Consider the following 57,671-nt stretch of genomic DNA (forward strand, 5'->3'; position numbering starts at 1 on the left):
TGGCGGTCCCCTCCTCGTTGTCCGTAGTGATCGAGTGCGTCTCGTAGATCAGCGTCGTGGTCACAGCTCACAGTCAATCCGCTTTGCGTAGATTACCGGCGGGTATATACTCAAGTTACTCGTGAGTACAACGCGCCAAGAGGCCGTGCCAATAGGTAGGGGAACCCTGTGAGCCACTACAAGTCGAATCTGCGGGACATCGAGTTCAATCTGCTCGAGGTGCTCGGCCGCGATGAGGTACTGGGCCAGGGCCCGTACGCCGAGATGGACGTCGACACCGCCCGCGAGGTGCTGTCGGAGATCGACCGGCTGGCCAAGAACGAGATCGCCGGCTCCTTCGAGGACGCGGACCGCAATCCGCCGGTGTTCGACCCGGCGACGCACGAGGTGCGGATGCCGGAGTCGTTCAAGAAGAGCTACCACGCCTACATGGACGCCGAGTGGTGGAAGCTCGAGCTGCCGCCGGAGCTCGGTGGCCAGCCGACCCCGCCCTCGCTGCGCTGGGCCGCCGCCGAGATGGTGCTGGGCGCCAACCCGGCCGTGCACATCTACGCGGCCGGCCCGAACTTCGCGCACGTGCTGTGGCGCAACGGCACCGACCGCGACAAGCTGATCGCCAAGCACATGATCGATCGCGGCTGGGGCGCGACCATGGTGCTGACCGAGCCGGACGCCGGCTCCGACGTCGGCGCCGGCCGCACCAAGGCCACGCTGCAGGACGACGGCAGCTGGCACATCGAGGGCGTCAAGCGGTTCATCACCTCGGGCGAGCACGACATGACCGAGAACATCGTGCACCTGGTGCTGGCCCGCCCGCAGGGCATCGAGGGCGCCGGCGGCCCGGGCACCAAGGGGCTCAGCCTGTACATCGTGCCGAAGTACGACTTCGATCTGACCACCGGTGAGCTGACCGGTGAGCGCAACGGCGCCTTCGTCACGAACGTCGAGAAGAAGATGGGCATCAAGGTGTCCACCACCTGCGAGGTCACCTTCGGCGAGACCGTGCCGGCCAAGGGCTACCTGCTCGGCGAGGTGCACGACGGCATCGCGCAGATGTTCCAGGTGATCGAGTACGCCCGGATGATGGTCGGCACCAAGGCCATCGCCACCCTGTCCTCGGGGTACCTGAACGCGCTCGAGTACGCCAAGGCGCGGGTCCAGGGCCCCGACCTGACCAACCCGGCCAAGGACGCTCCGCGGGTCACGATCACCCACCACCCCGACGTACGACGCTCGCTGCTCACCCAGAAGGCGTACTCCGAGGCACTGCGCGCGCTGGTGCTGTTCACCGCGACGTACCAGGACCGCGCGGAGCAGGCCCGGTACGCCGGTGAGCACGACCTCGAGGCCGAGCGGGTCAACGACCTGCTGCTGCCGCTGGTCAAGGGCTACGGCTCGGAGAAGTCCTGGACGCTGCTGGGCACCGAGTCGCTGCAGACCTTCGGCGGATCGGGCTTCCTGCAGGACTACCCGATCGAGCAGTACGTCCGCGACGCCAAGATCGACACCCTGTACGAGGGCACCACCGCGATCCAGGGCCAGGACCTGTTCTTCCGCAAGATCATCAAGGACCAGGGCCAGGCACTCGGCCACCTGTCCGAGCAGATCCAGGCGTTCGTCGCCTCCGAGGCGGGCAACGGCCGGCTGAAGGAAGAGCGCGGGCTGCTCGCCAAGGGGCTCGAGGACACCCAGAAGATCCTCGGCGTGATGGGCCAGGCGCTGATGGCGAGCAACCCGCAGGCCGAGAACGGCGACCCGCGCAACATCTACAAGGTCGCTCTGAACACCTCCCGGCTGCTCTTCGTGCTCGGTGACGTCGTCTGCTCCTGGCTGATGCTGCGGCAGGCCGAGGTCGCGCTGGACAAGCTCGGCGGGGAGCTGTCGCCGGCCGACCAGGACTTCTACACCGGCAAGCTGGCCGCCGCGCAGTGGTTCGTCCGCTCGACGATGCCGACGGTCCGCGCCGAGCGGATCAAGGCCGAGCTGACCGACCTCGACGTGATGGACCTGCCCGAGTCCGCCTTCTGAATCCTGCCCCGAACTGCCCGGTGATCTGCCCTGCCCGGGCGGATTGGTCTAGTGAAGAGTTACGCCCTGTAGTACCGCGACCCTGGCTTGGCTTCCCCTGTCCGGGCCAGGGCCGCGGCTACATCGGAACCAGTTTCGCGCCAACCACGTCTGTGCTGAGGTGGACCACTCTGGACGTCGTAGGCTGACCGCGATGTCCGCCCCCTTCGCAAACCTGCTGAGCCGCCGCCTGGCCGTGCTGCTCGCCGTACTGGCGTTCCTGCCGTTGGCACCCGCCCAGGCCGCCTCTGCCGCCGAGCCCGAGTTGCCCGACCAGATCGCCGCCGCCTGGCGCAAGGACCGGCTGTACGTCGATGCCGCGATGCGGCCGGGCTTTCCCCAGTCCGAGCTGGACCGGATCCGGACCGCGGCCAGTACTGCGGGCTTCCCGGTCTACATCGCGCTGCTCCCGCGGACGCCGTACCTCCGCCAGGAGAACCTGGACATGCCGACCCTGCTGCACGCTCGTCTCGGCGAGCCGGGCCTGTACCTGGTCTTGGTCGCCTCCGACAACTATTGGTCCGGCACGGAGAAGCTGATCCGCCCCGCCGGGCTGAAGGGCCGCTCGCTCGTCAGAGTGCAGCTCGACGACGAGCTGGACACCAGGATCGTCAGGGACCGGCCCGCGCCGAAGATCGTCCGCACGATCCAGCAGGCCGGTACGGCGTACGACGGCCGCGCACTGCCTGCGATCCCCGCGAGCGACCTGGACCCGGAGCGGCCGGCGCGGACCGCGCGTTCGACCACCGAGAAGGTGAACCTGTCGGCGTACATCGGGATGGGGATCGGCGGCCTGATCGGCTTCGTTCTCCTTCTCACCCTCGTTCTGCGCCGCCGGGGCAAGCCTGCTCGCACGCCTCAGCGGGAGAGCTCGCCGGCCGGCGTCACGACCCAGGTGGCGCGCTGGATCCCCAAGGCCGGCCGAGCGCTGCGCGCCCTCGAGAAGCGGCGTGATCCGACCACCGAGCAGCTCGATCAGCGAGACGCCGCAACCGTCCGGTTGGAGGCGGCCCGCCTGTTGCAGGCCGCCGACGGCGAGGACCTGCTCGTCCAGACCGGCGCCTTCGTGCTGGCCCGGCAGGCGTTCCAGCTGGCCAGCGGTCAGGACCTGCTGCCGCCTTGCTTCTTCGACCCGACGCATCCGTCCGGCACTTCCCGGGCGGCCTGGTCGGACGACACCGAAGTACCGGCTTGCAAGTCCTGCGCGGACACCGTGAAGCGTGGCAAGACGCCGCGTGGCCTGCGGGTGCGGGCGAAGTCGGTCTGTTCGGCCAGGACGTTGTGCCGTACTGGCAGCTCGATCCCGAGGAAAACCCGGTGGTCGCGACCGGCTTCGGCGCGCTCTCCGACGACCTGGCGGAGCGGGTCACGCGGGTCTACGGAGGTGTTCGGTGAAACGCCTCGCGATGCTGCTGGCTGTCGTCCTCCTGCTCGTCTCTCTGCCGTCGACCGCCTCCGCCAAGATCCCGGCCGACCCTCGGATCACCGCGGCCGTGGCCGCCTGGAAGAACCAGCCCGTGTACGTCGATCCGCAGTACACCTTGCTGGTCGGCGACCAGGTGCAGCCGATGATCGAGCGGATCCGTCAGGTCGAGCTGCCCGTGTACGTCGCGGTGGTGCCCAGCGGGAGCTGGTTCCAGGAGAAGGGCGACACCGAGTTGCTGGCCGGGTGGCTCGCGAACGCCAACGGCAAGCGCGGGATCTATCTGGTGATGAACGGCGACACGACCTATGGTGCCGAACACCTGGTCCGCGCTTACGGCCCCACGTACACGTACGGCGATTCCCGGCGGGAACCGATGTCTCAGCAGCTGTCGAAGTACCTGGAGGCTGTGAAGATGCGGGACCGGTATGAGCCGTCGGCGGCCCGGACCGAACCGCTCCCGCCCCGGGCGGAACCGACGTACACGCGGAAGCCGTTCACCACCGGAATGGCGATCCGCAACGGCCTCGGTGGACTCGTCTTCGGATTGTTCGGCGGCGCTCTGGTCGCCGGATGCGTGCTTGGACTGGCGGCACTCGTCGCCCGACGTGGTGGAGGACGGCTGTGAAGGTCAGGTATGCGCTGACTGTCGTACTGGCGCTGGTGCTGTCGATCGCGGCCGTGCCCGCGGGCGCCCGGCCGGCCCAGACACCGGCCGAGCGGGCCCGCGAGATCGCGACCGCGCTGGCGAAGGACCCGCTGTACGTCGACCCGGCGTACGCGACTGGTCTGCCGGCCAATCTGCGCGAGCCGGTCCGGACGAGGGCGAAGGCACTCGGCTACCCGGTCTACACGATCATCCTGCCGCTGACCCCGAGCGACACCTTCGAGGGCAAGGAGCGCAACGTCATCACCCTGGTGATGGACGCACTGCGCAAACCCGGCCTGTACGTCGTCGTCGACGGCGGCGGGCGCTTCCCCTGGTACGAAGCCAAGGACGTCCCGCAGCTCGATGACAAGAAGCTCAACTCCGCCCGTCAGCACGCTCTCGACGACACCGGCTACGACGCCGGGCCGACAGAGGTCGTGGCCCGCTTCTACGAGCTGCTGGCCGGGCCGGCGCTGCCTGCGCCGACCCGGACGACCACGAGCAACCGTGGCGGCACGTCCCGGGACGGTGATGATGACTCCTCCGGTGGAATGATTGCTGCCGGCATCTTCGTGGCCATCTTGGCGTTGCTCGTCGTACTGGGCCTGGTGATCGGCCGCAGGCGCCGCAATCCGGCCGCCCGCAAGGCCTTCACCATCCCGCCGCATGTCGCGGCGACCGTGGCTGCCGAGCGTCGGCGGCGCCTGACCAAGGAGACGACGGCTGAGCTGACCCAGCTCGGTTCCGACCTGGCCGCGCTGCCGACGGTGGCGGGCGAGGGGTTGCGCCACCAGCAGCTCGCACTCGACGCGCACGACGCGGCGGGCCGAGTACTGGACGCCTCACGCGACCTGGTCGACGTGGTCGGCGCGATGGTGCTGCTGGACCAAGGCCGTCAGGAGTACGACGCCGCGCGGGCACTCGCGGCGGGACGCAAGCCTGTCGCAGTACAGCCGATGTGTGCCTTCAATCCCTTGCACGGAAGGGTTTCCGGGCGACCCACTCGCGTCGAGGCGGATGGCAACACCCTGACCCTGCCGTTGTGTGCTGACTGCAAGCAAGCGTTGAAGCACAAGAACGCTCCGGCGTCCCTGCCGGGCGACGACGGGCCCTACTGGCACGGCGACGACCTGTGGGCGCGGACCTTCTTCGGTGCCATCACGGACGACCTGCCCGCCGCGGTCAGCCGGGGTGAATACCGGTCCTGACCGGCCTGCCCCTGAGTCGGCCGTCAGGGCCTTTCTGAGGGTTCTGCCTGATCCGGCGGGACGTCGTACCGACCTACTGTCGACCCATCAGGCGGGGACGAGCAGAGGTGGATGACGATGGCGACAACCAGGCAGGTCGGGGCACTGCTGCTGGTGACGGGGGCCGGGCTGGCGTTCTGGACCTTCGGGGACAAGGACTCCAGCAGCAAGCACGAGGTGACCGAGAAGATCTCCGTCGTCCGGCTGGACTCGCCGAACGCCGACGTCACCATCAAGGTGGCCGACGTGGACAAGACCACAGTCGAGGAGAAGCGCTCGTACTGGCTGATCAAGCATGGCGACGCGTTCGAGGTCGACGGTGACACGCTCAAGCTCGACGGCGACTGCGGCTGGCAGTGCCGGTCGGACTTCGTCGTCACTGTGCCGCGGGGAACGAAGGTGACCGGCGAGAACGGCAGCGGCGACCTGTCCATCACCGGGGCGAGCGGCGTTGACGCGAGCTCGCGGTCGGGCGAGGTCTCGCTGACCGATGTCACCGGTGATGTGAAGCTCAACCTGACTTCAGGCGACGTCGAGATCGACCGATTGACCGGCAAGCTGGAGATCGAGGCGACCTCGGGCGACATCGAGGCCAAGCACCTCAAGGGCGGCCCGGTGAACGTCGAGACCACCTCGGGCGACCTGCAACTCGAGCTCGACGAGGCGAACGACGTACGGGCGAAGGGCACCAGCAGCGATGTGAAGGTGACGGCGCCGTCGGGCAGCTACAAGGTGCACACCGAGACCCGCAGCGGTGACGTCGAGAACAGCCTCGGCAACGACCCGGCCGGGAGCCACAGCATCGATGCCAGCACGGTCAGCGGCGACGTGACGCTCGCGTCCCGCTGATTCGGGGCAGGTTTACCGCCGGGTACCCGTGGAGATGCCGCGCGCCGTCCGGCGACTGGGTCCGATCGACATGCACCGTTGATTGTCCCCCTGGCCGGGCGGGCGTAGCGTCGAAGGTGTCGTCGACTGCAAGGAGGCTCGGATGAGCATCGGTGTGGGGATCTTCCTGATGGTGGTGGGTGCGATCCTCGCGTTCGCCGTTCGTGACTCCTGGGACGCGGTCGACCTGACCGCCGTCGGCTACATCTTCATGCTGGCGGGACTGGCCGGGATCGTGCTCTCCTTCTACATCACGAACCGGCGCCGGCGCGTCCCGAACGACGCCCTCGACCCGGCCGTCGAAGAGGAGTACCGGGTCGTCGAGGAACACCACCGCGACATCAAGGAGTAGGCGGCGTCAGCTAAGAGGGGCTCCGGACAGCACCAGTTCGAGCCGGGCGGAGCCGTCGGCGCCGACCCGGACCGGCACGCCCCAGTCCTGGCGATGCATGTGACAAGCCGGGAACTCGACCTCCGCGGAGTCATCGCAGGACGCAGCCTGTACTGCGACGTGCAGCACGCCGTCCCCGACGCGTTCGTCGATCACCAGCCGCCGGGTCAGGTCGGTGGAGTCACCCGCACCTTCCCTGAGCAGCCCTTCCGGAGTCGATGAGACGAGCAGCCGGGTGGACGGCCCGTACCGGTCGTCGAGCTTCTGCCCCGGCGGCGGCGTGAACACCACGTCCAGAGTCACCTCGCCCGCCGCGATCACCATCGGCGGCCGCTGGGTCCGGGTGCTGAACTCGTCGGCCTTCGCCGATGCGCCCAGTGGTACCCGCGTCAGCCGGTGGGCGGCCGACTCGACGATGAGCAGATCGTTGCCCGCGACAACAGCTCCGCTGGGCTCGGCGAGACCCGTCGCCATCGTCTCCACCAGACCACTCGCGGGATCGTACCGGCGTACGGCGCCGTTGTAGGTGTCGGCGATCGCGATCGAACCGTCCGGCAGGACCGTCACGCCGAGCGGGTGCTGCAGCAACGCCTCCTCGGCCTTGCCGTCGCGCAGGCCGAAGTCGAACAGCCCGGTCCCGATGGCGGTGTGGACCTCGGTGTCGATCCAGCGCAGTGCGGAGATCTCCGAGTCGGCCAGCCAGAGCCGCTCACCATCGACCGCGAGCCCTGACGTCTGCGCGAACCAGGCTTCTTCTGGTACGCCGTCGCGAAGCCCTTCGTTGGTGGTGCCCGCGGCGACCTCGGTGACCTTGGTGAACGGGTCGAAGGTCCACAGCTGATGGACGCCGGCCATCGCGATCCACACCTTGTCCTGCCACCAGGCGACATCCCAGGGCGAACTCAGCACGCCGGTATCGTCGCCGTCCATCCATTGCTTGCCTGTGCCAACCAACGTGCTGACCTCGCCAGTGCCCAGGTTGATCCCCCGGAGCGCGTGGTTGACGGTGTCGGCCACCACCACGTCGTACCCGACCTGCTCGGCGACCTCGGTCGGCAGCAAGGTCAACCCATTGGGCTCGGAGAAGGTTGCGTTTGACCCATCGTCGAAGCCACGCTGCCTGGTGCCGAATCGCCTGACCACAGTGGTCGCGTCCGCCGCCAACTCGACCACACTGTGGTTGCCCGCGTCCGCCACCAGAAACCCGTCGCCCAAGGCAACAACCTTGGCCGGGAACCTCAACTCCGTCGGCTCCGCCTTCGGCGCGACGTACGGCGACTTCCCCCGCGTCAGCGTCCCCGCCTGCTCATGCTCCGCGATCAGCTCAGCCAGCTGAGCATCCAACGCATGCTCATGCCCTTCACCGGAGTACTGCGCGACGATGTACCCATTGGGATCCACCAACACCAACGTCGGCCACGCCCGCGCCGTGTAGTTCTGCCAGGTGACCAACTCCGGATCATCCAGCACCGGATGCCCCACCTCATACCGCTCCACCGCAGCCCGGACTGCCGCCTCTTCCCCCTCATGCGCAAACTTCGGCGAATGCACCCCCACAATCACCAACGCATCCCCATACTTCTCCTCCAACGGCCGCAACTCATCCAGCACATGCAGACAGTTGACGCAGCAAAAAGTCCAAAAATCGATCAAAACAGCCCGCCCGCGTAAGTCCGAGATCGAGTAGGACTTGCCACCGGTGTTGAGCCAGCCACGGCCACGGAGCTCAGGCGCGCGGACGAGGGGACGACGCCGACCAGATGCAGAGCTTGCAGGAGTCACCTAACCATTGTCCTCATCAGTACAAGAACCCGGCTAGGTGTCCAACGGGCGGTCAGTCACCCACACGACAGTCATGCGCTCGCCGGGTTCGAATCGTTTCCCCCGCACGCCCTGACACACCCAGACTTCTCGAATGGCCAGTTCCAGCAGGCCTCGCTTCCCATCCACACTCGCGGCCGACCACTGCTCCCGTAGCAACGTCGGATTCAGGAAGGACGTCAGGTCGATCTGCGGCAGGGAGATACCTTCGAGGCTCTGGCGCAGTCCATCCAGTCTGCGGCTCAAGGCCTGGCTCAACGGCAGATAGCGGTCCCGTTCGATGGTTCGCCGGACGTAGTAGTCCTGATCCAGGACAGTCAGCGCGGATCGCCCATCCTCCAGCGCAGAGAGGACGGATCGACGTTTGGCCACCCCTTCGGGATCCTGCCGGGACGCCAATCGCTCAGCGATCACCCCCAACAAGGGATCATCTTCAGGAGCAGTTGTCAGCCGACCGAACCACGCCTCCTGAAGGGCGTTGTCCAAGGCCCACATGTACGCACCTCCCGAAGCGGGACACTCACGCCCGAGGCGAACTGCCTGGCAACGATACGAGTGGCCTTGTCTGCTCATCCGTTCGCCGCACCCGGCACAGCGAAGAAGTCCGGTCAGCAGGTACCGGCTTCCCCTTGACTTCCTCCCCGCGCTTCGCCCGAACTTGGACGAGGCCACGCGCTCATCGAACGCCGCCAGGATGAGCGCCTGTTGCGCAGGCGAGATCAGGGGATCCTGGCCAGGTCCCATGATCGAAACCGCCTGGCCGGTATCTGGATCCAGCCACGGCCGCACCAGCCCGGAGTACCGGCCGTCTTCTTTCTTGACCGTTTCGGGCATCAGTCCCACGCTGGTCGGCCCGCGCATCAACTGAGCGATCGTTCCGATCCCCCACCGTCCGCCGCGCGGTGCTGGTACGCCGGCGGCATTGAGCCACCGCGCAACCTCCATGAGCGACTCGCCGCTCAGCAGCCGGTTCGCGATCTCCCGCACAACAGCGCCGGTTCTTGGTTCGACGTACAGCCGGCCACCGCGGTTGACCAGACCGTACGGCGATGCGCCGCCAATCCACCGCCCTTGAGTGCGGTGGAACGCCTTGGCTGATCTGACTCGTAGACCAAGGTTCTCGGACTCCGCGTAGGCCATTTCCGCAAGCAGGCCGACGACTTGGCGGTCCTCGGTGCGCGACGTGTCCAGGTTGTCCTGGACCGACACCAGACGACCGCCCGTTGCGCTGATCTTGTCCAGCACCTGTCCGACCTCACCCATCCCCCGTCGGGAGAGCCGGTCAAGTTTCCAGACAACCAGTGTTCCTACGACCCCTGCCGAGACAGCGGCAAGTGCATTCTTGAAGCCCTCTCGATCGACTCCAGGCAGATAGGCCGATCGGCCGCGATCGACATGACTTTGCCGGACCCTCAATCCGCTACGCCTCACCCACGAGCGGCAGTCGTCCTCCTGCCGCTCGATAGTGGTCTTCCCCTCCTTGTCGATGGAGATCCTCAAATAGAGATCGGCGTACAGATTCTTGGCTGCCACGTAGAACTCTCCCGCCACCCGATGCGTCGCAACTTCTGCCTGCCTCAGGTGTATCCCAAGCGACCGACACTTTCCGCACCAGTTCAGTCACTCGGCGATGGTTTCTAGCGGGGCAGGATGAGGGTGTCCGTCAGAAGTTTGGCGGTTTTTCGGAGGGTGGGTGGGGAGGAGGAGAGTTCGGCCGCCAGGGCCAGGGGGGTTAGGGGTTCGCCGGGGCCTACCAGGCGGTGGCGGTGGGCTTGGAGCCAGACTATGGCTCGGGGCCAGGTGGAGAGGCGGGCCTTGGTGAGGAGGTCGGGGGCGTCCCGGACCAAGCGGTCGGCGATCTCGAAGGCTTCGGCGGCGTAGCTAGTGCCGAGGGTTTCGCCGGCCAGTAGCCAGGCGTGGGGGGCGAGGACGGACAGCGTCGCCGCTTGGGACTTGTCCAGGCCGCGGAGGTCGGGGCGTGGGGGTGTGCCGAGGCCGGCCAGGGTGCGGTAGGCCTCTTCCAGGTCGGCGCTGGTGTCGTCGAGGAAGACGCGTTCGCCCGATGTCGAGCCGATCGGGCCGGCCAGGGCCGCCGCCTCCAGTGCGGGCGCCCAGACGTCGACGGCGTCGACTGCCTCCTCGATCGTGTCCACGTCCAGCCCGGTTCGCTCACCCGCGAACGCCAGCCAGGCCTTGACCACCACCGGCACCGCGCCGAAGTAGGTGCTGTCGGCAAGCACCTTGCGCGGCAGCCAGTAGGACAGGAAAAGCTCGACCAGTACTGCGCTCACGCGCAACGGCCCGCCAACCGTCCGGTCCACAGCATGGTCGATCCACAACCGCGCGATGTCCGCCGCATCGTCCGAAAGGCCAACAGCGAAAGACGATTCGAGGAACTCTTCCACCAGCTGATCCCGCTGCCGCCCGGACAACTGCGCGCGCACCGGCGGCCGCACCGGCCGCTCCGGCAACTGGGTCAGCCTGTTCACCAGCAGTCCGGAGAAGAACTCGAAGTCCTCGGTCACCGGCGGATCGTCGGAGTCGTGCGTCTCCCCCAACGCCTGCAGGATGATCCCCGCAGCCGTCGCCGGCCGCACCGTTCGCACGGTCACCCGCCCGCCGCGCTGGTACGCCTCGACCACCCGGTCGACCGGTGGCCCGACGAACACGTCCTTCGCGATCGCGCCCAGGTTGTTGTCCACGAAGACGACCACCGTGTGCGGATGCTGCTCATCGTCGTAGTCGAGCACCACGCTCAGCCCGTCGCCGGTGACGTCCTCCGACACGATCGCGCTGGTCAGCCGGAAGCCCGCGATCCGCGCCACCCAGTCCGGTACGTCGTACTGCGTCCGGCCGCGCGACAAGTGCGCGCGCTGCAACGGCAGTCGTCCGGCCGGCCCGACGGTGCGGGCCAGACTCGTCAACAGGACAAAGGAATCCGGGTCGCGCCGCTCACTCAGCACCCGGGCGGCGTCGGCCCAGAAGAACCGCTCGACCTCGCCGATCTCGTCGGGCTGGCCGGCCGGCCAAAGCTGGTCGGCGAGCAACGCGGCGGACCGCGCGACCGACGCCTCGGCGATGACCGGATGCAAGGCCGGTGGGGCCGCTGCCAGGTCGAGCAGTAGCGTCTCCTGCAAGGTGTCCAGCACGGCGACGCTCGGCGTGGTGTCGAGGTCCGTCCCCACGACACCCGCCGGCTGCTGCCCTGGGGTCGGGCCCGGACTGGAGCCAACCAGCCGCAAGTGGCTGCCGCGTCCGTCCCGGCCTCGTGACTTTGTCACTCTGGCGAGATTACCGCCGACCGGCCCTCCGCCGCAGGACGGTGCGCGCGTCCTGTGGACAGTCGCCTCGACACGCCGTGATCAGACGCCTACGGCCCGTGGATCCGGTACGTCGCACCGGGTGCCACGGCCAACCCTCCGTTCATTCGCCCCCTTTTCACCCTCCTGCTCAGCGACCCTGCGACCGTTGGCGGCCATCGAGGGTGAAAAGGGGGCGAATGAACGGAGGAGGTTGGGGGTTCAGCCCTTCAAGGCGCCGGCCATCAGGCCGCCGATGAACCAGCGGCCGAGCAGGATGTAGACGATCAGCGTCGGGAACGACGTGATCAGCGCGCCCGCCATGCTGGCCGCGTAGTCGACCTTCTGGCCACCGGCCAGGGCCGCCAGGCCGAGGGTGACCGGGCCGTTGGTCTGCTGGGTCAGGAACAGCGCGAACAGGAAGTCGTTCCAGACCGAGGTGAACTGCCAGATCAGCGTCACGACGAAGCCGGAGATCGAGACCGGCAGGATGATCCGGAGGTAGGTCTGGATCAGGCCGGCGCCGTCCACCCGGGCGGACTCGATGATCTCGGTCGGGATCACCGTCGCGTAGTAGTTGCGGAAGATCAGCGTGCAGATCGGGATGCCGTAGATCACGTGGGTGATCAGCAGCGTCGGGATGCCGCGGGTGACATCCAGTTCCTGGTAAGTCTGCCGCAGCGGCAGCATCACGGCCTGGTACGGGATGAACATGCCGAACAGGATGAACGCGAACACCAGGTTCGCGCCGGGGAACCGCCAGCGGGCCAGCACGAACCCGTTCGCGGAACCGATCAGCGACGCGATGATCGCGGCGGGCACGGCCAGCGAGAGCGAGCGGACCATGTAGGGCTGCAGGACGTCCCAGGACTTGCGCCAGGGCTCCAGCGTCCAGGTCTCCGGTAGCGACCACTGCTCGGCAGCGGTGGTGTCGGCCGAGGTCTTGAAGCTGGTGATCAGGACGACGTACACCGGCGTCAGCACGAACAGCAGGAACAACAGCAGCAAGATGTAACGAACGGTCCGGCTCTTCCTGGTCGAGCCGTCGGCGATCGTACTGCGGCGCGGCTTCTGACTGATCGCCGCGGCCGCCTTGCCGGTGGCGGCGGACGCCTCGTCGACGACGGTCATTCTTCGCTCTCCTGCCGAACGGTGTAGGCGACATAGGGAATGACGAGTACTGCGACGACGGCGAGCAGCACGATCGCGATCGCTGCCGACTTGGCCATATCGCTGCGGAGCAAGGTGTTCCACATGTAGACCGACGGCACTTCGGTGCGGAACTGGTTCGGCCCGGTGATCGCGTAGATCAGGTCGAACAGCTTCAACGACATGTGGCCCAGGATGATCAGCGCCGACAGCGCGATCGGCGACAGTTGCGGGAACAGCACGTACCGGTACAGCTTGAACTCACTGGCGCCGTCCACCCGGGCCGCCTCGCGAAGCTCGTCCGGAATGCCCCGGAAGCCGGCCAGGAACAGAGCCATGATGTAGCCGGACAGCTGCCAGACCGCGGGTAACGCGATGGACGCCATCGTGGTCCACCGGTTTCCCGCGGTCCACCAGGGATTCTCCAGGAAGTTCAGGCCGATGATGTCGAACAGGCGGTTCAGGCCGCGCGCGTCGTCACCCTGGGACGGGTTCAGCAACCAGCCCCAGACGACCCCGGAGGCGATCATCGAGATCGCCATCGGGAACAGGAAGACCGACCGGAAGACGCCTTCGCCGGTGACCCCCTTCTCCAGCAGCAGGGCCCAGAGCAGGCCGAAGAGCAGCGTGCCCACGATGAACGCCACCGTGAGCACGCCGAGGTTCTTCAGCGAGTTGAGGAACCGGTCCTCACCGAACAGGTTGACGTAGTTCTCGAAGCCGACATGGTTCGTCGGCACCGGGCGGGCGCTGTGCTTGTCCGTCAACGAGGTGTTGAAGGTCCACGCGATCAGCCCGTAGACGAAGTACCCGAGCAGAAGCACCGTGGGCAGGAGCACCAGCGCCCCTGGCCCCCAGGTGCGGATTCTTCCGTGCATACGTCAGGACTCCCGGTCGAGATCAGTCGTCAGGTTCGGTTCGGACGGCACCGGGCGATCAGCTCGGCTTCGCCGCGGCGACGAGTGCCTTCTGCAGCACACCGACGTCCAGCCCGCTGCTGAACTGACCCATCGCCGACAGGATGCTGTCGTTCTGGCCCAGCGTGCAAGCAGCACCGTGGGCGCAGGACGGCACGATCTTGTTGGCCTTCCAGTCGGCCATCGCGGCCTGCTGGTACTTCGGGTAGTCCGTGGCAACCGCGTCCGAACGGGCCGGGATCGAACCCTTCTTGGTGTTGAAGGCCTTCTGGCCCTCGGCGCTACCGGAGACCTTCAGCCAGCACTTCGACCCCTCGGGGTTCTGGGCGCCGGTCGGCAGCGTGAACGAGTCCGCCAGGAACTGGAAGGTCCCCGCGGTCCCCGGCGCCGGCCAGTAGGTGTAGGCCGTCTCCGGGATCTTGTCGGACAGCTGCTGCGCGGCGACCCAGTCGCCCATCAGCGTGTAGCCCGACTGGCCCTTGTTCACGTACTGCAGCGCGTCCGGCCAGTCGATCGCCTCGCGGTCGGCGTTGCTGTACGACAGCACCTTCTTGAACTTCTCCAGCGCGGCGGTGACGTCGGCGCCGGCCATGTCGGTCTTGCCGTTCCACAGACCGGCGAACTTGTCCGGGCCGAGCTCGGCGAGCAGCACGACCTCCATCACCATCTCCTCGGCGAAGCCCTTGGAGGTGGCCAGCGGGGCCTTCACTCCGGCCGCCTTCAGCTTCTCCATGTCGGCGATCCAGGCGTCGACCGAGGCCGGTGCCTTAGTGGCGTCGATGTTCGCCTTCTTCAGGACGGCCGGGCTGGCCCAGACGACGTTGGCGCGGTGCACGTTGACCGGTACCGAGTAGATCTTGCCGTCGACGGTCAGGTTGTCCAGCAGGCTCTGCGGGAACGCCTTGTCGAGGCCGAACTCCTTGTAGAGGTCGCTGACGTCGTCGACCTGGGCGTTCTTGATGTAGTCGCCCAGCTCGGCGCCGGCGTGCGCCTGGAAGGTCGACGGTGGCTTCTTGGCCTGCAGGTCGTTCGCCAGCACCTGCTTGGCGTTCGACCCGGCGCCACCGGCGACGGCGGAGTTGACGAACTTGTAGTCCTTGCACTCCTTGGTGAACTCCGAGACCAGGCCGTCGAGCCCTGCCTTCTCGCCACCGTCTGCCCACCAGGTGAAGACGGTCACGTCCTTGTTGGCAGCCGCGTCCCCGCCGCCGGAGTCATCACTGTTCCCGCAGGCACTGACCGCGAGAAGACCCACGGCACCTACTACCGCGAAGGTCTTGCTCCAACCACCACGCATTTTTTCACTCTCCGATCAGCTCATGGAGCTGTCTGACAACGAATGCCCCCTTGACGGCCCAACTCTGGGCACGCGGCCGGGCGGGTGTCAACGCTCCGCGCAGGCGCGTTGCGCAGACGTGACCCCTCGTGCACTAGTGGTGTGAGAGCGCGTACACAGTGCTCACACAAGGCCAGTATGCGCACTGGTACTGCGCGATCCGGCACCTCCACGCCGTGCGGCCAGCCGCCGAATCGGACCGTCGCGCCCGGCTAGGCTCCTTCGAAGGTGCTTGCCCCCGCGCGGACCGGGCAACGTGCCGGCCGGTCCCCATCAGGCCCGACAACGTGAGTAGCCAAGGCACCAGCAAGTCCCCGGGTATGTCGTTCAAGCAGTTCGAACAGGTGACGTCCATCACCACGAGCGGGGTGACAACGAAGTCACCGGGCCGCACCGTTCTGCGTTACTGGTCTTTGCCCCGACGGCGTTCAGGGGTGCATCGCAAGAGGCGCGTGGCTGGAGTTACAGGACGGTGTAGCGGCCGCGGCGGTGGATGATGGGTGGGATCTCGTCTGGGGCGAGTTCGACGTGGGCGATTTCGAGTTGGACCTGGAGGGACCAGCCGACCTCGAGGGGATCGGGTGAGACCAGGCGGCAGCCCGCCCAGGTGGATACTCCTACGGGGGCCGGGCCCCACTCGGTGTCCGTCCAGTCGAGCATGCGGAACGGGCCGCCCGGTGCGGGGGCGACGTACCCGAAGGCGTCGGCTAGTTGCTGGTGTGGGGCGCCGAGCAGGCTGACCACGGCGGTCCTTGCCTTGCGCAACGTCCCCCAGAGGTCCGAGTCCGGGTCGATCAACCCGATCACGTAGCCGGGCTCGCCGTCTGCGATCAGCATCGACGACACGGTCAGCCCGGCCCGCTTCCCCTCGTACTGCGTGGTCCACAACCCCACTGGCGACGGCAAGCGCCCACGCAACCGTCGCACCGGGCTCCGCTCCGACTCAGGTGGCAGAAACGGATGGTCCCCGTGAATGGTCATGCCTGAACGCTACTCACCCTCACTCGGTCGGGGAGCGTGAAGCGGTCGATCGGGCGAGCCAGACCGATCGAACCGTGCAGCGACTCCACCTCACCGTCCGGGCCGAAGGTGACGCGGTACGCCTCGCCATAGGCGCCGTAGCCGGAGCCGCCGGTGATGCGCAGGTCGTCGCCGTCCGCTTCGACGGTCGTCGGGTCGGCGGCCGGGTCGGGTGAGGTCGGGTCGATCACATAGAGCCGGCCACCGAGCAGCACGATGTCCATGACGCCCCACAAGTTCGCGTAGCGGCCGGTGAAGCGGGCCAGCCCGGCGCCATCCTCCCTCGGCTTGGACTCGGCCAGCTCGACCAGCTTGAACGCAGCCTCGGTCAACTGCCGGGCCGGGCCGTCGATCGCGTTCGTCAGCACGGCCACTGCGAGCCGGCGGCCGGCGTCGACCAGGGACAGCGTGATGTGCCCCGGATAGCCGCCGCTGTGCCCGAACAGCTGCCGCTCGCCCACCTTCGACACCATCAGACCAAGCCCGTACTGCGGCCAGTCGTCCTCCGCCGTCTTCCACAGCGGGTGCTGCATCTGCCGCTTGGACGCGTCGGTCAGCAGCCGGTCGTCGCCGGGCAGGTGCGCCGACCAGTAGCTCACCACATCGCGCGCGGTGCCGAAGAACCCCGTCGCCGAGGCGAGCGCGCCGGTGTCGATGTGGTCGATCGGCACCCGATGGTCGGCGTACGCGAGTGAGCTGTAGCCGGCCGCGTACTCGCTCGCGCGGTTCGGGTCCAGCTCCGGACCGAGTCCGGTCAGGCCGAGTTTGTCGACGATCGCGGTCTGCACGAAGGCGTTGTACGGCGTACCGGTGACCGCTTCGATCACGAGCCCGAGCAGGCCGAAGCCGATGTTGGAGTACTTGAACCGGTCGTTGTCCTGGAGCACCTCAGAGCCCGGCTGCCCGACCACCCGGAGCAGCTGGTCGCGATCCGGGAAAGCCTTCCGCAGCTGCCAGAAGTCTCCCTCGTCGCTGTCCCGGGTCACCCCGCCGGCGTGACTGAGCAAATCCCGGATCGTCCGCTCACCCAGCGGCGTACCGACGATCTCGGTCACATGCATGGCGATCTTGTCGTCCAGCCGCAACCGGCCCTGCTCGGCCAGTTGCAGCACGGCGGTCGCCGTGAACGTCTTGGAGTGCGACGCGATCCGGAACAGGTGCTGCACGGTCAGCGGCACGCCCTGCTCGACGTCCGCCTGCCCGTACGCCGCCGAGAACGCCACGGCGTCACCGGCGAATGCCTGACCGGGGTGGTGGGGCGGGGGTCGAAACAGTACGGCGGCCTGCACTCCTGGGATGCGTTGATAGCGCTGGTTGAACGCCAGCCACCGGTCGTAGTACGCGAGTACTTCCTTCAGATTCGCGGCATCCAGGGAGTCAGGCATGACGCCTAGACTGAATGACGCGGAAGCGACTCGCAACGTAAGCGCCATCCGTGTACGTGGCGTTAGCGGCCGGGTTCGCTCCGGTGCCGTGGAAATCGCTGAAAGCAGCCGATTGATTGACGAAGACCTGACCGGTCAGGTTCTCCGACAGGGCGACGCCGACATCGAGCGCCGCGTCCCGGACCTCGTCGAGTGTCGCCTCGTCGGTCGAGTAGACGCCGGCCGTCATCGCGCCGCCCTCGTTGACCGTCTGCCGGAACAGCCCGATCGACTCAGCGGTCCCACTCGTGCGGACCAGGAACGACACCGGCCCGAAGCACTCGCGCCCGTAAACGTCCTCGTTCTTCGCGTCGATGGCGACCAGCAGCGGAGTCCGGACGACGGCATCGGCGTACGCCGGGTGCGTGATCGCGCGCGACTCCAGGACGACGTCGCCGTACTCCGGTGCGAGCTCGAGCCGGTTGACCACGGCCGCATTGACGATGCCGCCGAGCAGCTCGACCGCGCGGGCGTCGTCGCCGAGCAGCTTGCTGATCGAGGTCGCGATGCCGGCGCCGACCTCGTCGAAGGACTTGTGCCCCTCGTCGGTCTCGATCCCGTCGGCGGGGACGAACAGGTTCTGGGTGGTGGTGCACATCTGGCCGGAGTACAGGGAAAGCGTGAAGCCGAGGTTGTTGCAGAGCGCCTTGAACGAGTCGGTCGAGTCGATGATGACCGCGTTCACGCCGGCCTTCTCGGTGAACACCTCGGCCTGGGTCGCGTTCTGCTCCAGCCACTGGCCGAACTCGCTGCCGCCGGTGAAGTCGATGATCTTGACCTCGGGGCGCAGCGCGAGCGGCTTGGCCAGGCCGTCACCGGGGTGCTCGGCGGCCAGGGTGACCAGGTTCGGGTCGAAGCCGGCCTCGGCCAGCACTTCGCGGCAGACCTCGACGGTGATCGCGAGCGGCAGCACGGCCAGCGGGTGCGGCTTGACGACCACCGCGTTGCCGGTGACCAGCGACGCGAACAGGCCGGGCCAGGAGTTCCAGGTCGGGAACGTGTTGCAGCCGATCACCAGCGCGACGCCGCGGCCGGTGACGGTGAAGTTCTTCTCCATCCGGATCGGGTCGCCCTTGGCCGGCTTCTCCCAGACCGCGGTGGCCGGGTAGCGGCTCATCTCCTCGTACGAGTACGCGATCGCCTCCAGCGCCCGGTCCAGCGCGTGCGCGCCACCGGCCTGGAACGCCATCACGAAGGCCTGCCCGCTGGTGTGCTGGACCGCGTTGGCCAACTCGAAGACGCGCTTGTGCAGCCGGTCGAGGATCTCCAGCGTGACGCCGGCGCGGGTCTCGATCCCGCCCTTTCGCCAGTCGGTCATACCCTTCCGGGCAGCCGCGAGCAGCTCGTCCAGGCCACTTTCGGTGGTTCGCGGGTACTGCACGTCCAGCTGGACGCCGTACGGCGACTCCTCGGAGCTGACGGTCCCGTTGGCGCCGGGCGTCTCCAGCGGGTACGTCGTACCGCGGTGCGCCTCGAACGCCGCCTTGCCGTCCTCGGCCGCGGTTTCGCCGTAGACCCGCGGGCTGGGCGACTCAGGGAAGGCGGAGAAGTAGCCACGGCTACGGATCGCGGCCAGCGCGCCGTCGAGGCGCTCGCGGTGCGCGGTGAACGAATCTGTACCGGTCGTGGTCATCGGTGTGCGCTCCAAGCTCAGATGGACTTGCTGCCAGCTTAAGGACGACGTCCCAGCTGATGTTACAGTCGTTGATCAGATCGCGGAACAAGTGTCACAACCGACTTTCCGCCGGACCGATGCCTGATGGAGGACAGCGTGAACCGCGTGGCTTATCTGGTGGACGGCGTCCGCACCCCGATCGGCCGGTACGGCGGCGCGCTCGCCGCGGTCCGTCCGGACGACCTGGCGGCGCAGGCCATCTCCGCCCTGCTCGCCCGGCACGCCNCCCTCGATCCCGCCACGATCGACGACGTCTTCCTCGGCTGCGCGAACCAGGCCGGCGAGGACAACCGCAACGTCGCCCGGATGGCGCTGCTGCTGGCCGGGCTGCCGGACAGCGTGCCGGGCTCGACGATCAACCGGCTCTGCGGTTCCGGCCTGGACGCGGTCGCCGCGGCCGCCCGGTCGATCATTGCCGGAGACAACGAGATTGTGCTGGCCGGTGGCGTCGAGTCGATGTCGCGGGCCCCCTTTGTGATGCCCAAGGCAACAAGCGCTTTCTCCCGCCAGGCGGAGATCTTCGACACCACGATCGGCTGGCGGTTCGTCAATCCGGTACTGAAGAAGCAGTACGGGATCGACTCGATGCCGGAGACCGCCGAGAACGTCGCGTCCGAGTTCTCGGTGTCGCGAGAGGACCAGGACCTGTTCGCGCTGCGCAGTCAGCAGCGTGCGGCCAAGGCCGGTGCCAACGGGCGGCTGGCCGAGGAGATCGTCGCTGTATCGGTGCCGGGTAAACGTGGCGCGGTGACTCTCGTCGAGGTCGACGAGCACCCGCGCGAGACCTCTCTGGAATCTCTAGCCGGATTGAAGACCCCGTTCCGCGATCCCGGGACGGTCACCGCGGGCAACGCGTCGGGCGTCAATGACGGTGCCGCCGCGCTGCTGGTGATGAGCGGCGAGGCGGTCGAGCGGCTCGGCGTGACCCCGCTGGCACGGATCGTCGCGACCGCGGCAGCCGGCGTACCGCCGCGGATCATGGGCATCGGCCCGGTCCCGGCGACCCGCAAGGTGCTCGCCCGGGCGGGCGTCACGCTGTCCGAGCTAGGGGTGATCGAACTCAACGAGGCTTTCGCGGCCCAGTCCCTCGCAGTACTGCGTGAGCTCGGCCTGCCCGACGACGCCGAGCACGTGAATCCGAACGGCGGCGCCATCGCCCTGGGCCACCCGCTGGGCATGTCCGGCGCGCGTCTCGCCCTCACCGCAGCACTGGAGCTCCGCCACCGCGACGCCGGATACGCGCTCGCCACCATGTGCATCGGCGTCGGCCAGGGGATCGCGACGCTACTGGCCCGCCCGTAACTTAGGTCCCATGAACGAACGACTTCTCGGGGAAGCCTGTCCTGCCGAACTCCTGGACGACGGCGAGAAGCTGTCCGTCGACGAGCTGCGGGCGCGGCAGCTGGCCGGCCTGCAGCAGACCGTGCGTACGGCGTACGAGAACGTGCCGCACTATCGCGCGGCGCTGGACGGCGTCGGTTTCCAGCCCGGCGATCTACGAGAGCTGTCCGATCTCAGCCGGCTGCCCTTCACCGGCAAGCAGGATCTGCGCGACAACTACCCGTTCGGGATGTTCGCGGTACCACGCGAGCAAGTCGTGCGCGTGCATGCCTCCTCCGGTACGACGGGCCGCCCGACCGTGGTCGGTTACACCCAAGGCGACATCGACAACTGGGCCGATCTGATCGCTCGCTCGATCCGCGCGGCCGGCGGCCGGGCCGGCGATGTGTGCCACATCGCCTATGGATATGGCCTTTTCACCGGTGGACTGGGTGCGCACTACGGCGCTGAGCGGCTCGGCTGCACCGTCGTACCGGTGTCCGGCGGGATGACCGACCGGCAGGTCGACCTGATCCGCGACTTCGGTGCCCGGATCATCATGGTGACGCCGTCGTACTTCCTCTCCATCGTCGACGAGATGGTTGCCCGGGGCATGGATCCGCGGGAGACCTCGCTGCGGATCGGCATCTTCGGCGCGGAACCGTGGACCGAGCAGATGCGCACCGAGGTGGAGAGCAAGACGGGCATGCACGCCGTCGACCTCTACGGCCTGTCGGAGGTGATGGGCCCTGGTGTCGCGCAGGAATGCGTCGAGACCAAGGACGGCCTGCACATCTGGGAGGACCACTTCTACCCCGAGGTCATCGATCCCGTCACCGGCGAGGTGCTGCCCGACGGCGAGGTCGGTGAGCTGGTTTTCACCACCCTCACCAAACAAGCCTTCCCCGTACTGCGTTACCGCACCCGCGACCTGACCCGCCTGCTCCCCGGGACCGCGCGCCCCGCGATGCGGCGGATGGAGAAGATCACCGGCCGGACCGACGACATGATGATCGTCCGTGGCGTGAACGTCTTCCCGACCCAGATCGAGGAGCAGCTTCTCCTGGTCGAAGGCCTCACCCCGCACTATCTCTGCGTCCTCACCCGCCCGAACCGCCTCGACGAACTCACCGTCCAGGTCGAAGCCGCGCCGGCCCTCCCCGAATCCTCCTACCCGCAGGCCGCCGCGGTCTTGTCCGGCCGCATCAAAGAGCGAGTCGGCGTCACGGCAGCAGTGGAAGTCGTTCCACCTCATGCCCTGGAACGCTCACTGGGCAAGGCGAAACGCATCCGCGACGACCGCAGGCGCTAAACCTGTCCCGACCGACAAGACATAGTCCCCGTACTGCGGTCGGCTGCCGCTCCCGCGAGCGTGACGCCCGGCCGAAGAACCGACTATGTCCTGTCGATCGGGACGGATCGGCGCGCCGGCCGAAAGGTCGGCGACGACGAGACTGCGGGGCAGCATGCCGGGGAGGTCCGGAGATCCATGCATGCCTGTCTCCGGTCGGCAAACGCTTCCCTCGGCGTGTCGGGGCATCGGGGGCGGGGCGTGCGTGCGCGGCCATCCACGCCTTCGCCGGGCCGCCCGACCGAGCCGACTCGCTGCTGGCAGACCGCAGTGGCGGTGGCTCTGTTAGGGGATCAGCAGCTTCGGGAGAGTCTTCTCGACGCCTTCGCGCAGGTTGTCGAGGGCTTTGGGTTCGCCGGAGAGGTGGCGGAGGAGGGCCTGCTGGAAGAGGCCGTCGAAGAGGGCGTAGGCCGTCGATGGCGATGCGGCGATGGGTTGGCCGGCGAGATCGCCGTACGTGCTGACGATGCGCCAGATCATCAGCTCGAGGGTCTTGTCGATCTCCAGCACGTCCTCGCGGAAGGACTCCTCGAAGAGGGCCTGGTTGCGCAGGTCGTACCAGAGCCGGTGCATCGTGCCGTCTTCGTCGCAGGTGGTGGCCAGCGCCTGACTGAAGTCGACGCACAGCTGGTCGGCCGACTGGGCCGTCGCGACGATCTGGTCGTAGCGGGTGACGCACTCGGCCTTGTAGAGCTTCACGCAGTACATGATCAGCTCGACCTTGTCGCGGAAGTAGTAGTGCAGTACGCCGTGCGAGAAGGCGGAATTCTGGGCGATCTCGCGCAGACTGGTGCGGGCATACCCGAGCTCGGACAGGGTGCGCAGAGCCGAGGTGGCGAGCTGGGCACGGCGCTCAGCGAACTTGTCCACCTGGCGGCGCGAGATCCGGTCCGTCAGCTCGGTCACCGTCTGCCTCCTGGGGTTCTGCTTCGAGTTTAACCCGGCCCGGAGATTTTCTTGACAATTGTCCAAGAAAGTCTTGACGACCGTCCAGATCTTGGCGACGCTGTGCTCATCGCCCGGTCACCGAACCTCACCGGTGTTCGGGCAGACAGTGCAAGGTCCAGCAGCCGGCCGAAGGGGAAAGTTCATGAGCGGGTACGACCTGACCGGACGAAAAGCCTTGGTGACCGGAGGCGCACGCGGCCTCGGCGCCGGAATGGCGCAAGCGCTGGCCGCGGCCGGGGCAGCCGTCGTCATCGCCGACATCCAGGAGGATCTCGGCAAGGCGACCGCCGACTCGCTCAAGGACAGCGGCGCGACCGCGGCCTTCGTCCCCCTCGACGTGACCGACGACGCGAACTGGGAAGCGGCGATCAACGCCATCATCGGTGAGCTCGGCGGCCTCGACATCCTGGTCAACAACGCCGGCGTCGAACTGTCCGGCCTGGTGGTCGACCTCGACCCGGCCGACGTCCGCAAGATGCTGGAGATCAACGTCCTCGGTACGGCGCTGGGCCTCAAACACGCGTTCCGGGCGATGCGGCCGGAGGGACCCGCCGGGACTGGTGGCTCGGTGGTCAACATCTCCAGCGTCGCCGCGACGATCCCGTTCCCGGGCATCGCCGGGTACTCCGCGACGAAGTCCGCGGTCGACCGGCTGACCCGGGTTGCCGCGATGGAGGCCGGCAAGCTCGGGTACGGCGTACGGGTGAACTGTGTCTATCCGGGGCTGGTGCCGACCGAGATGGGGATGCAGCTCGCGGCTGACATGGTCACGCTCGGGCTCTGGCCGACCGCCGAGGCAGCCGTCGGGGACGTCATCGGGCTGACGCCGCTCGGCCGGCTCGGCGAGGTCAGCGACATGGCCGACGCGGTCGTCTTCCTCGCCTCCGACGCGTCCCGCTTCATCACCGGCGCTGGTCTGCCGGTCGACGGCGGAATGGGGATGTGAGATGAGCAAACCCGTCGTCGTGTACGGCGCCTCCGGGTACACCGGGCGGCTCGTCTGCGAGTACCTGCGCGAGTTCAACGTTCCCTTCATCGCCGCCGGACGCGACAAGAAACGTGTCCAGGAAGTGCTCGACAGAGTCCCCGGTATCGACACCGTCGATCACGAGGTCGTCGAGGTCGAGCACGAGGTGAGTGCGCTGACCGATCTCTTCCGTGGCGCGAAGGTGGTCAGCAACATGGTCGGCCCGTTCGTGAAGTACGGGCCCGAGGTGGTCGAGGCGAGCCTGGCGGCAGGCTGCCACTACCTGGACACCACTGGTGAACAGGACTGGATCCTCGACGCGCAGGCCGGGTGGAGTGACAAGTTCACCGCCGAAGGACTGTTGCTCTCACCCGGGGTTGCGCAGATGTACACGACCGGCGAGATCGCCGCGAACATCTGCCTGGAGACCCCGGGCCTCGACACCCTCGACATCCTGGTGCTGTGGAAGGGGTTCCCGACGTACGCGTCGACCCAGACCATCTTCACCATCCTCAAGGCCGACTGGCACTACCTGGAGCAGAACGAGCTGGTGAAATGGGACCCGCTCACCACCTTCGAGGTGAACGTCCCGGGTCAGCACGCGTCGGCGCTCGCGCTGCCGTGGGGTGGCACGAGCCATCCGGTCTGGTTCAAGAACGATCCGCGGGTGGCGAACGTGAAGGTCGCCGGCGGAGTCTTCGACCGAGCCGTCATGCAGGGCGTGGTCGAGGCCGTGAAGATGGTCGAGTCGCAGATCAAGACGCTCCCGGTCGAGCAACAGGACGCCGCCCTGGGTGAGGTCGCCGCGTCGGTCCAGGCGAGCATGCCGCCGCGCGAGAACCCGCGGATCAACACGTCACTCGACTCGGTGCACGCCTCGGGACCGCTCGGGCGCGCGCACTGCGTGATCCATGGCAACAGCAACTACAAGCAGACCGGTGCGCTGCAGGCGTACGCCGCGTACTCGCTGCTGCAGCAGCCGCCGAAGCGCACTGGGCTCGCTTCGGCCTGCCAGGCCTTCGGCCATCGCGAACTGCTCGGCGTACTGCGCAGCTTCGGGCTGGTCCTCGAACCCGTGGTCACCATTCATCACTGAGACCAGGTGCGGGGGCGCCCTCCTTCACCCCCCAAGGCTCCCCCGCACCTGTACCACCTGGAGTTCGCGTGAGGCTGTACGACTATCTCGACAAGGGCGCATCGCTCGGTGCCGACGCACCCTGCCTGACGATGGACGGTACGTCGCTCAGCTACGGCGAGGTGCAGCAGTTGTCCTGGCAGATCGGGCGGGCCCTGCACCGGTCGACGGTGCTGCCGGGCGACAAGGTGGCGATCCTGTCCGCGAACAACCCGATCTCGTTCGCCTGCGTCTTCGGGATCGCCCGGGCCGGCGCCGTCTGGTGCCCGGTGAATCCGCGCAACGAGGCCGCCGAGAACCGCGACCTGCTCGACGCCTTCGACTGCTCCGCGCTGATCTTCCAGCGTGCGTTCCTGCCGCTGGTGGAGAAGATCCTGCCCGAGCTGCCCAAGCTGACCACGGTCATCTGCCTCGACGAGTCTTTGCCGTGGGCAATCAGCCTGGCCGAGTGGCTGGCCGGCGTACCGGCTGAGCCGTGGTCGTTGGAGCCGTCGGACGAGACGGCCCTGCTGGTCGGGACCGGCGGCACCACCGGGCGGCCGAAGGGGGTGATGCTGACCGAGCGCAATCTCGAGACGATGTCGGCGATCACCTTGATGAGCTACCCGTTCGACGGGCGGCCGGTGTACCTCGCACTGGCGCCGCTCACGCATGCGGCCGGCGTACTGTGCTTTCCTGTACTGACGCTCGGCGGCGAGATCGTCATCATGCCGGCGCCGGACCTGGACGAGTTCCTGCGGCTGGTGGAGCGGCACCGGGTCACGCACACGTTCCTGCCGCCGACCTTGATCTACATGCTGCTGGCTCATTCTTCCTTGTCCACAACGGATCTCGGCTCACTGCAGTGCTTCTGGTACGGCGCGGCGCCGATGTCGGCGGCCCGGCTGGAGGAGGCGCTGACGCGGATCGGGCCGGTGATGGCGCAGCTCTTCGGTCAGAGCGAGGCGCCGATGATGATCTCCACGATGGCACCGGCCGACCATTTCCACCCGGACGGATCGCTCGCGGTCGAGCGGTTCGCCTCGGCCGGGCGGCCGTCGCCGCTGACGCAGGTGGCGATCATGGCCGACGACGGGCGGCTGCTGGGGACGGGTGAACGCGGCGAGATCGTCGTCCGGGGGTCGCTCGTGATGGCCGGCTACTACCGCGACGCGGTGGCGACCGCGACAGCTTCGCAGTACGGGTGGCATCACACGGGTGACATCGGATTCCTTGACGACGACAACTACCTCTACATAGTGGATCGGGCGAAAGACATGATCATCACGGGCGGATTCAACGTGTACTCGGCGGAGGTCGAGCAGGCGCTGATGACGTACCCGGCGATCCGCGACTGCGCGGTCGTCGGCCTTCCCGACGACAAATGGGGCGAGCGGGTGACCGCCGTACTGCAACTCCATCCCGGCCTGACGGTGACCGAGTCGGAGGTCCGCAACTACGTGAAGAGCCGGCTCGGCAGCGTCAAGGCCCCGAAGCAGGTGGTGGTCTGGCCGGACCTGCCCCGCTCGAAGGTCGGCAAGGTCCTCAAGAACGAAGTCAAGGCACGCCTGTTAAACGAGTAGGCGCTCACCGTGCCGACCGTTATCGTTGCGCTGACACGAGAGGAGGTGTGTGCGATGTTTACGTCCGTCGTGCTGCCTGCCTGTCGCGCCCGCGGCTGAGACAGGTGGCTCTGGTTTCACCTCAGGAGTTGCAATGACCGTGGTATCCCGTCCGCCGCTGACCTCTGACGAGCGGACCCAACTCACCGGCTGGCTGGACCTGCAGAGGTCCTTCGTCCGGATGAAGTGCGAAGGCCTCGACGAGGCCGACGCCCACCGCAAGATGCTGACCACCTCGCCGCTGATGACGGTGGCTGGGCTGGTGGCGCATCTGCGCTGGGTCGAGTACTCGTGGTTCCAGCTGAACCTGGCCGGCGTACCGGACACCGGCCAGACCCCGTGGACCGAAGACGGCCACGTCGACGCCGAGATGTTCGTCGAGCACCGCAAGTTGGCCGACCTCCTCGACGAGTACGACGCAGAATGCACCCGCTCGAACGAAACCGTCGCCACCGTGTCCCTGGACGACGTGGAAAAGGCAGAAGTCCGCGAGTCCGGCGCAGCCTCAACCCGCTACATCCTCTGCCACATGATCGAAGAAACCGCCCGCCACGTAGGCCACCTAGACATCATCCGAGAACTACTAGACGGCCACCGCAGCTACGACAAGTAGCGTCCTCGCCGGTTTGGTTTGTGCGGAACAACCTCTGCACAAACCAGACCGCAGGAACCCCCATCGCCAGTGCCCACGCCTTTTGCTCTCCTGTTCGGGAATGGCGTATGCGGCCTGGTATGCTAAAAGCCGAATGCTGGTACGCCCGGCTACAACGACCCCCTCTTGGGGGTCGTTTTTTTGGGCTCGTCTGACCTATCCGTGGATGGTTTGGCGAGAAGTGGGTGTGGCTGGGCGAAGTCCGGTTAGCGCCGAGCGCCGACAGTTGCTTCCACCGATGCGGGACCGGTCCAGCTCGCCGGGGCCAATGGCCGGTTATGGGACCGCTGGCGCCCTACAACCGGCTAGCCGTCCAATGACCGGTCAGTACTACAGCCGGAGTTCGTGATGTCCAGCGTGCAGTCGTCGCGTCGGGCCGGACCGCCGCCACTCACAAACCTCAACTGATCCCACCCGGCCAGGCGTGCACAGGCATGCTCCCAGGGGAAAACGAGAGGTTTGTGAGTGGCGGAGGTCCGGGCCTGCCGCCCAACATCACGAACTCCGGCTGTAGTACCAGCCGACCCGGCAACACCGCGAACGACCCACAGATCAGTCAGGAGCGCTCTTGTGCATATCCGGTCTGGGCGGCTCTGCCGCCTCATCCCCCGACAGCTGGAAAAGCAGAAGCCCCACCGAAGTGGGGCTTCGCGCCCAGCCACCGAAGCAACTGGGGGGATAGCCAAACTCTATCCAACCCCCAGCCACCAGGCAAACTCAGGCGCCGGCCGCCAAGCGAGAGACGGCCGGATCAGACTTCAGAGCCATTCGCCGAAGGCGAGGGGGTGGCGGGTGCAGAGGTAGGTGGCCCAGTGGAGGGTGGTGGGGGTGCCGGTGGCGTCTCGGGTGATGCGGAGGAGTTCGCCTGTTTCGCGGCCGGAGATGGTGCGGTAGACGTCTTCGGAGATCTTCTCGAAGGCGGCTGGGGGCTTCCAGTCGGGGGCGCCTTGGGCGGTTGCCTCGAGGGTGCCTTCGCGGACGGAGAAGACGTATGGCGAGCCTTCGGAGAACCACGTGCCCAGTACGCCGGCCAGGTCGGCCGGCACCGTCGTACCGGGGGTCCATGCCGAGGGCGGTTGCGGGTCGTCGGTGAGGGTCTTCAGCAACAGGTCCGTGGCCAGGCCGGCCGGGTCGGGCGCTGAGGTGGTGTTCATCAGCGCGATGCCGGCCGTACCGGACGAGCGGTGCACGAAGGTGCCGGTGATGTGGCCGGGCATGCCGCCGGTGTGGCCGACGACGACGCGGTCGCCGAGCCGGACCAGCATGAAGCCGAGCCCGAAGCCGACCTGCCAGCGTTCGTCCGCCATGATCTGCGGCTGGCACATCTCCTCGACGGTGTCCTTGGCCAGCACCTCGTCGACCGGGTTCGCGATGAACATCGCCCACTTCGCCAGGTCCGCCGCGGTACTGGCGAGTCCGCCGCACGCGTTCATCGCGCCGATGTCGAGCACCGGCTCCTTCACCGGTACGTCGGAGAACGGCGGCACGTAGTACCCCTGCGCCGCCGGGCCGCCGTCCAGCCCGACCGTCGTCCGGCGCATCTCCAGTGGTTGCAGGATGCGGGCCTGGATCGACTCGTACCAGCTCCGTCCGTCGACCCGCGCGACGATCTCGCCGAGGACCGAGTAGACCAGGTTCGAGTAGTGGAACCGGTGATGCGGTTTGCCGACCCGCTCGGCGTCGTTCCAGCCCGTGAGCAGTTCCTCGCGGTTCGGGAACGTCATCTGGTCCCACACGTCGCCGACCGGTTCGCGCTGCATGCCGCTGATGTGGCTGAGCATCTGCCGCACGGTGATGCCGCCGTGCTTGGTCTCGGGCAGCAGCGTGTCCGCCTGGTCGTCCAGACTCAGCTTGCCCTCGTCGCGCAGCGCCATGATCGCGACCGCGGTGAAGGTCTTGCTGTGCGAGGCGATCAGGTACTGCGTATCGGCGGTAGGCGCGACGCCAGGCTGATCCAGGTCGGCCGAACCGACCCCTTCACACCAGGCGAGCGCACCGTCCCGGGCGACGGCGCCCACGAGTCCGGGCACGCGCCCCTTGGCCTGACGTTCGGTGATGATCCGGCGGAGTGCGGACTGGGTCTGAGCGGAGATCTCGGTCACCGGTCGACAGTAAGGCATCTCGGCGCCTTTCGGATGTGACAAACGGCAGGGGTTCGGACGGGCAGGTGTGGCAGGCTGGTGGGGTGCGCATAGCGGTGCTCGGTCCTCTCGCGATGTGGGCGGCCGACGGATCTCCGCTGGACGTCCGCGGAGTCCGGCTGCGTGGCCTGCTGGCCCGGCTGGCACTGAGTGCGGGCCGCCCCGTCGGCATCGACACCTTGGTCGACGGTCTGTGGGGCACCGAAGCGCCGAGCGCCAACGCACTCCAGTCGCTCGTCTCCCGGCTGCGAGGCGGCCTGCCCGCGACGGAGTCGAGCATCTCGGTCCAGTCCGGGCCCGCCGGCTACACGCTGACGATCTCGCCGGAATCGGTGGACGCACTCCAGTTCGAAGACCTGGTACGCCGCGGCCGCGTGCTGCTGACCTCCGATCCGGGCCAGGCAAGAGCGCTGCTCACGCAGGCCGAGCGGCTCTGGCGCGGTGACGCACTGGCAGATCTGCGCGATCTTCCGTTCGCCGCGATCGAGGCCGACCGCCTCGCGGAGCTGAAGCTGGGCGCCTCCGAGGATCTCGCCGAGGCGGCCGTGACAAGCGGCAACTCACGCGAGGTGACGCCAGAACTCGAGCGCCTCAGCGTCGCTCATCCTCTCCGTGAACGCGTCCACGAACTCCTCATCAGAGCCCTGTACGCCGACGGCCGCCAAGCGGAAGCACTGGCGGCCTACGAGCGGGTCCGGACGACCCTGGCCGACGAGTTGGGCGCAGATCCCGGCGCCAGACTCCGCGACCTCCATGTGTCCGTACTACGCGGCGACGCGATCGACCCGCTCGCCACGGCGGCCGTAGTACCGGCTGCCCGTGAGCCGGCCCGGCGGAACAACCTCCGAGCCCCGATGACCAGCTTCGTCGGCCGGGCGGACGATGTCGCCGAGTTGGCCCGCCTGCTCAGCAACGGCACGCGGCTCGTCACCATGGTCGGTCCCGGTGGCGCCGGCAAGACCCGGCTGGCGACCGAGACGGGCAGGTCGCTGGTCGAGCAGACCGGCGACGGGCTCTGGTTCGTCGAGCTGGCACCGCTCGCCGACGCGGCCGATGTGGCCCCCACGATCCTGACCACCCTCGGCGCCAGCGAGTACGTCGACAGCCTGCAGACGGGCATCGCGCCGAAGAACTTCCCGACCAGCCGGGCGGCCACCGAGCGACTCGTCGACGTGATCGCGGATCGCCGCGTGCTGCTCATGCTCGACAACTGCGAGCACCTCGTCCAGGAGGTCGCCGACCTGGTCGACTCGCTGCTCGCGTCCTGTCCCCGGCTGAGGGTGCTGACCACCAGCCGCGAACCCCTGAGCATCCCCGGCGAGCACCTGCATCAGGTGGGACCGCTGGGACTGCCTCCGCTCGACAGCCCCGACGACGGCTACCCGTCGATCCAGCTGTTCGTCGACCGGGCCCGGGCAGTCCGGCCCGACTTCACCATCACCGACACGAACCGGTTGGCGATCGCCGAGATCTGCCGCCGGCTCGACGGGATGCCGCTGGCGATCGAACTCGCCGCGGCCCGCCTCCGGGCGCTGACCCCGTTGCAGATCGTCGAGCGTCTCACCGACCGTTTCCGCTTGCTCACCAGCGGATCCCGGACCGCGCTGCCCCGGCATCAAACGCTGCGCGCGGTCGTGGAGTGGAGTTGGGAGCTGCTCGACCCGGACGAGCAAGCAGTCGCCCGACGCCTGTCTCTCTTCTCCGGCGGCGCGACCCTCGAAGCCGCCGAGCGCGTCTGCAGCGGACCAGGCCTGCCACCGGAGTCAGTGCTCGGAGTACTGGCTTCCCTGGTCGACAAGTCACTCGTCGAGGCCACCGCCGATGAGCGATCGGTCCGCTACCGGATGCTCGAGACAGTCAAGGCGTACGGCGCTGAGCAGCTCGCGGCGTCGGGCGAGTCCGGCCAGGTCCGGGAAACCCACACCGCGTACTTCAGCCAGCTCCTGCGACAGGCCTGGCCCAAGCTGCATACCGGCGAACAAACTGCAGTGGATCGCCCGCTTCGACGTGGACAACGAGAACCTGCTCGACGCGCTCCGGACCTCGGTCGACGCGGGTGACGCCCAGAACTCACTCGACATGGTCTCGGTGCTCGGCGAGTACTGGAACATGCGCGGCCGGCCGGCCGAGGCAGTCACCTGGTTCGAGGCAGCACTCGCCGTACCGGGTCCGACTCATCCGCTGGCCCGGGCGACCACGCTGATGATGTATTCGCTCGGCGTCTTGTCGAACGGGGAGGATCCGTCGGCCCACTTCGGCCCGGCGATCCGCGGCCTAGCCGAGGTGCGGTGGCTGAGCCGCCGCTATCCGGCAGTGGCCGAGGCCGGGGTCGGCCGGTTCACCAACGCTGTCTGGGCGATGATCCGCAAGGACAAGGCGACCTGCTTCCGCGAGCTCGAGGCGGCCAGCCATCACGAAGACGCGTGGACCCGGAACATGGCCGTGATGATGACGGCGATGTTCCGCGAGAACGAGGGCGACATCGAGGAGATGGTGGCCGGCCTTGCGACCGCGCTCGACGGGTTCCGCACCCTCGGCGACCGCTGGGGAACGTCGCTGGCGCTGCGTGGGCTGTCCAGCTACCAGTGCAGCACCGGCGACCATCACGGCGCGCTGGCCTCGATCAGCGAGGCGCTGGCCCTGATCGCGGAGCTCGGCACCACCGAAGGGGTCACGCACCTCCTGGCCCAGTCTGCTCTCAGCCGGTCCGAGCTCGAGGACTACGACGGCGCCCAGCAGGATCTGAGCCGCTCGCTGAGGATGGCCGAGGAGCAGGGAAGTCCTGCTGGGCAAGGGTTTGCGCTGATCGGGTTCAGTACGCTCGCGCGGCGGCAGGGCCGGCTGGACGAGGCCAAGGAGCTGGCCGATCGGGCCTACGGGACGCTCGACCTGATGGCCGAGCGGGTCGCTCCGCAGGGCCAGGCGATGGTGCTCGCCCAGAGCATCCGGGTGGCAGTCGCGCGCGGTGAGCTGGCCGATGCCCGCGACCACAGCAAGCTGGCAGTCGAGCTCGCGCTCGTCGCCGATGACATGCCGGTGGCCTCGGGCGTCGTCGAGGCCGTCGCCGACGTCGAACTGCTCGCTGGCAACGCCGAGCCGGCTGCCCGGTTCCTCGGCATCGCCGCCGCGCTGCGCGGGATGAGGACCGTGCCGGATGCCGACGTACGGCGTACCGCCGAGCGGCTGCGGACAGAGCTGGGCGAGGCGCGGTTCGATTCAGCGTACGACGCGGGCGCGACGCTGGGCCGCGAGGGCGCGATGGACGAACTCCGGAAGCGATTCGACCAGACTGGCCGGCCAGACAAGCCGGGCTCGCTCCGCGTCGGCGCCGGACCTGCGGGCACCCTGCGCACGACCGGATCAGTTGAGCATGAGTGAGACGGCCAGGTCGCGCAGGTTGGCCTGGACCTGGTCCTCCGGCGGGCGCGGGTCGGTCAGCATCCAGTCGTAGACGACGGTGTTGACCGCGCCGATGAAACACAGGCCGAGGAAGCGGAAGTCCTTGCGGGTCAGCTCGTTGCGCGCGACCGCCACGTCGCCGACGCCGACGACGCTGGAGATCAGCAGTTCACGGAAGGCGATCCGCTGCTCCTCCACCGCGGGGCTCGCGCCGACCACCTCGACGAACGAGATCTGGGCCCGGCGCAGGTCGGCCATGATGGTCTGCAGGTAGCCGTCGACAGCTGCCACGATCCGCTCCCGGACCGGCGCGTCGGCGGTCGCCGCGAGCGCCTCACTGGTACTGCGGACGGCCAGCTCGATCACCTGGGCGTGCACCGCGAGCAGTACGGCTTCCTTGTTCTGGAACTCGTGGTAGAAGTGCCGGGTCGAGACTTTCGCCTGTGCACACAGGCGTTCCACCGAGGTCGCGGGGTAGCCGTCGGTGCCGAACAGCTCCAGCGCGGCGTCCAGCAGTCGCTCCCGGCGCGCCGCCTTCCACTCGTCGACCGAGCGTCCGGAGTAACGGCGTGCGGAGGGTTCGTTCATTGCACCTCTCGTCGATACCCCGTGCGTGAACTCTTGCCATCTTAGCCAGATCGGTTCTACATTACTGACCAGTTTTCAAGTGAAAAGAACACTTTTCACTTCGACTCTGGAGGCGTCCATGAGGCCTGCCGACAAACTGCGTGCTGTCCGGGTACTGCGTACCGCCGGACTGCTCGATCTGCGCCACCCGGCGCTGACCGCGAGGTCCTCGCTGGCGATGCGCCGGCTCGGGCCGATCGCCGGGGCGGCCCACATCTCCGCCCGACGGAATCCCGACGATCTCGCCCTGGTCGACGAGCTAGGCGAGCTCAGCTACGGCGACCTGGACCGCCGCGCGAACGCACTTGCCCGCGGTTGGGCGGCAGCCGGTGCTGAGCCGGGTCAGGTGATCGGCGTGCTCTGCCGGGACCATCGTGGCGTCGTCGACTCGATGATTGCCTGCGGCAAGCTCGGCGTCCGGCTGGTGCTGCTCAACACCGGCTTCAGCCGGGTCCAACTGGCCGATGTCGCTTGCAGGGAAGGGGTTTCGGCACTCGTCCACGACGAGGAGTTCGACGAGCTGCTGTCCGCAGTACCGGCGACTGTCCGGCGTTTTGTTGCCTGGGGCTCTTCAAGTGAGCTCGAGGCTCTGATCGCCGCGAACGATGACGGTCCACTGGACCTGCCGAGGCAGCAAGCCGGGATGGTGCTGCTGACCGGCGGCACCACCGGTACGCCGAAAGGCGCGCCCCGGCAGGTTCGTTCACCGTTGATGGCCGCGCAGTTCCTCGACCGCGTGCCGTTGCGTCGTGGCGACACCGTCTTCATCGCCGCACCCACATTCCACGGCACCGGGCTCACGCAGTTCATCATGACGCTCGCGCTGGGCTCGACGATCGTGCTCCGCCGCCGCTTCGACGCCCGCGCGACCCTCGAAGGCATCGCGCGACATCGGGCCACCGCGCTGATCGTCGTACCGACCATGCTGCAACGGATTCTGGCGTCCGAGCCCGAGCGCTACGACACCAGCTCGCTGCGGGTGATCATGAGCGCCGGCGCCTTGCTGCCAACGGATCTGGGCAACCGGACGATGGCCGCCTTCGGCCCGGTACTGCACAACCTCTACGGCTCGACCGAATGCGCCGTCGCCACCGTCGCGATGCCCGAAGACTGGCAAGCCGCCCCCGGTACTGCGGGCCTCCCGCCGGTCGGCTGTCAGGTCCGCCTGTACGACGACGCCGACCGGCCGATCTCCAAGCCGGCAGCAACCGGGCGGATCTTCGTCGGCAACGGGCTCAGCTTCGCCGGCTACTCCGGCGGTGGCCACAAGGACATGATCGACGGCCTGCTGAGCACCGGCGACCTCGGCCACTTCGACACCGCCGGCCGGTTGTTCGTGGACGGCCGCGACGACGACATGATCGTGTCCGGCGGCGAGAACGTGTTCCCGATCGAGGTCGAGAACCTGGTCGAGGCGATGCCCGGCGTCGCCGAGGTCGCGTCCCTCGGCGTCGCGGACGAGGAGTTCGGCCAGCGCCTGCGGCTGTACGTCGTACTGGAGGACGGCTCGACCCTCGACAGTAGTGCGATCCGCAACCACGTCCGGGAGAACCTGGCCCGTTTCAAAGTCCCCCGCGAAGTCGTTTTCCTCGATGAGCTCCCCCGTACTGCGACCGGCAAGGTCTATCGCCCCCACCTCGAAGGCAGGACACAGCATGAACGGTAGAAGGAAAGCACTCGTCGCTCTCGCAGTTTCGATCGGTCTGCTCGCGACCGCGGCACCACCCGCGTCGGCGGCGATCGCCGAGCCCGACCAGGATGTCTTCTACCAACCGGCTCCCGGGTATGAGTCGAAGACGCCCGGCACGGTGCTGAAGAAGCGGGCGGTCACGGTGACTGGCTTGGGGATTCCCTTGCCGGTGAAGGCGATCCAGCTGCAGTCACGCAGTACCGATGCAAAGAACCGGCCGGTGACGGTCGTGTCGACGGTGATCGTGCCACTGACCCCGTACCTCGGCCAGCGGCCGTTGCTCTCGTACCAGCCGGCTATCGACTCGCTCGGTGATCAGTGCAACCCGTCGTACACGTTGCGGACTGGGCTGGAGAAGGAGCTGCCGCTGCTGGCTCTCGGGCTGGCGAAGGGCTGGGTCGTCGTGGTGACGGACTATCAAGGACCGCGGGATGCCTACGGCGCCGGGCACATGGAGGGGCACGCCGTACTGGACGGCATCCGGGCGACGCTGGCTACATCGGAGACCGGCCTGTCGGCGCAGACGAAGGTGGGCATCTGGGGGTACTCCGGCGGCGGGCTGGCGACTGGCTGGGCCGCGCAGCTGCAACCGGCGTACGCGCCTGAACTCAACCTCGTAGGCGTCGCCTCCGGTGGTATGCCGGCTGACCTGGCGGCGGCCGGACGCCAGATGGACGGTGGCCCCTTCGCTGGGCTGTTCATCGCCGCGGCGATCGGCGTGAGCCGGGAGTACCCCGAACTGCTGAGCATCTTCAATGCCAAGGGCAAGCAGTTGATCGCGGCGATGGACGACCTGTGCGTCACCGAGGAGGCCCTCTACGCGTTCCACAGCGTCAAGCAGTACAGCGATTCCCCCGACCCGCTCGGCGAGCCGATCGCCCAGCAGGTACTGACGATCAACAAGATGGGCTCGTCCGGCCCCAAGGCCCCGGTCTACCTGTACCACTCGAAGTTCGACGAACTGATCCCGTGGAGCGCCGGCAAGGCCGTCAACGACGCCTGGTGCGCCAAGGGCACAAAGGTCCTGATGTACACCGACTACGCCAGCGAACACAATGTCCTCGCCGTCACCGGCGCCCCGGCCGCCGTCGCGTACCTCAACGCCCGCTTCCTCGGCTTCAAGGCTCCGAGCACCTGCTGACCACAACGACCAAGAGGGCCGGGAAGCTCGGCCCTCTTGGTGGTTCGGGAACTCTCAGGTCCGCCGGCGGTAGGCGCGGATCGCCAGCGGAGCGAAGACCGCGACCAGGCCGACCATCCAGGCCAGCGTGATCAGCAAGGGCTTCTGGACGTCGCCGCCGATCATCAGGCCGCGCATCGTGTCGACCAGGTAGGTCACCGGGTTCACCTTCGTCCACGACTGCAGGAAGCCGGGCAGGGTGGTCGTCTGGACGAAGATGTTGCTGCCGAAGGTCAGCGGGAACATGACCAGGAAGGCGATGCCCTGCACTCCCTGCGCGGTCTTCAGCTTCAGCCCGAGCCAGACCCAGACCCAGCACAGCGAGAGTGCGAAGAGCAGCACCACCAGGCAGGCGAGCAGCCCGTTGCCGACACCGTTCTCGAACCGGAAGCCGAGCAGGAAGCCGGCCGTCATCAGGATCACGATCGAGGTCAGGTAGCGGACCGCGTCTCCCAGTACCGCGCCGATCAGTGGCGCCACCCGGGCGATCGGCAGGCTGCGGAACCTGTCGAAGACGCCCTTGGCGAAGTCCTCGTTCAGCGCGACGCCGGTGCCCAGGGTGGAGAACACCACCGACTGCACAAGGACGCCGGGCAGCAGATAGGGCAGATAGTCGTGCCAAGTGCCGCCGCCCGCGATAGCGCCGCCGAAGACGAACAGGAACAGCAGCAGGAAGATGATCGGCTGGATCGTCACGTCCGCCAGGGCTTCCGGGTTCTGCCGGATCCGGACGATGTTGCGCCAGGCAAGCGTCAGACTCTGCTCGGCCCAGGCGAACGGCCTGCTCCGCCGGGTGGCCGGTACTTCCAACGTTGCGGTGCTCATCGGCTCGCTCCTTCCAGTACTGCGATGCTCTGCTCTTGGGCGGCGTGCCCGGTCAGGGCGAGGAAGACCTCATCCAGGCTCGGCAGCCGCAGGGACAGCTCGGTGACAGCGATCCCGGCCTCGTCGAGGCGGCGGACCACCACCGGCATCGACGTACCGTCAGAAACAGGCACGCTCACCAGCGCGTTCACGACATCGACGGTCGGACGGGTGCCGACCGCTTCGGAGACGATCGCGGCCACGCGCTCGAGGTGGCCAGGCTCGGCCGGGCGGACGTCGAGCGACTGCTTGCCGGCCTGCGCCTTGAGCTCGGACGGCCGCCCTTCGGCGACCACCTTGCCCTTGTCGAACACCATGATCGAGTCGGCCAGCGCATCAGCTTCTTCCAGGTACTGCGTGGTCAGCAGCACCGTCGTACCGTCGAGCACCAGGTTGCGGATGGTGTCCCACACCCCGTTGCGGGCGTGCGGGTCGAGGCCAGTGGTCGGCTCGTCCAGGTAGAGGATGCTCGGGTTGCCGACCAGGCTGGCGGCCAGGTCGAGCCGCCGGCGCATGCCGCCGGAGTACGTCTTGGCGATCCGGTCCCCCGCGTCGGTCAACTCGAAGCGCTCCAGCAACTGGTCCGCCCGGGTCTTGGACTGGTCCCGCGGAAGGCCGAGCAGCCGGCCGATCATGACCAGGTTGCGACGCCCGGACATGTCCTCGTCGACCGAGGCGTACTGGCCCGTGAGGCCGATGATCTCGCGGACCCGGGGCGCCTCGCGGACGACGTCGTACCCGCCGACTTCTGCGTGCCCGGCGTCCGGCCGCAGCAGGGTGCCGAGGATCCGGACCGCCGTGGTCTTGCCGGCGCCGTTCGGGCCGAGGACGCCGAGCACGGTGCCGGTCGGCACGGTCAGGTCCACGCCGTCCAGCGCGGTGGTGCTGCCATATTTCTTGACCAGACCTTCGGCCGAGATGGCGACCTGGTTCGTTGTGGACATCTTGGTTCCTCCCAGAAGACTGTTTCCGGGATTACAGTGCGCCCACCCGCTGGCAGCGGCCTGGCACTCGGCTGACAGCCCATGCCAGGCCCCCGCCAGACCCTGTCAGCCTGTCTCAGCTCTGCTTGACCAGCTCGCCGGTGTCGGCCTGGAGCGGGACGACCTGGTTCGCCCGGAGCGCCTCGTAGATCTCCGGGTTGTAGCGGGCCAGCGTCGCCCGGGCGCGGCGGCGGTAGCGCAGGATCTGCACGGTGCCGATCGTCCAGAGCACGTACTGGAAGGTCAGCGCCCACTTGAAGTCGGTGAGGGTCAGCGCCGCGCCGCCGGACGATGCGTCCAGCAGGATGCCGACCATGCCGATGCAGATCAGCATCGCGATGAAGCCACCGGTGTTGACCATCCCGTTCGCCGCCCCGAACCGGGTCGTCGGGTTGAAGGTCCGCGCGTAGTCCAGCCCCAGCATCGAGCCAGGACCACCAGCGGCCTGTACGACGATCAGCAGGAGCAGCACCGGCATCGGAGCCCGGCCCGGCCACGCCAGTACGACGGTCCACATCAGTGCGGAACCGGCGATCACGGCCAGCACGATCCAGGACCGGTAGAAGGGGAACTTGGCGGCGTACCGGCCGACGAGCGGTCCGTAGCAGAGTCCGGCGAGAACCGGCAGGACGAGCATGGTGGCGGCCGTCGTCGGCGCGACGCCTTGGCCCTGGACCAGGAACGGGAAGCCCCAGAGCAGACCGAACGTGCCACCGGAGAAACTGGTGGTGAAGTGGGTCCACAGGCCGAGGCGGGTCCCCGGCTCCCTCCAGGCCCGGCGCAGGTTCCGGCGAACCATGGAGAGCGGCTGCTTCGCGCGGTGCGGCGATACGTCGTACGGGCTGTCCTTGAGCAGGAACAGGACGGCGAGGCCGGTCAGCAGGCTGAGCACGCTCGCGGCGGCGAACGTGTGAGTCCAGCCGAACGTGTGGAACGCGGCCGCCATGGGCACCGTCGACACGATGGCGCCGACGCCGCCGAGCATTCCGGTCGCCTGTGACATCACCGGCTGCCGCAGCGCGGGGAACCAGGACATCACGACGCGGAGCACGCTGATGAAGACGAGCGCGTCGCCGACGCCGAGGACCGCCCGCGCGGCCAGTGCCGCCGGGTAGGAGTCGACCAGGCTGAACGCCGACTGCGCGGCGAACAGCAGAACTGAGGCGGCGATCAGCAGCCGCTTCGAGCCATACCGGTCCAGCAGGATGCCGACCGGTACCTGCATCGCGGCGTACACGGTCAGCTGGACGACGGTGAAGCTGGCGAGCGCGGAGGCGGAGATGTCGAACCGCTCGGCCGCTTGCAGGCCGGCGACGCTCATCGAGCCGCGGTGCAGCACAGTCACCAGGTAGGTGAAGACAGCAGTGGCCCAGACCGCCCAGGCTCGCCGACCGCCCAGGGGGAAGAGGAGCTCGGTCACTGCCCGCCCCGCAGATCCGTCGCGGCGACGTGGATGTGGTCGATGACGAGTTCGCGGAACCGCTTGGGGCTGTTGCCGCCCAGGACGTCGATCATCTCCTGGTGCGCGGTGATGGACCGGTCCATCCGGGCCGGCTGCATCTCGATCCCGGGCACGCCCATCCGGACCTGACGGTCGCGCAGGCTGTTGTAGAGCTTGGCGAGGATTTCGTTGCCTGCGGCACCGACAATCGCCTCGTGGAAGGCCCGGTCGGCCTCCAGGAAGCTCTTCGCGTCGCCGGTCTTGCGGTGCTTGCGCATCTCCTGGACCAGCGGGACCAGCTTCTCGGCCAGTTGCTTGCGGCGCGGCCAGACCTTCGCCGCGGCGTGCGTCTCGATCAGCTCGCGCGCTTCCAGGACATCGTTGACCTCCTGGGCGAGCACCGGCAGGACGAGTGCGCCCTTCTTCGGGTAGAGCTTGACCAGGCCGGACTCCTCCAGCCGCAGCAGCGCCTCCCGGACCGGAGTACGGGAGACTCCGACCGCGGTTGCCAGCTCACCCTCGGTCAGCAGGTCGCCACCAGGGTAGACCCGATCGAGGATGGCTGCTTTCACGTACGCGTAGACGCGCTCCGCCGCGGGAATCTTCTCCACCCCGGGACCCGCGTCCGCGATAATCCGGGCGATTTCCGTCGTCTCGTCCCCCAGCACCAACCCACTCGCCGGTTCAGTACCGGCCTCCCCGCTAACCACAGCACCCCTAAGCTCTCGTATCCCTGTTGTATCTATCTTACACACAACAGCAAAAGAGAGGCTATCCACAGGTTGGTCCACAGATGTGGGATGTTGTGGACAGCTGGGTACGGAGAGTGAGATCAGGGACCGTGGGTAGCGGGAGGCGCAGGGTTTCCCGTGCTTTCCGGGGCGTTCGAACTATGGCGGGGTTCCGCGTTCTAGAGTCTGGCCAGCGTCCCGTCCAGATCGCCCTCACGAGGAGATTGTTTTGTCCCCACGCTCGCGTACCCGTCGGCTGAGCGCCGGTCTGGCCGTAGCGGCTCTGGCCTTCGCCGCCGCCGGTACCACCACCGCCGCCAACGCCATGCCTGTCTCCCCGAACGCTCCGGCCGCCTTCGCGGCCGAGCCGGGGATCCTGATGAACTACGTCGTCAACACCAAGCCCGTCCCGATCCACGTCGACCGGGCCGAGAAGGCGATCGAGGCGGCCGGCGGCACCGTCGTCCAGTCGTACGACGACCTCGGCGTCGTCATCGCGCAGTCGACGAGCGCCACCTTCCGGACCGACGTGAAGGCCGGCAAGAACGGCAAGAGCGTCCAGTCGGTCGGCGCGACCCGTACGGCCGCCGTCAAGGAAGGGCCGGTCGGCGCGCCCAAGACCGCCTCCACCAAGGGCCTCCAGGCCGGCGAGGCCGAGCCGGTGCTCGACCCCCGCGAGAACGAGCAGTGGGACATGGTCCAGATCAAGGCGGACCAGGCGCACAAGGTGACCGACGGCTCGAGGAAGGTCCTGGTCGGCATCAACGACTCCGGGGTCGACGACCTGCACCCGGATCTCGCGCCGAACTTCTCCGCCGCCGACTCGGTGAACTGTGCCAGCAACGGCGTACCGGACACCACTGCCGGCGCTTGGCGGCCGACCACCAGCTCGCACGGCACGCATGTGGCCGGTACCGTCGCCGCTGCCCGTAACGGCGTCGGCATCGTCGGGGTCGCGCCCGGCGTCCGGATCGCCTCGGTGAAGGTCGTGAACGACGACGGCTACATCTTCCCGGAGTACTCGATCTGCGGGTTCGTCTGGGCCGCCGAGCACAAGATGGACGTCACGAACCACAGCTACTTCATCGACCCGTGGGAATTCTGGTGCAACGACAACGGTGACCAGGGCGCGGTCCAGGAGGCAGTACGCCGGGCCGTCGCCTTCGCCACCAAGAAGGGCGTACTGTCCGTCGCCGCGGCCGGCAACTCGAACTACGACCTGGCCAACAAGACCACCGACAGCGCCAGCCCGAACGACTCCACCACGGTGACCCGGACGATCAACAACGACTGCCTGGACATGCCGACCGAGCTGCCCGGCGTGATCACGGTCGCGAGCACCACCAAGGCCGGCCCCCGAAGCGGTTTCTCGAACTTCGGCCTGAACAAGATCGACGTGGCGGCTCCCGGCAGCAGCATCCTCTCCACGCTGCCGAACAACCGCTACGGCCTGTCGAGCGGTACGTCGATGGCGTCTCCGCACGTCGCCGGTGTGGCCGCGCTGATCAAGTCATCCCGCCCGTGGCTGAAGCCGGCGGAGATCGAGCAGGCGCTGCGCGGCGAGGCCGACGACCAGGCCTGCCCGGCTGTCGTCGACGCCCGCTGCACCGGTACGACCGCGAACAACGCGTTCTTCGGTGAGGGTCTCGTCGACGCGCTGGATGCCATCAAGCGCTGGTGATCCGGCAGCTCTGAAGACTGAGAGAGGGGACCCCCGCCCGGGTCCCCTCTCTCCTTTGTTCGTACTGCTCAGAACATCAGTGCGCGGGCCGGGTCCTCGAGGATGCTCGCGACGTCGGCGAGGAAGGTCGAACCCTTCTCACCATCGATCAGCCGGTGGTCGAAGGACAGCGCGAGCGTGGTGATCCAGCGCGGCACGATCTCGTCGTCCACCACCCACGGCTGCTTGCGCACCGCACCGAAGGCGAGGATCGCGGATTCGCCGGGGTTGATGATCGGCGTACCGGCGTCGACGCCGAAGACGCCGACGTTGGTGATCGTGAACGAGCCACCCGCCTGGTCGGCCGGCTGCGTCTTGCCCTCGCGGGCGGTGGCGACCAGGTCGTTCAGGGCGCCGCACAGCTCGGGCAGGGTGAGCGAATCGGCCGACTTGATGTTCGGCACGATCAGCCCGCGCGGGGTGGCCGCGGCGATCCCGAGGTTGACGGACCCCTTGATCACGATCTCCTGGTTCGCATCGTCCCAGGTCGCGTTGATGATCGGCGTACGCCGGGCCGCCAGCGTCACCGCCTTCGCCACGATCAGCAACGGCGAGACCCGCAGTTCCCGGAACGCCTTGTCCTTCTTCAACCGCTCAACCAGCTCCATCGTGGCGCTGACGTCGACGGTGATCCACTCGGTCACATGCGGCGCGGTGAAAGCACTACTCACCATCGCCTGCGCCATCACCTTCACCACACCCTTGATCGGAATCCGGGTGTCCCCCTGCGCACCAACCACAGGAGCAGCAACCGGAGCCGGCGCGGCCGTGTGGTTCTCGACATCAGCCCGGGTGATGATCCCACCCGGCCCGGTCGCAGTCACCTGCCCAAGATCAATCCCCAGATCCTTGGCCAGCTTCCGCACCGGCGGCTTCGCCAGCACATGCACACCCGCCGCCTCGTTGCCTCCGGCAACCTCGGCGGGAGAAGGCGAAGGAGGCGCAGCGTTCCCGGCGGAGCCGGTAGCGGATCCGCCGGCCGCGCCGGCGAAGCCGGCGCTGGCCGCAGCACCAGCCTGAACGGCTCCTGCGCCCACTGCCTCAGCACCCGTAGAGGCGTGCGACGTAGGAGCAGCCTCGGAGGGAGCGTTCGACGTAGGAGCGCCCTTGCGGGGGCGGCGTTTGGCTTCGGTGGTTTTGGGGCCGTAGCCGACTAGGACCGCGGTGCGCCCACCCGGGGCTGCGCCGCCGATTTTGCCGGCTTCGATCTCCTCGCCGTCGGGGAGGGACGGGACGAGGTCTTCCTTGGCCGTGCCCGTGTCGGCGGTCTGGACGGAGATGATCGGCGTACCGACCGGGACCGTCTCGCCCTCCGGCACGAGCAACTCGGTGACGACGCCGGCGTACGGGACCGGGAGTTCGACGAGTGACTTCGCCGTCTCGATCTCGACGATGGTGTCGTTCAGCTTGACCGTGTCGCCGGCCTTGACCTTCCAGCTGACGATCTCTGCCTCGACCAGGCCTTCTCCCACATCGGGGAGGCGGAACTGCTGGATCCCCATCAGTACTCCATCACCCGGTCGACACCCTCGAGCACCCGGTCCAGGTCGGGCAGGTACTCCTCCTCCATCCGCGACGGCGGATAAGGCGTGTCGTACCCGGCGACCCGCAGTACGGGAGCTTCCAGGTGGTAGAAGCATTCCTCGGTGACCCGCGCCGCGAGCTCCGAGCCGGGGCCGAGCGACAGCGGCGCCTCGTGCACGACGACCGCGCGCCGGGTCTTCTTGACCGACGCGAAGATCGTCGCCAGGTCCAGCGGCGAGATCGAGCGCAGGTCGACGACCTCCAGGTTGCGGCCGTCCTCGACCGCCGCCTCGGCCGCCTGCAGCGCGGTCTTCACCATCGGGCCGTAGCAGAACAGCGTCGCGTCGGTGCCCTCACGGACCACCTTCGCCTTGTACAGCGGGTACGCCGCTCCCGCGTCCTCGTCGAGCTCGGCCTTCTCGTGGTACCGGCGCTTCGGCTCGAAGAACACCACCGGGTCGTCGGTCGCGATCGCCTGCTGGATCATCCAGTACGCGTCGACCGGATCGCCACAGGCGACCACCTTGAGCCCGGCGACGTGCGCGAACAGCGTCTCCGGCGACTCCGAGTGGTGCTCGACCGCGCCGATGCCGCCGCCGAACGGGATCCGGATCACGATCGGCATCTTCAGCTTGCCCATCGACCGGTAGTGCATCTTGGCGACCTGGTTGATGATCTGGTCGTACGCCGGGAAGACGAACCCGTCGAACTGGATCTCGCAGACCGGCCGGTAGCCGCGCAGCGCCAGGCCGACCGCGGTTCCGATGATGCCGGACTCGGCCAGCGGGGTGTCGATCACCCGGTCCTCGCCGAAGTCCTTCTGCAGGTTCTCGGTGACCCGGAAGACGCCACCGAGCTTGCCGATGTCCTCACCCATGATGAGGACCTTGGGGTCGTTCTCCATGGCGGCCCGCAGGCCCATGTTGATGCCCTTGCCGAGACTGATCTTCGCCATCTCAGTGCTCCCCTTCACTGTGTTCGCCGTCGAAGGAGGCCGCATAGGCCGCGTACTGCGCCTGCTGCTCCACCAGCTGCGGGGTCTGCTCGACGTACGCGTGCTGGAAGAAGTCCGTCAGCGCCGGGTCGGGCATCGACAGGCAGCCCTCCCGCAGTTTGGCCGCGATCTGGTCGGCCTCGGCGTCGATCTCGTCGAAGAAGTCGGGCTCGATGCCGGCCGACCGGGTCAGGTAGGCCTTCACCCGCTCGATCGGGTCCTTGAGCTTCCAGTACTCGAGGTCCTCGGACAGCCGGTACTTCGTCGGGTCGTCCGACGTCGTGTGGGCGCCCATCCGGTAGGTGTAGGCCTCGACCAGCGTCGGGCCGCTGCCCTCGCGGGCCCGCTTGAGCGCCTGCTGGGCGACGGCGTACGTCGCCAGCACGTCGTTGCCGTCGACGCGGACGCCGGGGAAACCGAAGCCGGCCGCGCGCTGGTACAGCGGGATCCGGGTCTGCCGGTCGATCGGCTCCGAGATGGCCCACTGGTTGTTCTGACAGAAGAAGACGACGGGCGCGTTGAACACCGAGGCGTAGATGAAGGCCTCGTTGACGTCGCCCTGGCTGCTGGCGCCGTCGCCGAAGTACGCGATCGTCGCCTCGCCGGTCTCGGCGTCGCCGACGGCGTGGTCACGCTGCTGGCCCATCGCGTACCCGGTCGCGTGCAGCGTCTGGGCGCCGATCACGATCGTGTAGAGGTGGAAGTTGTTGTCGCGCGGGTCCCAGGCGCCCTGGTCGACGCCACGGAACAGCCCGAGCAGGTTCAGCGGGTCGACGCCCTGGCACCAGGCCACGCCGTGCTCGCGGTAGGTCGGGAAGACCATGTCCTTCTTGTTCAGCGCGCGGGCGGAGCCGATCTGGGCGGCCTCCTGACCGAGCAGGGAGGCCCAGATGCCGAGTTCACCCTGACGCTGCAGCGCAGTCGCCTCGGTGTCGATCCGGCGGACCAGGGTCATGTCCCGGTAGAAGCCCTTGATCGCCTCGTCGTCGAGGTCGAACGAGTAGTCCGGATGCTCGACGCGCTCACCTTCGGGCGTCAGCAGCTGGACGAACTCGACCTCTTCCGAGGCTCGCGGGGGACTGACCGGCGCCTCCACGGGCGCGAAAACTTCCGGGGCAATGCCCGGCACCGACTCACTCACATGCACTCCTCGGGTTCGAGCGCGGGATCGCCGCGACCGCAACGTTGCACGGGCCCCGGCCCAGCCAGCCGGGTGAGGCTTCGCAGGCGGGACCGCGTGGATCCAGGTTGATGCAGGATGACGCACACCGCCAGGCAGTGAACCTCCTCACTGGTATCACTGCCCATCTTGCCGGACACCGTACCCAGCAGGTTGCTGATCCGCTAACTGTCTGGACGCCGACTTGTACGCCGGTACCGAAAGGCGTCTCACGATGAGACACCAGTCCAGCCACTGGTCAGCTCCGAGCCCGGCCGTACGCCTGAATCCCCTCGGTGTAACACCATCGGGAGGATTCGTGCGATATGTGTCACAACTGGATACCGATCAGGGCAAATCCCCGAGCCGTACCAGTTTGAAGTTGGCCCCTCCCGGTCGCCGTCACCAGGGGTGTTCTCGCCGTCATGGACAGCGAGCAACCCGTGCGGGAACAGCGGTCCGAGCGGCTTCGTGGTGACCGCGGCGGGTCACTGGCGGCGCCGCGGTAGGCGATGGTCAGGCCTTCCGCGTCGGCGCTGAGGTGCGTGCCGGCGTCGGGCGAGGCCGGGCCGGTCGGGGCGCACTCCTCCGTCTCCATGCCCTCGACCTGCGGGCGATCGCCCGGCTCCTCACACGGTGACCAGGTCGATCAGTTGAACAGTTGGAAGGTCGAGGGCAGGTCGAACTGCTTCACCGCCTGGTAGCTGATCTTGCCCCCACGGTCGGCGACCAGGCGGAACAGTCCGATCCGGGTCTCGCTACGACGGCTGACGGCGACGTACGCCTGACCGCCGAGGTTCAGCACCGCGACGCCGTACGCCGTGCGCTGGTCCTGGACCTCGGCGGTGTCCTTGCTGAAGACGAGAGGGGCGGTGGGGCTGGTGACATCGGTGAGCACATGCTGCCCGGCGTCGGAGCCGGTTGGCGGCCGGATGAACTGGCGGGATCTCGGTGCCCGGAGGGCGGAAAATCTCTTGTGGATGACTCAGCGCCACGACTAATGTCAGCACTGTTCGTGCATTTCACCCATGACATCTGGAGGAGCCCGCGATGGCCGCCGCCCCCGCGCAAGTAGTCCTGCCTGAGGCCGGCCCGCGCCCGGCCTCCAGCGCGATGATCTGGTCGGCGCTCGCGGTGGTCTACGTCGTCTGGGGCTCGACCTACCTCTTCATCCGGATCGTGGTCGAAGCGAACATCCCCCCGATGCTCGGGATGTCGGCACGCTTCCTGCTCGCGGGCGTCCTGCTGGCGACCTTCCTCGCGCTGCGCTCGGGCATCGGCCGGCTCCGCGTCACCAGCCGCGAACTGCTCGGCGCAGGCGTCGTCGGACTGCTGCTACTTGCCTTCGGCAACGGCGCGGTCGCGATCGCCGAGCAAACCGTACCGTCCGGGCTGGCCGCGCTGCTGGTCGCCGCCGTACCGCTCTGGCTGATGCTGCTGCGGGTCGGCGGTGGCGAGCGGCCGCGCCCGCTGACCTGGCTCGGCGTGCTGATCGGGTTCGGCGGAGCGGCACTGCTCTCACTGTCCGGCGGCGACACGAGCGCGAAGCCGCTCTCGGTCGCGATCCTCATCCTCGGCACGATCAGCTGGGCGGCCGGCTCCCGCTTCTCCCCGCGACTCGGGCTGCCGAAGGACCCGCTGGTGGCGACGCTGTACGAGATGCTGATCGGCGGCGCCGCGATGATCCTGCTCGGCGTACTGCGCGGCGAGCCCGGGCGGCTCCACCTCAGTGAGATCGAGCCGAAGGGCTGGATCGCGCTCGCCTACCTGGTCGCGTTCGGCTCCCTGCTCGCGTACTCCGCCTACTCCTACCTGCTGGCCAACGCCCCGATCTCGCTGATCGGCACCTATGCCTACGTGAACCCGGTCGTGGCCGTCCTGCTCGGCTGGCTGATCCTCAGCGAGCAGATCACCACGAAGATCATGCTCGGCGGCGCGGTCGTCGTCGTGGGCGTCGCGCTGGTGGTCAGCGCCGAACGGCGCCGTACCAAGTAAGAGGCCCCGAAAGGGAAGAACCCGGGCTCCCATGGGGTGCCCGGGTCTCCCACCGCTGCCGATGCGCGCGGCAGCGGGTCCGTGTTGCCGGCCGGCGCCATGCCCCGAAAAAACACGGCACGAAACTCCGGCAATGATGCATGACAATCCGTTTTGCCATGGTAATGCCATTTCGCCGGCCACCGAGCCCGCCGAAAATACCCATGAAAGCCGGGCAGCCGTTCGCCCGCGATCAGACAACGAGGAAACCGCGGATCGGTTACGGCTCGCCGGAAGCGAATTGTTCTCAGCTCCGGCGCCCCCCGCGCCCCCGCCTGAGCGAGAAGTTGCCTGGTCAGAGAGAGATTCCTGCCGTGGCAGCGAACTCATCACCCGGCCACTATGGGCTACCCCGGGATTCCCGCCTGAACCAAAAACCGGCGAAGAATTTTGTAACCCGCTCCCGAACCCGTCGTTACCCACTAAGACGAATCCGTCAAACCCGAAAGGAAACCTCGCATAATGCAGGTAACACGCAAGATCGCCGCTGCAGCGGCAGTGGCGACCGTTGCCACGCTGGGCCTGGCCACCGTCGTCAGCGCGAACATGATCGACGACAGCACCTCGGCCACCGGCGGTCTCACCGACGCCAGCGCGCTGAAGGGCTACGCCAAGGGCGGCAAGCACTGGTACTGGGTGCACAAGAACGGCTCGCTGGTCTCCGTCACGGACACCAACCTCGGCCCGTTCCAGGCCTGCCACAACAACGTTCCGGTCAACGGCGTCGGCGGCCAGGTGCCGATCCACGACATCACCGGCATCGTCGGCCTGAGCAACGCCGGTAACTCCGCCACCGCGGTGAAGACCTGCGAGCAGGAGTCTGAGGCCAACACGCACGGCGGCAAGTGGTACCGCGTCAGCGACGGCGGCCTCGTCGAGGTTGCCGACACCAACGTGGGCCCGTTCCAGGCCTGCCACAACAACGTCCCGATCAACGCTGTCGGCGGCCAGGTGCCGATCCACGACATCGCGGCGCTGCTGGGTGTCGAGAACTACAAGAACTCGGTCGACGTGCTGAAGACCTGCGAGCAGGAGTCTGAGGCCAACACGCACTGACCGCCCTCCCTGGTCAGTGGTGATGGACACCGGATCGGTCGCCTCGGTGGGGTGATCACCCGGTAGCAACACCTCGAAGCGGCATCGGGAAGCAAGCCTCACTACTTCCCGGTGCCGCTTCTTCGCACCCCCAACCAGGTGATCATTCGCCCCCTTTTCACCCTCGCCGCCCTACCCGCCCACCGGATAGTCCGCGTGGAGGGTGAAAAGGGGGCGAATGATCAGGTGGCGATGGGTAGGTTGCGCAGGTCGAGCACGCTGCCGGTCGGGTACTGCGCCGCGATGACCGCCCACAAACCCGCCGCGGCCTCCTCCGGCGTGCTCAGCCCACCGGATTGCTTCAGCTCGCGGAACCTCTCGACGGCAGGAAAGTCCTGCTCACCCACCGACCGGATCTCGCCCTGCATCGCCGTGTCCACCACTCCCGGCGCTACGCGATCACCCGGCAGCCCTTCACCGCTCCGGCGCTCTCCTGCTCCAGTGCGGCCTCCTCGAGCCCGACCGTGCGGGCCCAATGGTCGACGGCCGCCTTGCCCGCGTTGTAGGAGGACCAGCCCGGATAAGCCTTGGTCGCGGCCCCGGACGACAGCATCACCAGTTGCCGCTCGCAGTCGAGCCCTGCGGTCGCCCGTAGGAACGCCCGCCCGAGGACCTGCGGTGCCGCGGAGTTCAGCAGCACCGCCTGCGTGTAGGCGGCGGCATCCACCTTCGCGGCCGGCCCGATCGGGGCGACCGTGCCGGCGTTGTGCACGAAGATCACCCGCTCACCGTCGAACCCGGCGAGTTCCGCGGCGAAGTGCTCCTCGACCCGCGCCCATTCCGCCGGGTCGGCTAGTGCCCTGAGTCGGAGATTCCTGCAGCAGCTCCGGTGTCCAGGTGCGTGCATCGCAAGGCGGAGAAGCGTCCTCGATGCGCAGCATCGTGGACGTTTCTCCAACGCCGCGAGGTGCGTGCCTGGGCGCCGGAGCTGCGCAGGAACCTCCGACTCAGGGCACTAGGATCCGCCGCGAAGTGTTCGACCCCTCCACCCCTCCGGGACAGGTCGATCACCCGCGCCTCCGCGTACGGCGTGCTGGCGGCCAGGGCCGCCCCGATCCCGGATGATGCGCCCGAGATCCAGATCAGGTTCCTCATCGGCGCCAGGCGCACGCGACGGTCAGGAACAGGTCGTTGGCTTCGCGCTCGCCGATCGTCACGCGAGCGCCCTCGCCCGGGAACGGCCGGACCGAGACGCCCTCGGCCTGGACGGCTTCGGCGAAGGCGACGGTCTCCTCACCCAGCGGCATCCAGACGAAGTTCGCGTGCGTCTCGGGCACGTCCCAGCCGGCGGCGCGTAGCTCGCCGACCACCCGGGACCGCTCGGTCACGAGCGCTTCGACGCGATCCAGCAACTCCTTCTCGGCCCGCAACGAGGCGACCGCGGCTGCTTGGGCGATCTCGCTGACGCCGAACGGCAGCGAGCACTTGCGGATCGCGGCGATCACCGGCGGGTGCCCGATCGCGTAGCCGATCCGGAAGCCGGCCAGCCCGTACGCCTTCGAGAAGGTCCGCAGTACGACGACGTTCGGCCTGTCCCGGTACATCTCGGCGCAGTCCGGCGTCTCGGGGTCGCGGACGAACTCGCGGTACGCCTCGTCCAGAACGACCAGGACGTCGCGCGGTACGGCGTCGAGGAAAGCCACCAGCTCGTCGCGATGGACGACCGGGCCGGTCGGGTTGTTCGGCGTACAGATCAAGACGACGCGGGTGCGGTCGGTCAGGGCTGCTTCCATCGCCTTGAAGTCGTGCCGCGCGTCCTCGGTCAGCGGGACCTGGACGGAGGTCGCACCGGTCAGCTGCACCGCGATCGGGTAGGCCTCGAACGAGCGCCAGGCGTAGACGACCTCATCGCCCTCGCTACAGGCTGCCTGCAACAGGTGGTAGAGCACAGCTACCGATCCGGTCCCGATGGCAAGATCGGTGACCGGTACGTCGAACCGCTCGGCCAGCGCCTCGAGCAAGGGCAGGGCGCCCATGTCGGGGTACCGGTTCATGTTCGCGGCGGCCTCGGTGGCGGCGGCGAGCACCCCTGGCAACGGCGGGTACGGGTTCTCGTTGCTGGACAGCTTGTACGTCGGGCGGCCGTCGGTGCGCTCCGGTGGCTTGCCCGGCTTGTAAGCCGCGACATCGTCCAGAACGGACCGGAAGCGGACCTCATCGTCAGGGGTCATGCCCGCAGGCTAACTCCAACGTCGCCGGCTTAGAACCCCGCAGAATCGCACTGGACAAATTGCCCAGCGCGAGGCCGAACATGACGCCAGACAGCTGTCACATTGGCCGGGCCAGCCGTCCATTCGTCCAGCAAACCAGCTGAACTGTGGGCAGCCGCCCGGCCGTCGATTCGCCGTACCGGCTACTGCGGCAAGACGACCTCGCCGCCGGCGACACTGGCGGCAGCGAGGTCGAAATCGAGCGGGTTGGTCATGCAGCGTCCCGAGCCTCCACCCTTGTGGAACTCCGACAGGTCGAGGACGACGATGCGCAGTCCGAGACCGGTCAGCAGTTCGCGCAGCCGCGGCGAGCAGGCCGGCATGATGATCGTCTCGTTCACCACCAGCGAGTTGCCGCTGAACGCGAACGCCTCCTCGTCGGTGAGCACGATCGGGTCCGGCACGATGCCGAACAGCTCGGCCTGGCTGGCGGCGTCGAGCGCCGGCGGGTAGACCAGCGCGTGGGTGCTGTCGATCGGGCAGAACGGCAGGTCGAGGTGGTACATGCCCTCGTGCGCGATGCGCAGGCCGCGGACCCGGATGTTCCACTCGGTCGCCAGGTGCTTGAGCGCGTCGGCCTCGGTGCGCGGGCCGTAGCCGACCACCAGGCTGTCACCGAAGATGAACGCGTCGCCGGACTCGAAGTGCGGGCCGACGCCGTCGCTGCCGGTCCGCTTCAGCTCGAAGTCGTGGTCCAGGAACCACCCGGCCGCGGTCAGCGACTCCTTGCGGCGCGGCTCGAAGCGCATGTGCGACAGCATCGCCTTGCCCTGCGCCGTGGCGAAGCCCAGGTTCATCGCGTAGACCATGTCCGGCGAATCCTCGCGCTGCGCCAGTACCTCGACCTCGCCGCCGGCGTCGATGATCGCCTGCCGCAGCGAGTCCCACTGCTTGAGCGCCAGCTCGGGGTCAGGCTGGTCCTGGGTCGACATGTACGGATTGATCACGTAGTCGATCCGGAAATGGTCCGGCCGGACCATCAGATACCGGCGACCCCACCCCAGCGGCTGACCCATGTGTGCACCCCATCGCGCTCTGGATCGTCGCATTGGCCGATCCCCTGATTGTCCGACAATCAGTCAGTGTGCAGGTCTAGTGGGGTCGCGTCAACATGAGTTTCAGTACGCTGCGCCGCCCAGCCCGGGCGGCGGCGTCCGGAGTACCGGCGGGGTGACTACTTGGTGGTGTAGATGATGTCCAGCGAGGCGGGATCCCAGCCGTTGCCTGCGATCCACTGCAGCGCCTTCTCCTTGCCATCGGGGAGGAAGACCAGGATCCGCACCGAGATCGCCTCGGGGTTCGTCGGGTCCGACTTCGAGCCCTCGTAGGTCGCCTTGAAGCCGGGCCCGATGTACGGCAGTTGCGCCAGGATCGGGTACTTCAGCTCCAGCCGTCGCTGGATCTCGTCGAACCGGCGACCGGCCTCGGCCTCGGTCTCGCGCTCCTGCTCCGGGTTGTTCTTGCCCCACTCGACCCCGACCGGTCCGTTGGCGTAGAGGTACACCTTCGCCGACACCGGGTTCTTGCCGCGAACGGTGAACGTCTGGGTGTAGCTCTGGAAGCCTTCCCGGGTGCCGGTCAGCGTGTGCGTCCCCGGCCGGACGTCGATCTTGCCGCTGTTGGCGACCTGCTGCCCGTCCAGCGTGAGGGTCAGATCGTTCGGGATCGACGTCACGGTCAGCTCCGCCTTGGGATCATGCCGCCAGATCACGAATCCTCCGATCAGCACCACGATCACCGCGAGCGCCGCGATGCCTGTCACCAGGGGCCGCCGGCTGTCCTCCTCCATCATCAGCTCCTATTTCTTCAGCCGGGCGGCGGCGAACTGCTTGGATCGTCCAATGTTGTAGGCGTAGGTCGCCTGAGGCACGTGGCCGCCCAGCGACCCGGACGCGGAGTCGTACTTGCCCCATTGTCCTACGAACAGATACGTGTGGCCGGGGCCGATCAGGATGTCACCCGGCTGGAGCTCCCCAGGGGTGATGTTGTCGAAAACGTCGTACTTCCCCGACGTCCGCACATAGTTGTCCTGGACACCCGTGGATACCATCGGATAGTCCGGGTCCGCACCACTCATCCGCATCACGGTCGCGACGAACCGCCCACAGTCGCTCCACACCTCGTAGCCGTTCGTACTGTTGTACTTCGGCAGCGCTTCCTGGAATGCCGCCGTCGCGTCGCTCTGGTTCTTCCCGTGACCGCCGTCGGGCCACGCCAGCGACTTCGCCACCTCGGCGATGTTCCCGCTGCCGGCCGCGCACGCGGTCGACGGACCCGCCCCGGGATCGCCGGTCGGGGTGTTGGTGCCACCACCGATGGTGGAGAACACCTGCCGGGCAGTGGCCTGCCGGCGGGCGTACTCGGGGTCGTTGTCGTTCGTCGTGAAGATCTCGTAGTCGTGGGCGAAGAGGTAGGCGGCTTCGTCGACCGTCTTGGTCGCCTTCATCTTGTCGCCGACCGCCTTGAGCGCCACCGGCCCCGTCCCGTCGAGCTGCTCCTTCAGGAACTTGAGCTGGTACTCGAGGGTCTCGATGGTCTCGAAGCTGGCCCCCTGGCCGCGGGCCGCGTTGATCATCTTGCTCGCGGGATACCACTGGACGATTCCCCAGGCCTTGTTCAGGCCGACGGCCGTCGTGGCCGGCGTGACCGTACCCGAGGTGGTGCCGTTGAGCCTTTGGGGCTCGACGCTCGACTCGTGGATCATGTTGCCGACGATGCCGGAGGCCTGCTCCTTGGTGTAGCCGGCGCCGACCAGGAAGTTGAAGGCCTTCTCCTGGTTGTTGCCACCGACCAGCGGCCCGCCGGTGTTGCAGCCGCACCCACCGCCCGGGCCGGCCGGGGCTGCGCTGTCGAAGAGCGGAGCCGGGTCGGTCTGCTTGAGCGCACCGCCGTCGTCCGCCTGGGCCCAGACCTCGAAGTGCAGGTGGGCGCCCTTCTTGCCCGGCGCGGCCTCGTCTTCGCTGCTGCCCGACGTACCGATCACCTGGGCGCGGCCGACCGGGTCGCCCTCCTTGACGACCTTGGTGTCGAAGAACTTGTACCAGGTTTCCAGGCCGGTGCCGTGCTTGATCTTGATCCAGTCGCCGTCGATCGACTTCACGGTGCCGGACTCGACGGCGTACACCTTGCTGCCCTTGTCGACGACGAAGTCCATGCCCTTGTGGGTCTCGCCGCCCTCGTCGTCCCAGCCCTGGTCCGGCTCCTTCTTGTCGGTCGGCCAGGCCATCGACGACTCGGCCGGCGCGGTCGGCGTACAGGCCGCGGCCGTGTCCATCCCGGTCAGGACGCCGACCAGCAGGGCGATCACGATGATGAGCGGGAGGAAGAGCACGAGCATGACGCCACCGACGATCGGCATCGCCTTGCTGTCACCCACGGTGATCTCCTCGCTGTAGCAGGGGCGGCCACTGGGTCAAAGACTGCCCGAAAACCGGGTCATCATGTCGGGAGTTATCCACAGGTTGACCACCGACCCGCCCCGACGACCGCGCCGCACGCGACAACGGACGCTGACTGGACGAGAATCCCCCCATGTACGAACGGCTGCGAGTGGACCGCTCGACCACAGTTGACCGGGTGGTCGACGCGCTCCGCGCTGCCCTCTTCGCCGGCGACCTCGAACCCGGTACGCCGCTGCGCGAGCAACCTCTGGCCGAGGCGCTCGGCGTCGCCCGCAGTACGGTCCGGGAAGCGATGACGATGCTGGTCACCGAGGGCCTCGCGGTCCGCGAACCGAACAAGGGCGTCAGCGTCGCGATCCTGCACCCCGCGGCGGTCGCCGACATCTGCCGGGCCCGGTTCGTGCTCGAGTCGGCCGGCGTCCGGGCCTGGTTCGATGCTGACGAGGCGGCTCGCGAACGCGTCCGCACGGCTATGCGCACCTTCGCCGCCACCGCCAAGGAAGGCGCCGACCCCGAAGCGATGACCGAAACGCACCTGGCGATCCACCGCAGCCTGGTCGCCCTCACCGGCAGCGAACGCCTCACCGCCACCGCCGACTCGATCACCGGCGAGGCAAGACTCGCCCTCGCCCGCGTGGACGCCCTCCGCCAGGACGCCAAACAACAGGTAGCCTCCCACCGCAAACTCGTCCGCCTGCTGGAAAAGGGCGACCTCGACGAATGCGTAGAAGAACTCCGCCGCCACCTAGCCGGCGCCGAAGAATCCCTCCTCGAAGCCATCGCCACCGCACCCGTGTGATCCACGCCTGCTCTGACGCGACCACGAGCCGAATGGCTCCCCGTACTCGTACTACAGCCGGAGTTCGTGAGGTTCAGTGGCAGGGCCGGACCGCCGCCACTCACAAACCTCAACTGATCGCACCCGGCCAGGCGTGCACAGGCGTGCTCCCGAGTGGAAACGGGAGGTTTGTGAGTGGCGGACGTCCGGGCCTTACCGACACCCGCCCTACGAAGCTGCCGCAATCGCCCCGGCGGCGGTGATGTCATAGGAGCCGTTTCCGACTCGGAGGCCTCGCAGGCGGGCGTTCGGGTCCAGCGATGCGACCTGCGGGTTCGCCTGGATCGAGCCGTCGAGGGCGACCTCGAGTCCGAACACGCCTTCTAGCACCAGGCTCACCCAGGCGCCTGATGAGGAGCAGGACCAGTCGATCAGGTACGGGTACTGCGGCGGAGACTTGCGCGCTCCGCCCGCCATCGCCGGCACCGCCTCCTCGACGAAGTGCGCCTGGCCACAGGGTCCCTGGTTCGCGGTCTTCGCCAGACCCCGCAGCCAGTCCAGCGCGACATCGCCCCGGCCCAGCGCGAACAGCGCCCGGGCGGCATCGGCCGGCCAGGCCGGGTAAGCACCGTTCCACTGGTGATCGGGCCGCAAGCTGAAGGCCGCATCCGCGTCGTACGGCGACAGCGCTCGCATCCAGGTGGGGGTCTGGAGCTCCCGCTGGAAGAACTCGACCATCTCCGCCCGCTGGGTCTGCGACAGGTCGTCGGCCATCGTCGTACCGATGAGGTTGAAGTCGTAGCAGTGCCGGACCGGGACCAGCGTCCCGTCGGGCTGACGCGCGTGCCAGAAGCCCGCGCCCTCGACGTACAGCTCGTTGACGTGGCCGGCTTGCTCATCGGCCTCCTTGCGCAGCAGACCAGCGCGGTCGGTGTCGCCGGCCCGCTCTGCGACGTCGGCGGCGACGCGCAGGCACCAAACGTTTGCCGCGTTGAAGCTGGCCACCTCGTGGACATAGCTGCTCACGCATTCGAGCAGGTTGTCGATGCCGCCGTAGTCGGCCAGCGCGTGGTCCTTGCGCAGCCCACGCCAGGCCGTCGCCCAGTGATGCAGGTGCTCGGCCACTGGCTTGCGCGCGGCATCCCGGCCGGCCGGGGCCGCCAGGAAGGCCTCGTCTCCACTGAACCTGACGTAGTCCCGCACCAACCGGGTCATCGCGAAGTCGTTGACCGAGTACCACTGGCCGACCGGGCCACCCGTCAGCCACTCGGTACCGAAGTGCGCGTGCGTGTCGAGGTCGATCCAGTGCTCGATGTGCCGGCGCATCGGCACCGGGTCCAGCAGCGCGTGCGTCAGCGAGGAGAGGCTGTAGTCCCAGATGAAGGTCGTGGTCTGCCAGTACCGCGGCATCAGCGTGTCGTAGGTCCGGCCTAGCACACTGGCCGGATTGTCGCGGCGGAACCACACCACGCCGAGCACACCCCACCAGTACAGCTTGCGAAGCGCCTCGTTCGAAGTCTCCAAAATCGGCAACGAACCGCTGAACCCGTCACTGTCCGGATCAAACGCATCCGCCAACGCCTTGTCCCAGTGCACCTCAGCTGCCGCGATTACCGCCGGTACGTCCGCCACGCAGGCGTTGTAGTGCTCAGTAGCCGACTCCACATCGCCGTCCAGGACATGCACATACCCGAGCTGTCCGTTGCCGGAAGCATCCAGTTCGATCGTTGCTTCTAGCATCGACTGAGGACGCAACGCGGCGGCCGCGGCGAATTCCGAAGAGGAGGAGGACGAGCCGACCGAGGTGGTGGTCACCGCAGCAGTCTCCGACGTCAGCGCGTCGAACCCTTGCAGGCTGACAGCGGACCCCGACTCACCGGTACCGACCACCGCACCCCTGATCTCCGCTTCCCGCAGCGTGTTCGGCTCCGACGGTGGCTCGGGGCGCGACCATCCACTGGCCGATCGCGTCGCCGTACTGGCCAACGCCAACCCGATCCGTACCTCGCGCCCCGCTGCACCTTCCACCTCGAGCTGTACGACGACGGCGGGCCGCCCCGGCGCGCAGCAGGTCGTACTGCGCAGCGTCAGCCCGTCGATCCGGGTCGTGCGGACCACCTGATCCGGACGCCAGACCACCTCCATCTCGCCGCCGTACGAGCGGGCCAGCCGGCCGTCGACGTACAGCTGGCCGGTGATGACGTCGCCGTGCGAGTACGGCGGGAAGTTGATGCTGCGGACGGCGAAGACGTCCAGGTCGACCTGTGCCGTGCCGAGGAAGTTGGTCAGGCCGGGCGGGTTGAACATGTCGTCGTAGGTATGCGTGAGCACATCGCTGGACAGGTCCGTACTACGGGGGATCATCGGAGTCCTTCGGTGGGATCGGCCCAGTCGGTGTTCGGCAGCAGCGGGTACCAGCC

The 57,671-nt window shown here is 67.8% G+C and carries 50 protein-coding genes and 1 pseudogene (2 of these 51 only partly in view); 20 read left to right on the forward strand and 31 right to left on the reverse strand.

Translation table 11 applies throughout. The annotated features are described in order from the left end of the window. A protein-coding gene (locus A3ES_RS0122575; RefSeq protein WP_020389114.1) for a histidine phosphatase family protein crosses the window boundary here: on the reverse strand, window positions 1-64 show its beginning. It extends 458 nt beyond the left edge of the window; 64 of the gene's 522 nt are visible here — the first part of the coding sequence; it begins with the start codon at window positions 62-64; the stop codon falls past the left edge of the window. A 104-nt stretch (window positions 65-168) separates the two neighbouring features. On the opposite strand from A3ES_RS0122575, the gene A3ES_RS0122580 reads away from it, so the two are divergent. Next, window positions 169-2,028: an acyl-CoA dehydrogenase gene (locus A3ES_RS0122580; RefSeq protein WP_020389115.1), complete on the forward strand. Its 1,860-nt coding sequence runs from the start codon at window positions 169-171 to the stop codon at window positions 2,026-2,028. A 118-nt stretch (window positions 2,029-2,146) separates the two neighbouring features. On the opposite strand, the gene A3ES_RS0122585 is transcribed toward A3ES_RS0122580, so the two are convergent. Next, window positions 2,147-3,208 carry a hypothetical protein gene (locus A3ES_RS0122585; protein WP_020389116.1) on the reverse strand — a complete coding sequence of 354 codons (1,062 nt, stop codon included), beginning with the start codon at window positions 3,206-3,208 and terminating at the stop codon, window positions 2,147-2,149. A gap of 50 nt (window positions 3,209-3,258) precedes the next feature. Here A3ES_RS0122585 and A3ES_RS53465 point away from each other — a divergent pair, with 50 nt between their 5' ends. From A3ES_RS53465 to A3ES_RS0122610, 5 genes are all read left to right on the forward strand, one after another. Continuing rightward, window positions 3,259-3,462: a hypothetical protein gene (locus A3ES_RS53465; protein ID WP_020389117.1), complete on the forward strand. Its 204-nt coding sequence runs from the start codon at window positions 3,259-3,261 to the stop codon at window positions 3,460-3,462. After that, window positions 3,459-4,118, forward strand: coding sequence for a hypothetical protein (locus tag A3ES_RS0122595; protein ID WP_020389118.1), 660 nt, complete (start codon window positions 3,459-3,461; stop codon window positions 4,116-4,118). Before A3ES_RS53465 ends, A3ES_RS0122595 begins: the two co-directional genes overlap by 4 nt. Next, the gene (locus A3ES_RS0122600) at window positions 4,115-5,347 is read left to right on the forward strand and encodes a hypothetical protein (RefSeq protein ID WP_020389119.1); all 1,233 of its coding nucleotides are present in this window, start codon (window positions 4,115-4,117) and stop codon (window positions 5,345-5,347) included. The genes A3ES_RS0122595 and A3ES_RS0122600 overlap by 4 nt, the downstream gene beginning before the upstream one ends. Before the next feature lie 117 nt (window positions 5,348-5,464). Continuing rightward, window positions 5,465-6,235, forward strand: a complete 771-nt coding sequence (locus A3ES_RS0122605; protein ID WP_157630681.1) for a DUF4097 family beta strand repeat-containing protein — start codon at window positions 5,465-5,467, stop codon at window positions 6,233-6,235. A 142-nt stretch (window positions 6,236-6,377) separates the two neighbouring features. Continuing rightward, window positions 6,378-6,626 (forward strand): DUF6458 family protein, encoded by a 249-nt coding sequence (locus A3ES_RS0122610; protein WP_020389121.1) that lies wholly within the window; start codon window positions 6,378-6,380, stop codon window positions 6,624-6,626. 6 nt (window positions 6,627-6,632) lie between these two features. On the opposite strand, the gene A3ES_RS0122615 is transcribed toward A3ES_RS0122610, so the two are convergent. The 10 genes and pseudogenes from A3ES_RS0122615 to paaN all read right to left on the reverse strand — a co-directional run bounded on the left by A3ES_RS0122615 (window position 6,633) and on the right by paaN (window position 19,264). Further along, entirely contained in the window at window positions 6,633-8,447 is a 1,815-nt protein-coding gene (locus A3ES_RS0122615; protein ID WP_026163111.1) for an NHL domain-containing thioredoxin family protein, read from the reverse strand. Window positions 8,448-8,480: 33 nt separating this feature from the next. Further along, window positions 8,481-9,473 carry a recombinase family protein gene (locus tag A3ES_RS56170; protein ID WP_157630682.1) on the reverse strand — a complete coding sequence of 331 codons (993 nt, stop codon included), beginning with the start codon at window positions 9,471-9,473 and terminating at the stop codon, window positions 8,481-8,483. Between the two features lie 87 nt (window positions 9,474-9,560). Then, window positions 9,561-10,037: pseudogene (locus A3ES_RS57135) on the reverse strand (recombinase family protein); the annotation flags it as partial. Window positions 10,038-10,123: 86 nt separating this feature from the next. Further along, window positions 10,124-11,767, reverse strand: a complete 1,644-nt coding sequence (locus tag A3ES_RS0122625; RefSeq protein WP_237745029.1) for a hypothetical protein — start codon at window positions 11,765-11,767, stop codon at window positions 10,124-10,126. Between the two features lie 240 nt (window positions 11,768-12,007). Further along, the gene (locus A3ES_RS0122630; protein WP_020389125.1) at window positions 12,008-12,916 is read right to left on the reverse strand and encodes a carbohydrate ABC transporter permease; all 909 of its coding nucleotides are present in this window, start codon (window positions 12,914-12,916) and stop codon (window positions 12,008-12,010) included. Beyond that, the gene (locus tag A3ES_RS0122635; protein WP_026163112.1) at window positions 12,913-13,812 is read right to left on the reverse strand and encodes a carbohydrate ABC transporter permease; all 900 of its coding nucleotides are present in this window, start codon (window positions 13,810-13,812) and stop codon (window positions 12,913-12,915) included. The genes A3ES_RS0122630 and A3ES_RS0122635 overlap by 4 nt, the downstream gene beginning before the upstream one ends. Before the next feature lie 58 nt (window positions 13,813-13,870). Then, window positions 13,871-15,148, reverse strand: coding sequence for an ABC transporter substrate-binding protein (locus tag A3ES_RS0122640; protein ID WP_020389127.1), 1,278 nt, complete (start codon window positions 15,146-15,148; stop codon window positions 13,871-13,873). A 501-nt stretch (window positions 15,149-15,649) separates the two neighbouring features. Beyond that, window positions 15,650-16,168, reverse strand: a complete 519-nt coding sequence (locus tag A3ES_RS0122645) for a flavin reductase family protein (protein ID WP_026163113.1) — start codon at window positions 16,166-16,168, stop codon at window positions 15,650-15,652. Further along, entirely contained in the window at window positions 16,165-17,592 is a 1,428-nt protein-coding gene (locus tag A3ES_RS0122650; protein WP_020389129.1) for a serine hydrolase domain-containing protein, read from the reverse strand. The genes A3ES_RS0122645 and A3ES_RS0122650 overlap by 4 nt, the downstream gene beginning before the upstream one ends. Beyond that, on the reverse strand, window positions 17,585-19,264 hold the full coding sequence (paaN, locus tag A3ES_RS0122655; protein WP_020389130.1) for a phenylacetic acid degradation protein PaaN: 1,680 nt from the start codon (window positions 19,262-19,264) through the stop codon (window positions 17,585-17,587). The genes A3ES_RS0122650 and paaN overlap by 8 nt, the downstream gene beginning before the upstream one ends. Window positions 19,265-19,390: 126 nt before the next feature. Between paaN and pcaF the strand changes: the two genes are divergently transcribed. Both pcaF and paaK read left to right on the forward strand, forming a co-directional pair. Further along, entirely contained in the window at window positions 19,391-20,608 is a 1,218-nt protein-coding gene (gene pcaF / locus A3ES_RS0122660) for a 3-oxoadipyl-CoA thiolase (protein ID WP_020389131.1), read from the forward strand. Window positions 20,609-20,618: 10 nt separating this feature from the next. Next, on the forward strand, window positions 20,619-21,938 hold the full coding sequence (gene paaK, locus A3ES_RS0122665) for a phenylacetate--CoA ligase PaaK (protein ID WP_020389132.1): 1,320 nt from the start codon (window positions 20,619-20,621) through the stop codon (window positions 21,936-21,938). A 324-nt stretch (window positions 21,939-22,262) separates the two neighbouring features. Here the strand turns inward: paaK and A3ES_RS0122670 are convergent, their stop codons facing one another. Beyond that, window positions 22,263-22,883, reverse strand: coding sequence for a TetR/AcrR family transcriptional regulator (locus A3ES_RS0122670; RefSeq protein ID WP_020389133.1), 621 nt, complete (start codon window positions 22,881-22,883; stop codon window positions 22,263-22,265). 184 nt (window positions 22,884-23,067) lie between these two features. Here A3ES_RS0122670 and A3ES_RS0122675 point away from each other — a divergent pair, with 184 nt between their 5' ends. The 4 genes from A3ES_RS0122675 to A3ES_RS0122690 all read left to right on the forward strand — a co-directional run bounded on the left by A3ES_RS0122675 (window position 23,068) and on the right by A3ES_RS0122690 (window position 27,241). Beyond that, entirely contained in the window at window positions 23,068-23,871 is an 804-nt protein-coding gene (locus A3ES_RS0122675; RefSeq protein ID WP_020389134.1) for an SDR family NAD(P)-dependent oxidoreductase, read from the forward strand. A 1-nt stretch (window position 23,872) separates the two neighbouring features. Further along, window positions 23,873-24,988, forward strand: coding sequence for a DUF5938 domain-containing protein (locus A3ES_RS0122680; protein WP_020389135.1), 1,116 nt, complete (start codon window positions 23,873-23,875; stop codon window positions 24,986-24,988). Window positions 24,989-25,056: 68 nt separating this feature from the next. After that, window positions 25,057-26,589: an acyl-CoA synthetase gene (locus tag A3ES_RS0122685; RefSeq protein WP_020389136.1), complete on the forward strand. Its 1,533-nt coding sequence runs from the start codon at window positions 25,057-25,059 to the stop codon at window positions 26,587-26,589. 133 nt (window positions 26,590-26,722) lie between these two features. Continuing rightward, entirely contained in the window at window positions 26,723-27,241 is a 519-nt protein-coding gene (locus tag A3ES_RS0122690; protein WP_020389137.1) for a DinB family protein, read from the forward strand. Between the two features lie 797 nt (window positions 27,242-28,038). Here the strand turns inward: A3ES_RS0122690 and A3ES_RS0122695 are convergent. Beyond that, a complete protein-coding gene (locus A3ES_RS0122695) occupies window positions 28,039-29,382 on the reverse strand; it encodes a serine hydrolase domain-containing protein (RefSeq protein WP_020389138.1) in 1,344 nt (447 codons plus the stop codon). 83 nt (window positions 29,383-29,465) lie between these two features. Between A3ES_RS0122695 and A3ES_RS51460 the strand changes: the two genes are divergently transcribed. Both A3ES_RS51460 and A3ES_RS51465 read left to right on the forward strand, forming a co-directional pair. Further along, window positions 29,466-31,481 (forward strand): ATP-binding protein, encoded by a 2,016-nt coding sequence (locus A3ES_RS51460; RefSeq protein ID WP_157630683.1) that lies wholly within the window; start codon window positions 29,466-29,468, stop codon window positions 31,479-31,481. Then, the gene (locus tag A3ES_RS51465; RefSeq protein ID WP_020389139.1) at window positions 31,429-32,799 is read left to right on the forward strand and encodes a hypothetical protein; all 1,371 of its coding nucleotides are present in this window, start codon (window positions 31,429-31,431) and stop codon (window positions 32,797-32,799) included. The genes A3ES_RS51460 and A3ES_RS51465 overlap by 53 nt, the downstream gene beginning before the upstream one ends. On the opposite strand, the gene A3ES_RS0122705 is transcribed toward A3ES_RS51465, so the two are convergent. After that, window positions 32,782-33,408 carry a TetR/AcrR family transcriptional regulator gene (locus tag A3ES_RS0122705; protein WP_020389140.1) on the reverse strand — a complete coding sequence of 209 codons (627 nt, stop codon included), beginning with the start codon at window positions 33,406-33,408 and terminating at the stop codon, window positions 32,782-32,784. The genes A3ES_RS51465 and A3ES_RS0122705 overlap by 18 nt on opposite strands. Window positions 33,409-33,526: 118 nt before the next feature. Between A3ES_RS0122705 and A3ES_RS0122710 the strand changes: the two genes are divergently transcribed. Next, window positions 33,527-35,113 carry an AMP-binding protein gene (locus tag A3ES_RS0122710; protein ID WP_020389141.1) on the forward strand — a complete coding sequence of 529 codons (1,587 nt, stop codon included), beginning with the start codon at window positions 33,527-33,529 and terminating at the stop codon, window positions 35,111-35,113. After that, entirely contained in the window at window positions 35,103-36,278 is a 1,176-nt protein-coding gene (locus A3ES_RS0122715) for a lipase family protein (RefSeq protein WP_020389142.1), read from the forward strand. The genes A3ES_RS0122710 and A3ES_RS0122715 overlap by 11 nt, the downstream gene beginning before the upstream one ends. Window positions 36,279-36,332: 54 nt before the next feature. Here A3ES_RS0122715 and A3ES_RS0122720 read toward each other — a convergent pair whose 3' ends face one another. The 4 genes from A3ES_RS0122720 to A3ES_RS0122735 form a co-directional block, all read right to left on the reverse strand. Next, on the reverse strand, window positions 36,333-37,142 hold the full coding sequence (locus A3ES_RS0122720) for an ABC transporter permease (RefSeq protein ID WP_020389143.1): 810 nt from the start codon (window positions 37,140-37,142) through the stop codon (window positions 36,333-36,335). Next, entirely contained in the window at window positions 37,139-38,125 is a 987-nt protein-coding gene (locus tag A3ES_RS0122725; RefSeq protein ID WP_020389144.1) for a daunorubicin resistance protein DrrA family ABC transporter ATP-binding protein, read from the reverse strand. The genes A3ES_RS0122720 and A3ES_RS0122725 overlap by 4 nt, the downstream gene beginning before the upstream one ends. A gap of 115 nt (window positions 38,126-38,240) precedes the next feature. Further along, window positions 38,241-39,584, reverse strand: a complete 1,344-nt coding sequence (locus A3ES_RS0122730) for an MFS transporter (protein WP_020389145.1) — start codon at window positions 39,582-39,584, stop codon at window positions 38,241-38,243. Continuing rightward, entirely contained in the window at window positions 39,581-40,315 is a 735-nt protein-coding gene (locus tag A3ES_RS0122735; RefSeq protein WP_026163114.1) for a GntR family transcriptional regulator, read from the reverse strand. The genes A3ES_RS0122730 and A3ES_RS0122735 overlap by 4 nt, the downstream gene beginning before the upstream one ends. Before the next feature lie 250 nt (window positions 40,316-40,565). On the opposite strand from A3ES_RS0122735, the gene A3ES_RS0122740 reads away from it, so the two are divergent. Next, window positions 40,566-42,017: a S8 family peptidase gene (locus tag A3ES_RS0122740; RefSeq protein ID WP_020389147.1), complete on the forward strand. Its 1,452-nt coding sequence runs from the start codon at window positions 40,566-40,568 to the stop codon at window positions 42,015-42,017. Window positions 42,018-42,085: 68 nt separating this feature from the next. Here A3ES_RS0122740 and A3ES_RS0122745 read toward each other — a convergent pair whose 3' ends face one another. From A3ES_RS0122745 to A3ES_RS0122765, 4 genes are all read right to left on the reverse strand, one after another. After that, window positions 42,086-43,558, reverse strand: coding sequence for a dihydrolipoamide acetyltransferase family protein (locus A3ES_RS0122745; protein ID WP_020389148.1), 1,473 nt, complete (start codon window positions 43,556-43,558; stop codon window positions 42,086-42,088). Next, window positions 43,558-44,535, reverse strand: coding sequence for an alpha-ketoacid dehydrogenase subunit beta (locus A3ES_RS0122750; RefSeq protein ID WP_020389149.1), 978 nt, complete (start codon window positions 44,533-44,535; stop codon window positions 43,558-43,560). Before A3ES_RS0122750 ends, A3ES_RS0122745 begins: the two co-directional genes overlap by 1 nt. A gap of 1 nt (window position 44,536) precedes the next feature. After that, entirely contained in the window at window positions 44,537-45,715 is a 1,179-nt protein-coding gene (gene pdhA, locus A3ES_RS0122755) for a pyruvate dehydrogenase (acetyl-transferring) E1 component subunit alpha (protein WP_020389150.1), read from the reverse strand. A 667-nt stretch (window positions 45,716-46,382) separates the two neighbouring features. Beyond that, window positions 46,383-46,631, reverse strand: a complete 249-nt coding sequence (locus A3ES_RS0122765) for a hypothetical protein (protein WP_020389152.1) — start codon at window positions 46,629-46,631, stop codon at window positions 46,383-46,385. Between the two features lie 152 nt (window positions 46,632-46,783). Between A3ES_RS0122765 and A3ES_RS0122770 the strand changes: the two genes are divergently transcribed. Continuing rightward, window positions 46,784-47,728: an EamA family transporter gene (locus tag A3ES_RS0122770; protein WP_020389153.1), complete on the forward strand. Its 945-nt coding sequence runs from the start codon at window positions 46,784-46,786 to the stop codon at window positions 47,726-47,728. Window positions 47,729-48,229: 501 nt separating this feature from the next. Further along, on the forward strand, window positions 48,230-48,823 hold the full coding sequence (locus A3ES_RS0122775; RefSeq protein ID WP_020389154.1) for a hypothetical protein: 594 nt from the start codon (window positions 48,230-48,232) through the stop codon (window positions 48,821-48,823). Window positions 48,824-49,044: 221 nt separating this feature from the next. Here the strand turns inward: A3ES_RS0122775 and A3ES_RS51470 are convergent, their stop codons facing one another. From A3ES_RS51470 to A3ES_RS0122800, 6 genes are all read right to left on the reverse strand, one after another. Continuing rightward, window positions 49,045-49,230 carry a Rossmann-fold NAD(P)-binding domain-containing protein gene (locus A3ES_RS51470; protein ID WP_157630684.1) on the reverse strand — a complete coding sequence of 62 codons (186 nt, stop codon included), beginning with the start codon at window positions 49,228-49,230 and terminating at the stop codon, window positions 49,045-49,047. A gap of 23 nt (window positions 49,231-49,253) precedes the next feature. Continuing rightward, a complete protein-coding gene (locus A3ES_RS48020) occupies window positions 49,254-49,709 on the reverse strand; it encodes an SDR family NAD(P)-dependent oxidoreductase (RefSeq protein ID WP_051084776.1) in 456 nt (151 codons plus the stop codon). 244 nt (window positions 49,710-49,953) lie between these two features. Next, window positions 49,954-51,033, reverse strand: coding sequence for a histidinol-phosphate transaminase (hisC, locus tag A3ES_RS0122785; RefSeq protein WP_020389155.1), 1,080 nt, complete (start codon window positions 51,031-51,033; stop codon window positions 49,954-49,956). A 182-nt stretch (window positions 51,034-51,215) separates the two neighbouring features. After that, the gene (locus A3ES_RS0122790) at window positions 51,216-52,088 is read right to left on the reverse strand and encodes a dimethylarginine dimethylaminohydrolase family protein (RefSeq protein ID WP_020389156.1); all 873 of its coding nucleotides are present in this window, start codon (window positions 52,086-52,088) and stop codon (window positions 51,216-51,218) included. A gap of 158 nt (window positions 52,089-52,246) precedes the next feature. After that, window positions 52,247-52,861, reverse strand: coding sequence for a PEGA domain-containing protein (locus A3ES_RS0122795; protein WP_020389157.1), 615 nt, complete (start codon window positions 52,859-52,861; stop codon window positions 52,247-52,249). A gap of 9 nt (window positions 52,862-52,870) precedes the next feature. Beyond that, window positions 52,871-54,448 carry a phage tail tip lysozyme gene (locus tag A3ES_RS0122800; protein WP_020389158.1) on the reverse strand — a complete coding sequence of 526 codons (1,578 nt, stop codon included), beginning with the start codon at window positions 54,446-54,448 and terminating at the stop codon, window positions 52,871-52,873. 155 nt (window positions 54,449-54,603) lie between these two features. Here A3ES_RS0122800 and A3ES_RS0122805 point away from each other — a divergent pair, with 155 nt between their 5' ends. Further along, the gene (locus tag A3ES_RS0122805; protein WP_020389159.1) at window positions 54,604-55,272 is read left to right on the forward strand and encodes a GntR family transcriptional regulator; all 669 of its coding nucleotides are present in this window, start codon (window positions 54,604-54,606) and stop codon (window positions 55,270-55,272) included. Window positions 55,273-55,479: 207 nt separating this feature from the next. Here the strand turns inward: A3ES_RS0122805 and A3ES_RS0122810 are convergent, their stop codons facing one another. Continuing rightward, on the reverse strand, window positions 55,480-57,615 hold the full coding sequence (locus tag A3ES_RS0122810) for a glucosidase family protein (protein WP_020389160.1): 2,136 nt from the start codon (window positions 57,613-57,615) through the stop codon (window positions 55,480-55,482). After that, window positions 57,612-57,671 carry the 3' end of an enolase C-terminal domain-like protein gene (locus tag A3ES_RS0122815; RefSeq protein WP_020389161.1) on the reverse strand. It continues 1,167 nt past the right edge of the window, so only the last 60 of its 1,227 coding nucleotides appear in the window; its start codon lies beyond the right edge, outside the window; it ends in the stop codon at window positions 57,612-57,614. Before A3ES_RS0122815 ends, A3ES_RS0122810 begins: the two co-directional genes overlap by 4 nt.

Origin of the sequence: Kribbella catacumbae DSM 19601 (genome assembly GCF_000372465.1) — a bacterium.
GTDB classification, from domain to species: Bacteria; Actinomycetota; Actinomycetes; order Propionibacteriales; family Kribbellaceae; genus Kribbella; species Kribbella catacumbae.

Excerpts from the sequence above, each read along its gene's own strand:
- A3ES_RS0122585 (WP_020389116.1), bottom strand. The coding sequence starts at position 3,208 with ATGCGTCGGGTCGAAGAAGCAAGGCGGCAGCAGGTCCTGACCGCTGGC.
- A3ES_RS0122745 (WP_020389148.1), bottom strand. The coding sequence starts at position 43,558 with ATGGGGATCCAGCAGTTCCGCCTCCCCGATGTGGGAGAAGGCCTGGTC.
- A3ES_RS0122610 (WP_020389121.1), top strand. The coding sequence starts at position 6,378 with ATGAGCATCGGTGTGGGGATCTTCCTGATGGTGGTGGGTGCGATCCTC.
- A3ES_RS0122605 (WP_157630681.1), top strand. The coding sequence starts at position 5,465 with ATGGCGACAACCAGGCAGGTCGGGGCACTGCTGCTGGTGACGGGGGCC.
- A3ES_RS0122750 (WP_020389149.1), bottom strand. The coding sequence starts at position 44,535 with ATGGCGAAGATCAGTCTCGGCAAGGGCATCAACATGGGCCTGCGGGCC.
- A3ES_RS0122775 (WP_020389154.1), top strand. The coding sequence starts at position 48,230 with ATGCAGGTAACACGCAAGATCGCCGCTGCAGCGGCAGTGGCGACCGTT.
- A3ES_RS0122650 (WP_020389129.1), bottom strand. The coding sequence starts at position 17,592 with ATGCCTGACTCCCTGGATGCCGCGAATCTGAAGGAAGTACTCGCGTAC.
- A3ES_RS0122720 (WP_020389143.1), bottom strand. The coding sequence starts at position 37,142 with ATGAGCACCGCAACGTTGGAAGTACCGGCCACCCGGCGGAGCAGGCCG.
- A3ES_RS0122725 (WP_020389144.1), bottom strand. The coding sequence starts at position 38,125 with ATGTCCACAACGAACCAGGTCGCCATCTCGGCCGAAGGTCTGGTCAAG.
- A3ES_RS0122635 (WP_026163112.1), bottom strand. The coding sequence starts at position 13,812 with ATGCACGGAAGAATCCGCACCTGGGGGCCAGGGGCGCTGGTGCTCCTG.
- A3ES_RS0122770 (WP_020389153.1), top strand. The coding sequence starts at position 46,784 with ATGGCCGCCGCCCCCGCGCAAGTAGTCCTGCCTGAGGCCGGCCCGCGC.
- A3ES_RS0122810 (WP_020389160.1), bottom strand. The coding sequence starts at position 57,615 with ATGATCCCCCGTAGTACGGACCTGTCCAGCGATGTGCTCACGCATACC.
- A3ES_RS0122640 (WP_020389127.1), bottom strand. The coding sequence starts at position 15,148 with ATGCGTGGTGGTTGGAGCAAGACCTTCGCGGTAGTAGGTGCCGTGGGT.
- paaN (WP_020389130.1), bottom strand. The coding sequence starts at position 19,264 with ATGACCACGACCGGTACAGATTCGTTCACCGCGCACCGCGAGCGCCTC.
- A3ES_RS0122645 (WP_026163113.1), bottom strand. The coding sequence starts at position 16,168 with ATGACCATTCACGGGGACCATCCGTTTCTGCCACCTGAGTCGGAGCGG.
- A3ES_RS0122710 (WP_020389141.1), top strand. The coding sequence starts at position 33,527 with ATGAGGCCTGCCGACAAACTGCGTGCTGTCCGGGTACTGCGTACCGCC.
- A3ES_RS0122715 (WP_020389142.1), top strand. The coding sequence starts at position 35,103 with ATGAACGGTAGAAGGAAAGCACTCGTCGCTCTCGCAGTTTCGATCGGT.
- A3ES_RS0122675 (WP_020389134.1), top strand. The coding sequence starts at position 23,068 with ATGAGCGGGTACGACCTGACCGGACGAAAAGCCTTGGTGACCGGAGGC.
- A3ES_RS51470 (WP_157630684.1), bottom strand. The coding sequence starts at position 49,230 with ATGCAGGGCGAGATCCGGTCGGTGGGTGAGCAGGACTTTCCTGCCGTC.
- A3ES_RS0122630 (WP_020389125.1), bottom strand. The coding sequence starts at position 12,916 with ATGACCGTCGTCGACGAGGCGTCCGCCGCCACCGGCAAGGCGGCCGCG.
- A3ES_RS0122690 (WP_020389137.1), top strand. The coding sequence starts at position 26,723 with ATGACCGTGGTATCCCGTCCGCCGCTGACCTCTGACGAGCGGACCCAA.
- A3ES_RS0122805 (WP_020389159.1), top strand. The coding sequence starts at position 54,604 with ATGTACGAACGGCTGCGAGTGGACCGCTCGACCACAGTTGACCGGGTG.
- A3ES_RS48020 (WP_051084776.1), bottom strand. The coding sequence starts at position 49,709 with ATGCACGCACCTGGACACCGGAGCTGCTGCAGGAATCTCCGACTCAGG.
- hisC (WP_020389155.1), bottom strand. The coding sequence starts at position 51,033 with ATGACCCCTGACGATGAGGTCCGCTTCCGGTCCGTTCTGGACGATGTC.
- A3ES_RS0122790 (WP_020389156.1), bottom strand. The coding sequence starts at position 52,088 with ATGGGTCAGCCGCTGGGGTGGGGTCGCCGGTATCTGATGGTCCGGCCG.
- paaK (WP_020389132.1), top strand. The coding sequence starts at position 20,619 with ATGAACGAACGACTTCTCGGGGAAGCCTGTCCTGCCGAACTCCTGGAC.
- A3ES_RS0122705 (WP_020389140.1), bottom strand. The coding sequence starts at position 33,408 with ATGAACGAACCCTCCGCACGCCGTTACTCCGGACGCTCGGTCGACGAG.
- A3ES_RS0122680 (WP_020389135.1), top strand. The coding sequence starts at position 23,873 with ATGAGCAAACCCGTCGTCGTGTACGGCGCCTCCGGGTACACCGGGCGG.
- A3ES_RS0122795 (WP_020389157.1), bottom strand. The coding sequence starts at position 52,861 with ATGGAGGAGGACAGCCGGCGGCCCCTGGTGACAGGCATCGCGGCGCTC.